Source organism: Luteimonas endophytica (assembly GCF_029887875.1).
Classification (GTDB): Bacteria; Pseudomonadota; Gammaproteobacteria; order Xanthomonadales; family Xanthomonadaceae; genus Luteimonas; species Luteimonas endophytica.
On record NZ_JARXRM010000013.1, the window covers coordinates 1 to 53,727 of the forward strand.

The following is a 53,727-nucleotide window of genomic DNA, read 5'->3' on the forward strand; positions in this document are numbered from 1 at the left end:
GGAAGCGTATGGCGAGGCGATGCTGGAGCTGCGCGCCCGAAAAAAATTGGCGTCCCTGTTGGGCAAGGACGAGACCTGATGGTCGCGATCCAGCAGGGACTGCGCGAGGACGGGTTGGAGGTGTCAATGGTCAAGCTGTGCCGCTGGTTCGGTGTGGCGCGGCGCACGGTGTATTACCGTCCGACGAAGGCGCCTCCGGTGGTCAAGCCTGAACTGGCCGAGCCGATCAAGGCCCTGATCGAGGAGGAGCCGTCGTTCGGGTACCGCACGGTCGCCGGGTTGTTGGGCATGAACAAGAACACGGTGCAGCGCATCTTCCAGCTCAAGGGGTGGCAGGTGCGCAAGCGCGCGGTCGGTAATCGCCCCAGGATCCAAGCCCTTCCGTCGGTGGCCACGGCACCCGACCAGCGCTGGGCCACGGATCTGTGCCGGGTCTGGGGCGGGCGCGACGGCTGGCTGACCTTGGCCCTGGTCATCGACTGCCACACCCGGCAATTTCTGGGCTGGCAGCTCTCGCGCAGCGGCCGGGCCACCACCGCAGCCGCGGCCCTCGAGCAGGCCCTGCTCACCGCTACGGCACGCTTGGCCGTGTGCCTGCGCCGTTCCTGCTGCGCTCGGACAATGGCTTGGTGTTCACCAGCCGCCACTACACGCGCCTGGTGCGCAGCTACGGCCTCGAGTAGGAGTTCATCACGCCACACTGCCCGCAGCAGAACGGCATGGTCGAGCGCGTCATCCGCACGTTGAAGGAACAGTGCGCCCACCGCCACCGCTTCGAGACCCAGCAGCACGCCACGCGGGTGATCGGCGACTGGATTCAGTTCTACAACTTCCGGCGCCCGCACCAGGCGCTGGGTATGAAGACGCCCGCCGAGGCCTATGCCTTAGCGGCCTGACCTGTGCAGGAAGTGCTGGGTTATTACATAGGTGACCATCCATTGTCACAGGATAGGTTGCGACTCATGCACTTAACGTTGGGCCTGAGGTTGGCAAGGGAGATACTGGGCGGCACCTTGCGTCAGATCAACGATACGTTCTCTGTACCGGTGGGATCGACCTAGACTCGACACTTCAGTCCGCCGACATCGAGTACGGCCGCTCGGCACCGGCGCCCGGCCAGTCGCGGTTCGGCGTGGCCTGCATGCCGAAGCGGAGCTCGCCGCCGGCCAGGATCTCGTCGTGGCGGATAAAGGCGCGGCGCAGCGGTTCGCCGTTGAGTGTGGCCGAGGCGATGTAGCCATGGCCCTGGTCGAGGCCCTCGGCGACGATGGTGAAGGCCCTGCCGTTGGGCAGGTGCAGGGTGGCGCGCGGCAGGAACGGGCGGCCGATGACGTACTCGCCGCTGCCCGGCGCCACCGGGTAGAAGCCCAGCGCGGTGAACAGGTACCAGGCGGACATCTGGCCGAGGTCGTCGTTGCCGGCCAGTCCGTCGGGGCGCGCGGCGTACTGCGATTCCATGATCCCGGCCAGCCGCGCCTGGGTGCGCCAGGGCTGACCGGCGTGGGCGTACAGGTAGGCGACATGGTGGCTGGGCTCGTTGCCGTGCGCGTACCAGCCGATCAGGCCGGTGATGTCCTCCATGTGCGCGAACACGGCCGGGTCGACCTCGGCGTCGAACACCTGGTCGAGCCGCGCCAGCAGCGCGTCGGCCCCGCCGTGCGCCGCGGCGAGGCCGGCGACGTCGTGCGGCACGTACCAGGAGTACTGCCAGGCGTTGCCCTCGGTGTAGTCGCTGCCGTAGCCGCTGGCGGTGGCGTCGAAGGGTTCGCGGAAACTGCCGTCGCGGTTGCGCGCGCGCATGAAGCCGGTGTCCGGGTCGTGGACGTTGCGCCAGTTGCCGGCGCGGCGCTGGAACTCGCGCGCGATGTCGTCGCGGCCCATGGCCGCGGCCATGCGCGCGATGGTCCAGTCGCCGTAGGCGTATTCCAGGGTCTTGGAAGCGGCCTCGCCCTCCTCGTCGATCGGCACCCAGCCCAGTTCCATGTACTGGCGCAGGCCGTCGTAGGGGCCGTAGCTGGCGCTGGCGACCATGGCGTCGAGCGCGGCGTCGGCATCGAAGCCGCGGATGCCCTTGAGGTAGGCGTCGGCGATCACCGGCACCGCGTGGTAGCCGATCATGCACCAGGTCTCCAGGCCGTGGAACGACCACACCGGCAGGATCCCGTAGGGGCTGTGGCGCTGGTGCGCGAGCAGCGACTGGATGAAGTCGGCGTTGCGCGCCTCCGGCTGCACCAGGGTCAGCAGCGGGTGCAGCGCGCGGTAGGTGTCCCACAGCGAGAAGGTCGAGTAGTGGGTGAAGCCGTCGGCCCGGTGCACGGCGTTGTCGGGACCCCGGTAGCGGCCGTCGCTGTCCATGAACAGACTGGGACCCATCAGCGTGTGGTAGAGCGCGGTGTAGGCGGCGGTGCGCGCCTCAGCGGGCGCCTCCACCTCCAGTACCGACAGCGCTTCGACCCACTGACGCTTCGCCTCGGCGCGCACGCGGTCGAAGTCGAAGTCCGGCACCTCGGCGTCGAGGTTGGCGATGGCCCCGGCCTCGCTGACCGGCGAGATCGCCAGCTTGGCCACCAGCGGGCCGTCCAGGGCGCTGCCGAAATCGAAGCTGGCCAGCAGCTGCCGGCCCTCGATCTGCGCGCGCTGCGTGGGGTCGTCGGCGCCCGGCGGCGGAAAGCCCTTGTAGGGGATGTCCTGCTCGGTGTTGTGGAGCGCGTGCGCACGCGGCGGCCGCGAGAACCGCAGCGCGAAGTACAGCTGCCGGCCCGGTGCCCAGCCGCGGGTCTGGCGGAAGCCGGTGACGGTGCCGTCGTCGCGCACCCGGATCCGCGACCAGGAGATCTTGCCGGGGTAATCGTAGAGGCTGGTGCGCAGGTCCAGCAGCACGTGCGCGGGCGCGCCGTCCGGGAAGGCGTAGCGGTGCACGCCGACCCGCGCGCTGGCGGTGAGTTCGGCGCGCACGCGGTAGTCGTCCAAGGTGACCGCGTAGTAGCCCGGCTCGGCCACCTCGCCGTCGTGGCTGAAGCGCGAGCGGTAGCCGCTGCCGGGCACGTCGGGGTCGCCGCGCTCGAGTTTCGGCGCCCCGGTCACCGGCATCAGCAGGACGTCGCCGAGGTCGGAATGGCCGGTGCCGGAGAAGTGGGTGTGGGAGAAGCCGACGATGCCGTCGTCGTCGTAGCGGTAGCCGGCGGCCCAGTCGTAGGCCTGCGCGCGCGGCTGGATGCGGGTGTCGGGACTGAGCTGGACCATGCCGAACGGCACCACCGCGCCGGGGAAGGTGTGGCCCTCGCCGCCGGTGCCGATGAAGGGATCGACCGCGGCCCAGGCCGCTTCACCGCGTTGGTCCGCCGCGGCAGATAGCGCCGCGGCCATTCCCAGCAACAGCCCCGTCGCCATGCGCCATGCTCCCCTCGCCATCGCCCACCCGCCTTTCGATTGGATCGATCCAAAGGCGACCCTAGCACCGCCCGGCGGGGTCGGGCATGTTGCGGCGCAAAATGCGCGCGCCGTTCCCTGGGTGCAGGATGCTGCGCTTTGGATCGATCCAATTCCATGTCGAACCAGCCAGTCCCGTGCCGCGTCGCGACGCCCGTGCTGCCGCACGGGCGCGCCGCCGGCCTTGCCGCAGCCCCGCCCGAAGGAGCCCCCGGATGAGCCGAGGACAGTTGTCCAACCCCGCCGCGATCGCGGTGGTGAGCATGATCTTCTTCACCTGGGGCGGGCTGACCAGCCTCAACGACGTGCTGATTCCGCACCTGAAGGCCGTGTTCTCGATGAACTACGCGCAGACGATGCTGATCCAGTTCACCTTCTTCGGTGCGTACTTCCTGATGTCGCTGCCGTCGGGCGCGGTGGTGGCGCGGGTGGGCTACAAGGCCAGCATCGTGATCGGGCTGGTGGTGGCCGCGGTCGGCGCGGCGATGTTCTATCCGGCGGCGCGGCTGCCCTCCTACGGATTGTTCCTGGGCGCGCTGTTCGTGCTGGCCAGCGGGATCACCCTGTTGCAGGTGGCGGCCAATCCCTACATCAGCCTGATCGGCGATCCGCGTACCTCGCACAGCCGGCTCAACCTGGCGCAGGCGCTGAATTCGCTGGGCACCACCGTGTTCCCGTGGGCGATCGGGCCGCTGATTCTGGTCGGCGCGGTGCTCGGCGCCGACCAGCTGGCGGCGATGCCGGTCGCCGAGCAGGCCGCCTACCGCGCGTCGCAGGCGCGCTCGGTGGAGCTGCCCTACCTGATGCTGGCGGGCGGGCTGCTGCTGCTGGCGGTGTTCGTGCTGCTGATGCGAATCCCCTCGCTGCGCGAGGCCACCGACGCCGGCGACGACCGCCACCATAGCTACGGCGAGGCGCTGCGCCATTCGCACCTGCGCTGGGGCGTGCTGGGCATCTTCCTCTACGTGGGCGCGGAGGTGTCGATCGGCAGCTTCCTGATCAACTACATGGCCGAACCCACCATCGGCGGGTTGAGCGAGGCCAGCGCCTCGCGCTTCCTGGCCTTCTACTGGGGCGGGGCCATGGTCGGCCGCTTCATCGGCGCGGCCCTGATGACGCGGTTCGATGCGCGGCGGCTGCTGGCGCTGAGCGCGGTGGCGGTGTGCGTGCTGCTCGCCGTCACCATGACCACCCAGGGCCAGGTGGCGATGTGGAGCGCGCTGGCGGTGGGCCTGTTCAACTCGATCATGTTCCCGACCATCTTCACCACCGCCATCGAGCGCCTTGGCACGCTGACCAGCAAGGCCTCGAGCCTGCTGGTGATGGCGATCGTCGGTGGCGCGATCGTGCCGCTGGCGCAGGGGGCGCTGGCCGACCGCATCGGCATCCAGCCCGCCTTCGTGCTGCCGCTGGCCTGCTACGCCTACATCGTCTGGTACGCGCTGCGCGGCTCGCGGGTGCGCAGCGGCATGTCGCCGGGACCTGCATGGTCCGTACCCGCCGCCGGACCGATGCACTGATGCCCGCGGCACGCAACGCGGTCGCCTGCTTCGGCGAGGCGCTGATCGATTTCCGCGCCAGCTCCGGCGGCAGCGGTGCGCCGCGCAGCTTCCTCGAACAGCCCGGCGGGGCCCCCGCCAACGTGGCGGTCGGCGTCGCCCGGCTCGGCGGCCGCGCGCGCTTCGTCGGCATGCTGGCCGAGGACATGTTCGGCGAGTCGCTGCTCGGCGCGCTGCGGGTCCACGGTGTGGACGTGGCGCAGGTCCGGCGCACCGGCGCCGCCCCCACCGCGCTCGCATTCGTGGCGCTGGACGCGCGCGGCGAACGCAGTTTCAGCTTCTATCGTCCCCCGGCAGCGGACCTGCTGTTCCGCGCCGCCGATTTCGACCCGGCGGCGTTCGCCGATCTGGCCGTCTTCCACGTCTGCTCCAACAGCCTGACCGAGCCGGCGATCGCCGATGCCACCCTGCACGGCATGGGGCTGGCGACGGAGGCCGGCGCGCTGGTCAGCTTCGACCTCAACCTGCGCCCGGCGCTGTGGCCACGCGGCGCCGACCCGCGCCCGGTGCTGTGGCGGGCGCTGGAGCGCGCGCACCTGGTCAAGCTGAGCCGGGAGGAACTGGCGTTCCTGGTCGGTGGCGGCGAAGAGGACGCTGCGATCCGGCGCCTGTTCGGCGGCGCGGCCGAGGCGCTGGTGGTGACCGACGGGCCCGCCCCGATCCGCTGGTGGACCCGGGAGCGGCACGGCACCGCTCCGGTCTTCGCGGTCACCGCGATCGACACCACTGCCGCCGGCGACGCCTTCGTCGCCGGGCTGCTGTGGCGCCTGGCCGGCGCCGGCACGGGCGCGGCGCGGCTGGCCGGCGCATTCGAGAACGACGCGATCCGCCGCGATCTGCTCCGCCACGCGGCGGCGTGCGGGGCGCTCGCCGTGACCCGTCATGGCGCATTCGATGCGATGCCGGCCGCCGCCGCGGTCGAGGCGCTCGCCCGGACCGGGTGACGAGCCTGGCGGCCGCACCGGCACGGGTGCCAGGGCCGCGCCCGCAGGAGCGGCCCATGGCCGCGAAGGCCGCGGGCGGCTCGGGCCGGGTGGGCGGCGCTGCCGGGCATGGCCGGCAGCGCCGGCTTTCGTGTGCATGACACGCACCCACGGGGCGGCAGGATCGCATGCGGCCGCCAACGCGAACGGCCCCGCGCTGGGGCGGGGCCGTGGCGTCTGGGCCGGGACGGCGCGCGCGAGCGCCGCCGTCAGTCGATGTCGAGGAAGCTCCGCAGCTGCTCCGAGCGGCTGGGGTGGCGCAGCTTTCGCAGCGCCTTGGCCTCTATCTGCCTGATCCGCTCGCGGGTGACGTCGAACTGCTTGCCGACCTCCTCCAGGGTGTGGTCGGTGTTCATGTCGATGCCGAAGCGCATGCGCAGCACCTTGGCCTCGCGCGGAGTCAGGCCGGCGAGCACGCCGTGGACCGTCTCGGACAGGTTGATGTTGGTGGTGGCCTCGACCGGGGACTCGACGTTGGTGTCCTCGATGAAGTCGCCCAGGTGGGAGTCCTCGTCGTCGCCGATCGGGGTCTCCATCGAGATCGGCTCCTTGGCGATCTTCATCACCTTGCGGATCTTGTCCTCGGGCATCTCCATTTCCTTGGCCAGTTCCTCCGGCGTGGCCTCGCGGCCGTACTGCTGGAGCATCTGCCGGGAGATCCGGTTGAGCTTGTTGATCGTCTCGATCATGTGCACCGGGATGCGAATGGTGCGCGCCTGGTCGGCGATCGAGCGGGTGATCGCCTGGCGGATCCACCAGGTGGCGTAGGTGGAGAACTTGAAGCCGCGGCGGTGCTCGAACTTGTCCACCGCCTTCATCAGGCCGATGTTGCCCTCCTGGATCAGGTCGAGGAACTGCAGCCCGCGGTTGGTGTACTTCTTGGCGATCGAGATCACCAGGCGCAGGTTGGCCTCGACCATCTCCTTCTTGGCCTTGCGCGCCTTGGCCTCGCCGTAGGCCATGGTGCGGTTGATCTCCTTGAGGTCGGCCAGGGTGACGGTCATGGCCTTCTCGATCGAGGCGATCGACTCCTGCTCGGCGATGATCTGCTCCTTGACCTCGCGCAGGCCCGACGACCACTTCTGCTTGCGCTTGAGCATCTCGTCGACCCAGCCGGTATTGGTCTGGTTGCCTTCCCAGGCGCGCAGGAAGTCCTTGCGCGGCATCTTCGCCATGCGCGTGGACAGGTCGAGGATGCGGCGCTCGTGGTCCTTGATCTCGCCCACCACCTCGCGCAGCTTGCGCACCAGGGTGTCGACCAGCGGCAGCGGCAGCTTCAGGGTCATGACCTGCGCGGCCATGTCCTCGCGCAGCTTCAGCGCCGACTTGTGGGTGGGGCCGTGCTTGGCGTAGGTCTTCTGGAACTTGGCGTACTGCTGCGCCAGCACTTCCATCCGGCGCGCGACCTCCTCCGGATCGGGACCGGTGGGGCCGGCCTCCTCGGCGCTGTCGTCGTCGTCGTCGTCGTCGTCGGAATCGTCGTCGTCGCTGTCGTCCTTGGCGGACGGCTTGGCCGCCGGCTTGTCGTCCTCGGCCGCCGCCGCGGCGGCAGCCTCCTCCTCGAGATGGTCGTTGAAGCCGACCACGATCTCGGCCAGGCGCTTCTTGCCCGCCTTGTGCAGCTCGTAGTCCTCCAGCAGCAGCTGCACCGACCAGGGGAAGCTGGCCAGCGAAGCCAGCATCTGGTGCAGGCCCTCTTCGATGCGCTTGGCGATGGCGATTTCGCCTTCGCGGGTCAGCAGCTCGACGGTGCCCATCTCGCGCATGTACATGCGCACCGGGTCGGTGGTGCGGCCGCCCTCGGCGTCGAGCGCGGTCAGGGTGGCCGCGGCCTCCTCGGCCGCGGTGTCGTCGACGTCGCGGTTGCCGGTGGAATCGCCGGCCAGCAGCAGCTGCTCGGCATCCGGGGTGCTCTCGTGCACCTCGATGCCCATGCCGTTGATCATGCCGATGATGTCTTCGATCTGCTCCGGATCGACCAGGTCGTCCGGCAGGTGATCGTTGACCTCGGCATAGGTCAGATAGCCCTGTTCCAGGCCCTTGCTGATCAGCTGCTTGATGTCGGACTGCGGCGCCGCCTGACGTTCGTTGGCCATAGAATCGCGCTACCCGGGGAGAGGAAAAAGTGAACCCGTAATTATACCAGCCGGCCCGCTCCGCCGTCCGGTGGAGCAGGGTGCGGCAGGCTGCGGGGACCGGTCTTCAGGACCGCAGCAGGAAGCTCACCGGGCCGTCGTTGACCAGGCTGACTTCCATATGGGCACCGAAGCGGCCGGTTTCCACCCCCAGGGGGAGTTTTTCCCGGCAGATCGCCACAAGCTCGCTGAAGATGCGTTCAGCTTCCGCGGGGGCGGCGGCCGTGCTGAAGCCCGGGCGCATCCCCGAACGGGTATCGGCGGCCAGGGTGAACTGGCTCACCAGCAGCAGGCCGCCGCCGGTCTCGGCCAGCGACCGGTTCATGCGCCCCTCCTCGTCGGCGAACACCCGGTAGCCGAGCAGGCGCCCGGCCATGCGCTCCACCTGGACGGACCCGTCGCCCGGCTCCACCCCGACCAGGGCCAGCAGGCCCGGGCCGATCGCCCCCACGGTCTCGCCGCCGACGGTCACGGCGGCCCGGGAGACGCGCTGGATGAGGGTCAGCATGGGGATCGGAAATTGGGAATCGGAGCCAGGGCCAGGACAGCGGCAGGATCGCGGATCGCGGATCGGAGCATAAGGGATGCGAGCCGGCAGGCGCAGGGCGCGTCCCGTGGGGGCGACGGCAGTCGCGGCACCGCGGGACTCCAACGCCGAGCGCCCCGGAGGGGGTTGCGACCCCACCGCCGGACCACTGGCCGGGCCCACCCTGGCCCGATCCCGCCGCGGCGAAGCGGGCGACGGAGTCGCAGCTACCTTCGTTCCTACCCCTGCGGGCCTCGCTTCCGGCACGGCCGCGCACTCCCGCCGGTCCCCTGCCCGACCTCCCGGCTAGACTTGCGCGATGATCCGCGCCGCCGCCGCCCTGCTCTATGCGATCGCCGCCGGCATCGGCCGGCTGCCGTGGCCGGCGCTGTACCGGATCGGCGACGGACTGGCCTGGCTGTGGCGGCGGCTGGACGCGCGCGAGAGCTTCGTGGCGCGCCGCAACCTGGAGATCGCCTACCCGGAGCTGCTGCCGGGCCAGCGCGCGGCATGGCATCGCGAGATCCTGCGCACCACCGCGCGCCAGTTCCTGGAGACGCTGCGCTTCTGGACCCGCCCGCACGCGGCCAACCTGGCGCTGATCCGCCAGACCCAGGGCCTGGAGCTGTTCGACGCGGCGCTGGCGTCGGGGCGCGGGCTGATCGTGGCCGCGCCGCACTACGGCAACTGGGAGCTGCTGAACCAGTGGCTGGCCTCGCGCACCCCGATCTCGGTGCTGTACCGGCCGCCGGACGCGGCGATCGGCGAGGCGTTCCTGCGCAGGGTGCGCGCCGACGCCGGCGCCAACGTCACCCAGGTGCGCGCCGAAGGGCCGGCCGCGGTGCGGCAGCTGCTGCGCCTGCTCAAGGATGGCGGCGTCACCGGCATCCTGCCCGACCAGCAGCCCAAGGTCGGCGACGGCGAGTACGCTCCGTTCTTCGGCATGGACGCGCTGACCATGACCCTGCTCGGCCGGCTGGCCGCGCGCACCGGCGCCACGGTGCTGTTCGCCTACTGCGAGCGCATCGGTCCGGAACCCAGGTTCGCGCTGCGGATCGAATCGGCGCCCGCCCAAATCGCGGATCCCGATCCGCGCGCGGCCACGACCGCGCTCAATGCCGCGGTCGAGCGCATCGCCCGCCGCGACCCGGCGCAGTACCAGTGGACCTACAAGCGCTGGCGCTGGCGCCCGGCCGGCAGCGGCGAACCCAATCCCTACGAGAAGGCACCCGGATGATCGACATCGAAGACCTCGGCACGAGCGCAACGGCCGGTCCCGCGATGCCGGAAGGCGACGCCGGCTGGCAGCCGCTGCCGCGGCGCGCGCGCACGCTGTTCATGCTGGCCGGCGCGGTGGGGCCGCTGATCCCGGCTGTGATCACCCTGGCCGCCGGCGGCATGGTGCTGCTGCACCTGCCGCGGGTGCTCGCCGCGGTGGCGCTGGGCTGGCTGCTGTTCCTGCTGTTCTCGGTCTGGCTGGGCGCCAAGAAGTACCGCTACACCCACTGGTTGCTGGACGACGACGGCTTCGCCCTGCGTCGCGGGCGGCTCTGGCGCAGCGAGACCCGCGTGCCCGGCTCGCGGGTGCAGCACATCGACATCCGGCGCGGCCCGCTGGAGCGGCGCTTCGGCCTGGCCACGCTGGTGATCCACACCGCCGGCTCGCGCCAGAGCGCGGTGACCGTGCAGGGGCTGGATGCCGCCGACGCCGAGCGCCTGCGCGACCATCTCGCCCAGCGGGTCGAGCAAGATGACGACGAGTCCTGATCCCGGCGCCGGGACCCCGGTGCCGGAGACAGTGCTGCCCACCGAGGTCGAGCGCCGGCTGCATCCGCTGTCCTGGCTGTTCGTGCTGCTGACCCAGCTGCGCCAGTTCCTGGTGCCGCTGGTCGCGCTGCTGCTGTTCGGCGGCCGTGCCAGCAGCTACCAGATGGTGCCGGCGCTGGTGGCGGTGGTGGCGATCGCGGCGCTGTCGGTGTGGCGCTACTTCACCTACCGCTACCGCATCGGCAGCGACAGCATCTTCGTGCGCAGCGGCCTGTTCGAGCGCAGCCTGCGCCAGGTACCGTTCTCGCGCATCCACGACGTGGCGGTGCACCAGTCGCTGCTGCACCGGATCTTCGAGGTGGCGGAGGTGCGGCTGGAATCGGCAAGCGGCGACAAGCCCGAGGCACGGATGCAGGTGCTGCGGCTGGAGGAGGCGCTGGCGCTGGAGCGGCTGGTGCGGCGGCGCGGCGAAGCCGCCTCCGGCGATGCCCCGGCCGCGGCGGGCACGGACCCCGGCGGCGACCTGCTGCTGGCGTTGCCGACCCCGGAGGTGGTGCGGCTCGGGCTGGTGTCCAACCGCGGCATGGTGATCGTGGCCGGCGCGTTCGCGCTGTCCTGGCAGGTCCTCCCGGACCGCGTGGCCAGCGATGTGTTCGCCGACCTCGGCCGCCGTGCCGCCGGTTATGCAGACAGCATCGGCGCCGACTGGCTGGCGCGCGGCCTCGGCATCGCCGCGCTGGTGCTGGTGGCGCTGCTGCTGGTGCGGCTGCTCTCGGTGGCGCTGGCGCTGGTGCAGTACCACGACTTCCGGCTGGAGCAGCACGGCCGCCGCCTCACCGCCGGCCGCGGCCTGCTCACCCGCCGCCGCAACAGCGTGCCGCGCCGGCGCATCCAGGCCTGGACCCTGCAGGAGACGCTGCTGCATCGGCTGCTCGGCCGCCGCAGCCTGCGGATCGACACCGCGGTGGTGGAACAGGGCAACGAGGAGCGCGGGCTGGCGGAGCTGGCGCCGATCGCGACCCCGCAGGCCTGCGACGCGCTGGTCGAGCACCTGCTGCCGCAGGCGGCGTGGCCGCCCCCGGCCTGGCAGCCGCTGCACCCGCGCGCCTGGATCCGGCTGGCGTTGGGCGGATGCTTCGTCGCCCTGCTGCTGGTCGCTGCGATCGGCTGGCGCTTCGGCGCCTGGGGTCTGCTGGGCCTGCTGTGGATCCCGTGGGCGGCCTTCGTCGCCCGCCAGCACGCGCGGCGCGCCGGCTACGCGCTCGACGACCAGCTGGTCGCGGTGCGCGAGGGCTGGTGGTCGCGGCACTGGCGCTTCGCCGAGCTCGACAAGCTGCAGGCGCTGCAGCTGCGGCAGTCGCCGCTGGACCGCTGGTTCGGCATGGCCTCGCTGTGGCTGGACAGCGCCGGCACCGGCGCTTTGGCGCCGCCGCTGCGGATGCGCTACCTGCCCGAAGACGAAGCGCGCGCGCTGCTGGCACGCATCGGCGGCGCGGTGGCGCGCAGGAGGCTGCGATGGTGAGCAGTGCCGGCAACCGCCCGACGGCGCCGCCGCTTGTGGTGCGCTGCGGGGCAATGGGCGACATGGTGATGCTGACCTCGCTGATGCGGCTGGTCGCCGCGCGCCACGGCAGCAAGGTGGACGTGGTCAGCTCCGGCGGCTGGACCGCGCCGGTGATGGCACACGAGCCCACCCTCGGCCACCTGCAGCTGGTCACCAGCCGCAAGACGCCCTACCTGTTCTGCCCCAGCCAGTGGGAACTGGTGCGCTGGCTGCGCGGCCGCGGCCGCGGCCCGGTCTACCTGTGCGATCCGGACCCCGAAATCCGGCGCCTGCTGCTGCGCGGCGGCGTGCGCGAGGAGGACCTGGTCGAGCGCACCGGCGAAGAGCTCGCCACGCCGATGCTGTGGCCGGATCGCTGGATGCTGTTCGGCCTGCGCGACCCCGCCCGCCGGTATGCCGTGGCCGAAGCGGACCCCGCACCGTTTCGCCTCCCACGGCTGGTCGTCCCCGACGCTTCGCGCGAGGCGCTGGCGCGGTGGCTGGAAAGCGAAGCCCTGGCCGGCCCGCTGGTGCTGTTCCAGCCCGGCAACAAGCGCACCCACAAGCGCGGCAAGGTGATGACCGCCGACCATCCCAAACACTGGGAGCCCGAGCACTGGGCGGCGGTGGCGCGGGCGGTGCTGGACGAACTGCCCGGAGCCCGGGTGCTGCTGTGCGGCTCGCCGCCGGAGCACCCGGTGCTCGAGGACGTCCGCGCCGCGGCCGGCGACGAACCCCGGATACGCAACCTTGCCAACGACCTGCCGATCCCGCGCCTGTTCGCGCTGCTGGAGCGGGCCCACAGCATGGTCTCGGTGGACACCGGCCCGGCGCACGCCGCGGCCGCGCTGGGCTGCCCGCTGGTGGTGCTGTTCGGCGCCGCGCCGCCGGCGCTGTGGCGACCGGTCGGCAGCGGCCCGATCGCGGTGCTCGGCGGCGAGCGCGGCGCCGACAGCCGGGTCGCCGACATCGCCCCGCAGGCGGTGATCGAGGCGTGGAAGTCGCTGCCGCCGCGCGGCTGAGGCGGGAACGGCTCAGGCCAGGGTGCGGGCGCGCAGCGCCAGGTAGTAGCGCTCCACTTCCTCTGCCTTGGCCTCCACCCGATAACCGTCCAGCGGGTAGTCGCGCCGGGGGGGCCGCTCGGCGGCCACGCGCGACAGCGCCTGCGCGAGCGCCGCGCCGTCTCCCGGCGGCAGCAGCGGCCGCCCGATCAGCCCGCCCAGGTGCGAGGCGCCGGCGGTCGCGGTAGCCAGCACCGGCAGGCCGGACTGCATCGCCTCCAGCAGCACCAGCCCGAACGGCTCCTCGCGCGCCGGGCTGACGAAGCAGTCGAACGCGGCCATCCAGTCCTCGGGTCGCGCGACGAAACCGGGCATCGCCACGTCCGCCTCGGCGCGGCGGCGCAGCGCCTCCCAGGCACCGCCCTGGCCGACGATCGCCAGCCGCGCGTCAGGCGGGCGCGCCGTCTGGAACGCGTCCAGCAGCAGGTCCATGCCCTTCTCGGTCTCGACCCGGCCCAGCGCGCCGAACAGGAACTCGCGCTCGCCGACCCCGAGCTGGGCGCGGATCCTGTCGCGTGCACCGGCCGCCGCCGGGCGCGGCAGGGTCCAGTTGTCGATCTGCACCGAGCGCTCGCGCAGCGGCCCGGGGATCGTCGGCAGCTGCCAGGGCGCGATCGCCACCAGGCCATCGAGATGGGCGTGCTGCTCGGCGAAATAGCCGATGTGCAGCGTCGCCACCCGCAAGCAGTCGGCGTCCAGGCCGCGCAGCGCGCGGCAGGCCGAGCCGAGATGGGCGTGCGCGACGTCCGGCGCCAGCCGCCGGAGCGCCCGGCGCGCCATCGGCACCGCCGGCCAGCGCGCCAGCCAGTCGGGCACCAGCACCACGCCGACGCGGCGATCGACCCGGCAGGCGATGGCGTCGGTCGCTCGCCGCGCCGCCTTGCGGCGCAGCACCAGGGTGACCTCGTGACCCGCCTCGGCCTGTGCCGCTGCCAGCTCGAGCACGTGGCGCTCGGTGCCGGCGAAGCGCTGGGTGAGCAACACGTGGGCGATACGCATGCGATGGACCGATGAGGACGCCCTGGCCCCGGGGCCAGGGTGCGATGCAGTCTGCCGCCAGTCGCCGCAGCCGCGCCAGCCCGAGCCGGTCGGTTCCTTCCAGGGCGTCGGTCAGGTGGCCCGCTGCCCACCCTCGCCGAGCGCGAGGCCCGCGGGACTGGCGCCGCCGTGCGCCGGCCCCTTGACGATGCCGTGTTCGGTCCAGGTCGCCTTGGCGATGCGGGTGCGGGCACGGATGGCGAAGTTGCGACGCAGGGCTTCGCCGTTCCGGTAGCCGCGGGCGTGATCCAGGTGGAGCGCGATCGCGCGATGGCGCACGCGGATGCCGCGCACGCCTGCGTTGCCGAGCCGCTCGCCCAGCTCGCGGTCCTGGCCGCCGTAGCCCATGCGCTCGTCGAACCCGTTGGCGGCTACCAGGTCGCGTTTCCACCCCGAGGCGTTGTGCCCGTTCCAGGTCGGGCTGGCGGTGACGATCCGGTCCAGCAGCGCAGCCGAAGCGCCCTGCGCGAGCAGCTTGACGTTGCGCGCCGCGGTCGGCAGACCGTGCGCTCGCAGCCATGCCAGTTCGAAGCAGCGGTTGCTGGCGATGTCGTCCCCGCTGATCCGCCGGCTGAGCTCCATCGGCAGCTTGAGGTAGCCGCCGGACAGGTAGCGGCCGGGCCGGCGCAAACGCAGGTGCATGGAGACGAAGTCGCGCCTCGGGATGCAGTCGCCGTCGGTGAAGATCAGGTAGTCGGCGCGGCTGGCGGCGATCGCGGCGTTGAGGATGCGGCTCTTTCGGAAGCCGCGGTCCTCGTGCCACACGTGCCGCAGCGCGAACGGCAGGCGCGACCGCAGCGATTCGATCAGCGCCGCGGTGTCGGCGCCCGAGCCGTCGTCGGCGACGAGCACCTCGAAGTCGCGACGGTCCTGTGCCGCGAAACCGAGCAGGGTTTTTTCGAGCCAAGCCGGCTGGTTGTAGGTAGTGAAGACGATGCTGGCGACGGGCTCGGACATGGCGGGCTACGGAGGCGGCAAGCGGGACGAGCAATCGGGGCGGAACGCCGGCCGCGACCTTGGTCGCATCGAGCGGCTCGGGGCAGGGTGGCGGGTGAGGCGTTCAGAATGATGATGAGCGCCGCGAAAGCCCGCGTGACGGGAGCGGGAGAAGCATCAGCCTTCGTTCAGGCGCACGAGGCGGGCGACGAAGAACCCGTCGCCGCCCTGCTCACCGGGCAGCCGTTGCCGCCCCACCCCGTGGATCCGCCCGTAGCGGTCGTCCAGCGGCGCGGCCGTGGCATCGGCGGTCCGGGCGAGGAAGGCCGCCACCTGCCGGGCGTTCTCCTGGTGCAGGATCGAGCAGGTCGCGTAGACCAGGGCACCGCCGGGCCGCAGCAGCGGCCACAGGGCGTCGAGCAGCGCTGCCTGCAGCGCCGCCAGGGCGTCGATGTCGGAGGCGCGCCGGTGCAACAGGACGTCGGGCTGCCGCCGCGCCACGCCGGTCGCCGAACAGGGGGCGTCGAGCAGGATGGCGTCGTAGGGCTCGCCGTCCCACCAGCTGGCCGGCAGGGCTGCGTCGGCGGCCAGCAGCCGCGCCTGCGCGGCAACGCCGAGGCGCGACAGCCCGGCACCGACGCGGGCGAGCCGCGCCGGGTCGAGATCGAGCGCGGTCAGCCGCAGCCCGGGATCGCGCTCGAGCAGGTGCGCGGCCTTGCCGCCGGGTGCGGCGCACGCATCGAGCACGCGCGCGCCGGGCGCCGGCGCCAGGGCATCTGCCACGCACTGCGCGGAGACGTCCTGCACCGACACGGCGCCTTCCGCGAAGCCGGGCAGCGCAGCCACAGGAACCGGGGCATCCAGGCGCAGCGCGTCCTCGAATCCATCGGCCGCCAGCGCCTCGATGCCGGCCTCGCGCAGCCGTGCGGCATAGGCGTCGCGGTCGCCGTGGCGGCGGTTGACGCGCAGCCACAGCGGGGCCGGCGCGGCGCTGGCGGCGAGGATCGCCTCGGCATCGCCGGGCCAGTCGGCGCGCAGGCGCGCCAGCAGCCAGCCCGGCCAGGCCGCCGCGGGATCGCACGGCGGCAGGCCCTCGCGCTGGGCGCGGCGCAGCAGCGCGTTGACCATGCCGGCCTGGTGCGCGCGGCCGAGGCTGCGTGCCGCCTCCACCGTGGCGGCGACGGCGGCATGCGCTGGCAGGCCGAGCGGATCGAGCTGGGCGAACCCGGCATGCAGCAGCGCGCGCAGCGGGCGGTCGCGCGCCGCCAGCGGCCGCGCCATCCACGCCGCCAGTGCGGTGTCGTAGCGCGGTCGCTGGCGCAGCGCGGCGAAGCAGATCGCCTCGACCAGGGCACGGTCGCGGGTGTCGTCCAGCTGCGGCAGCGCCGCGGCGAGTTCGGCCTTCAGCGAACGGCCGCGGTGCAGCACCGCATCGAGCACCCCGGCGGCGAGCGCGCGCGGCGCCGAGCCGGCGGCCGGAGAGCTCTTCCCAGGCGGATTCACGCGGTTGGACACGGCTCGGGCTCCGTCGTTTCGTGGATCGGCGGCGGCTGCGCAGTATGGACTCCGGCCCCGCGGCGATCGCGGCGCAGCGGCGGCCGACGCGCGCGGGGAAGCTCCAGCGGGGGCGGTTTCCGCTGTTCCGGCAGGAAGATCGCGGTGGCTATCCGGACGGCGCCAGGTCGCGGCGGGCGTTGAGGTAGTCGGCGGCGGTGATGGCCTTGCCGCCGGCGCGCTGCAGGGTACGGATGCGCAGCGCGCCCTCGCCGCAGGCGATGTCGATGCCCTGGCGGCCGGCCGCCAGGATCGTGCCCGGCGCCGCATCGTGGCGCAGCGGCAACGCCACCGCGCCGTGGATGCGCAACCGCTCCCCGGCCACCTCGGCCTCGGCCATCGGCCAGGGATTGAAGGCCCGCACGCGGTTGGCCAGGGCCTGCGCCGGTTGCGCCCAGTCCAGCCGCGCTTCCGCCTTGTCCAGCTTGTGCGCATAGGTCGCGCCCTGCTCCGGCTGCGGCCGCGCGACCGGGCGGATCCCGGCGCGCAGCAGCCCGAGGCCATCGCCCAGCACCTGCGCGCCCAGTTCCGCCAGCCGGTCGTGCAACTCGCCGCCGGTCTCCTGCTCGCCGATGGCGATGCTCTGCGACAGCAGCACCGGACCGGTGTCCAGGCCCTTCTCCATCCGCATCAGGCACACCCCGGTCTCGGTGTCGCCCGCCTCGATCGCCCGCTGCACCGGGGCCGCGCCCCGCCAGCGCGGCAGCAGCGAGGCGTGGACGTTCCAGCAGCCCTCCGGCGGGATGTCCAGCACCGCCTGCGGCAACAACAGCCCGTAGGCGACCACCACCATCAGGTCCGGCCGCAGCGCGCGCAGCGCCTCGCGCTCGGCGGCGGAGCGCAGGCGCTCCGGCTGGCGCACCTCGAAACCGCGCGCCAGCGCCTCGCGCTTGACCGGCGAGGGCGCGAGCGCCCGGCCGCGCCCGGCGGGCCGGTCCGGCTGGGTGTAGACCGCGACGATCTCGGCCTTGCCCGCCGCCGCCCGCAGCGAGGGCACGGCGAACTCGGGGGTGCCGGCGAAGACGATTCTCAAGAGAAAAGGGGAATCGGGAACGAGGGATCGGGAATGGTAAGGCCAAAGGAAGGCGCGGCCCTACCCGCGCCCCGCCCGGCGGCCCCGAACCGCCCTACCGATTCCCCATTCCCGGCGCGCCTCAGGCGCGCTTGCGCAGCTTCGCCAGCTTCTTCAGCGCCATCTCGCGCTTGAGCGGCGAGAGGTGGTCGATGAACAACCTGCCGTCGAGATGGTCGATCTCGTGCTGGATGCAGGTCGCCAGGAGGCCGTCGACGCGCATCGCGAACGGCTTGCCGTGGCGGTCCAGCGCCTCGACCTCGATGCCGTCGGCGCGGATGACATCGGCATAGACGCCGGGGATCGACAGGCAGCCCTCCTGGTGCGCCCGCAGCTCCTCGGAGCGGGACCGGACCTGCGGGTTGATGAACACCAGCGGCTGGTCCTTGGCCTCGGTGACGTCGACGATCATGAACCGGTCGAGCACGTCGATCTGCGGCGCGGCCAGGCCGATCCCCGGCGCTTCGTACATCGTCTCGAACATGTCGTCGAGGCGGCGCTGGAACGCGGGTTCGGCGATCCGCTCGGCGGCGACGGGTTCGGCGAGCTTGCGCAGCTGCGGGTGGGGATACTCGAGAATCGACAGTCGGGACATGGCGGGGAAAAGGTGGCGTGGATCACAACCATGGGTGCTGGCGCCATTGTAACCGCCGGCAGGCTTGCGTTGGCCCGGCATTTCTGGGCTATAGTGCCCGCGCTGCAAGGGGAAATCTCCAAGGGGAGCAGGTAGATGGCCGGCATGCTTCAGCGCCTTTCTCGGGGGCTTCGTACGGTTTGCGCCGTGTCGTTGCTCACCGTTGCGACTTACGCCGCTGCCCAGGGGGTGCGCGGCGATCATCCAGATACGTACGTGGTCCAGCGCGGCGACACCCTGTGGGGCATCGCCGGCAAGTTCCTGGAACGGCCATGGCTGTGGCCGGAGATCTGGCAGGCGAACCCGCAGATCGAGAACCCGCACCTGATCTATCCGGGCGATGTGATCAGCTTGGCCTATCTCGACCGCGTGGCGGTGCAGCCGGGCCCGCGCCAGGACGCCGCGCCGATCGACGCGATCCCGCTGTCCGACATCGAGCCGTTCCTCAAGGATCTGCGCGTCGTCGACGAGTTCGAGCACCTGCCGCACGTGGTCGGACTGGAGGAGGACCGCCTCCGCGTGGTCGAGGGCCAGGTCGCCTACGTCCGCGGCCTGGGCGCCGCCACCGCCGGCGAGCGCTATGCCGTGGTGCGGCCGACCACCCGCTACCACCACCTGTCGCGCAGCGGGCTGTGCTGCGACACCTTCTCGACCCGCGATCTGGACTTCCGCGGCCGCAGCCGGCTCGACACCCAGCAGTACTGGGCCGACGTGGTGATGCCCGACAAGGGCAAGGAAGTGCTCGGCTACGAGCTGATGCAGGTCAACACCGGCACCGTCACCCGCGGCGAGGTCGGCGGCATCCAGGCCACCACCCTGCTGCTCGACGACCAGGGCCGCGAGGTCCGCATCGGCGACCGGCTGATCCCGGTGGACCCGCAGCCCTACGACCTGCAGTTCTTCCCGCATCCGCCGGCGCAGCAGACCGAATACGGCCGCGCCCGGGTGCTGGCGGTGGCCGACATGATGACCACCGGCGGCCCCCGCGACGTGATCGCCATTTCCATCGGCGCGCGCGAAGGCGTGGACAACGGCACCGTGTTCTCGCTCTGGCGCGAGGGCACCAACGCCGTGGACCGGGTCGAGAAGGGCCCCGACCGCGACGCCGACACCGTGTTCTTCGAGAACAAGGTGCGGCTGCCGGACGAGTTCTCCGGCCATGCCATGGTGTTCCGCACCTACGACCGGATGGCCTATGCGCTGGTGATGGACAGCATCAAGCCGACCCGCGTGGGCTACCACCTCAAGCACCCGGACGCGCCTTACTGACAGCGCGAGGCGGAAAGATCCTACGCAGCAACGCGACGGCGCCCCAGGGCGCCGTCGTCGTGTCCGGCCTAGGCTGGAGCGATGACCGTCGCACCCTTCCTCACCGCCACGCCCGAGGCCGACACCGCTGCAGGCGCCGATGCCAGGCCCCGGCCGGACCCGGACGACGACGAGGCGCTGCTGCGACTGCTTGCCGCCGGCGGTGCCGCCGCGCCGCGGCGCGCCCTGCTCGAGGCGCATGGCGGCGCGGGCGCAGCGCTGCGGGCCGGCAGCGGGGCCTGGCGCCGCGCCGGGCTGGCCCCGGCCCAGGTCCGCGCCCTCGAAGGCGGCGCCGCTGCGGACCCGCGCGCCCGCGACTGGCTGGCCCGGCCCGGCCACCACCTGCTCGGCTGGCACGATCCGGACTACCCGCCGCTGCTGCGGGCCATCCCGTCGCCACCGCTGGCGCTGTTCGTGGCCGGCGAGCCGGCGCTGCTCTGGCATCCGGCAGTGGCGATCGTGGGCAGCCGCTCGCCCAGCGCCGGGGGCCGCGACAACGCCCGCGCCTTCGCCCACGCGCTGGCCGGCTCGGGCCTGGCGGTCACCAGCGGCCTGGCGCTGGGCATCGACACCACCGCGCACCTGGCCGCGCTGGCGGCCGGCGGCACCACCGTAGCGGTGGTGGGCAGCGGGCTCGACTTCCCCTATCCACGCGCCAACGCGGCACTGCAGGCGCGCATCGCCGCGGCCGGGGCCGTGGTCAGCGAACATCCGCCCGGCACCCGCGCGCTGCGCGAGCACTTTCCCAGCCGCAACCGCATCATCGCCGGGCTGACCCTCGGCACCCTGGTGGTGGAGGCGGCGCGGCGCTCGGGCGCGCTGATCACCGCCCGCCAGGCGGCCGAGGCCGGGCGCGAAGTGTTCGCGGTGCCCGGCTCGATCCACAACCCGGTGGCGCGCGGCTGCCACCGGCTGATCCGCGAGGGCGCGGCCCTGGTCGAACGCGCCGACGAGGTGATCGCAACCCTGGCGCCGCTGGCGTCGGAGCTGGGCGGGGCCTTGCGCCGGCGCCTGGACGCCCCCAGTTCACTGTCCGGGACGCCCTCGCGGGGGGCCCGCGGCGCGCCGGGCGCCGACGATCCGGACTACAACCGCTTGTGGCAGGCCCTGGGCCACGACCCAACCGGTATGGATCTGCTGCTCGAACGCACCGGATTGACGACCGCACAACTGTCCTCCATGCTGCTGGTCATGGAGCTGGAGGGCTGGATCGTGGCCGAACACGGCCGATATTCGAGAACATCCTGAAACAGGCGCCCGAGGGCGCAGGCCGGGGGCAATGAAAGAGAGCATTCTGGACGTCCTGCTCTACCTGTTCGAACACTATTTCACCGACGAAGCGGACCTGCTCCGCGACCGCGACTCCCTCCAGACCGGCCTGCTGCAGGCCGGATTCAGCCCCGCCGAGATCAGCAAGGCCTTCGACTGGCTCGACGGCCTGGCCGAGCAGCGGCCGGGCCCGGCGGCGCCGCGCACCGACGGGCCGATCCGGGTCTACGCCGGGCCGGAGCTGGACAAGCTGGACAACGAGGGCCGCGGCTTCCTGCTGTTCCTGGAGCAGCACGGCGTGCTGGACGCCGACCAGCGCGAGCTGGTGCTGGACCGCGCCATGGCGCTGGACCAGGAGGAGCTGGACCTGGACGACCTGAAGTGGGTGGTGCTGATGGTGCTGTTCAACCAGCCCGGCAGCGAGGCCGCCTACGCCTGGATGGAAACCCAGATGTTCGCCGACGAGCCCGAGCCGGTGCACTGACCGGTCGCGCCTCCCCGCCACCGCGCGATCCGGCCGCGACCCCCCCGCGCCACGGGCCGATTCGGTCGACCGCATAGCGCAACGATCGCGCAAGTCCGCGGCCCGATCGGCCCGGCACCTTCTTACCGTTTGCCGCACGATGGACCGCATGCACGACACGCAAGGACGCGACCGGGACCCGGCGCAATGGCATTACGCCGATCCTCGGGGCCACCGCTTCGGCCCGTACCCGGCCGCGGCGCTGGTGCGGCTGTTCCAGTTTGGGCATATCCACCTGGAGACACCGGTCTGGTGCGGCGACCCGCGGCAGGCGCGGCCCCTGCGCGACTGCACCGCGACCTTCGAGATCGGCCCCGGCAGTCGCATCCGGCTGCTCCCGGGCGCTCCGGCTGCCGGACCCGTCCATCCTCCGGCCGGCACCGAGACGGCGGCGCAGCCGGCACGCGCGGAGGGAGCCGGCAGCCGCGCGGCGAAGGACGCCCCCGCAGCCGGCCCCCCGGCCGCGGCCGGGGATCGCGACCGGCCACCGGCTTCCGGCGCCCGGACCGGTCCGGCCCCCGCGCTCGCCCCCACGTCGCGGCGCCGGGTTCTTGCCATTGCGATCGCGGCGGCGGTGCTGGCCGTGACCGCCGTCGCGCTGCGTTTCGCCACCTGAGCGCAAACCGGCGACAATGCGCCCCCGAACACGCCGGCCCGCTTGACAGCGGGCGGCTTGGCATGATTCCTGTAATAAGGTGATACCTGAACGCCCGGGGCCTGGTCCCCGGGCGTCCGCGTCTGCAACGCCCCCTCGCAAGGTGCCGCCACAGGCGCCCGGAACCCCTTTGATGGCCAAGAACCTCCTCATCGTCGAGTCGCCCGCCAAGGCCAAGACGATCAACAAATATCTCGGCACGGACTTCCAGGTCCTGGCCTCCTACGGCCATGTCCGCGACCTGGTGCCCAAGGAGGGCGCGGTCGACCCCGAGCACGGCTTCCGGATGCGCTACGACCTGATCGAGAAGAACCAGAAGCACGTCGAGGCGATCGCCAAGGCCGCCAAGGGCGCCGAGGGCATCTACCTGGCCACCGACCCGGACCGCGAGGGCGAGGCGATCAGCTGGCACATCGTCGAGATCCTGAAGGAACGCGGCCTGCTCAAGGACAAGGACCTGCACCGGGTGGTGTTCACCGAGATCACCCCGCGCGCGATCAAGGAAGCGATGGCCAACCCGCGGCAGATCGCCGGGGCGCTGGTGGACGCCCAGCAGGCGCGCCGCGCGCTCGATTACCTGGTCGGCTTCAACCTCTCGCCGGTGCTGTGGCGCAAGGTGCAGCGCGGGCTGTCGGCCGGACGGGTACAGTCGCCGGCGCTGCGCATGATCGTCGAGCGCGAGGAGGAGATCGAGGCGTTCGTCGCCCGCGAGTACTGGAGCATCGAAGCCGAGTGCGCGCATCCGTCGCAGGGCTTCACCGCCAAGCTCAACAAGTTCGACGGCAAGAAATTCGAGCAGTTCACCATCACCGACGGCGAGACCGCCGAGGACGCGCGCGCGCGCATCGTCGCCGCCGCCAACGGCGTCCTGCACGTCACCGACGTGGTCAGCAAGGAGCGCAAGCGCCGCCCGGCGCCGCCGTTCACCACCTCCACCCTGCAGCAGGAGGCCGCGCGCAAGCTCGGCTTCACCACCAGCCGCACCATGCGCGTGGCGCAGAAGCTGTACGAAGGCGTGGCGATCGGCGAAGAGGGCACGGTCGGCCTGATCACCTACATGCGTACCGACTCGGTGAATCTGTCGGCCGACGCGCTGAGCGAGATCCGCGACGTCATCGCCCGCGACTTCGGTACCCGCTCGGTGCCGGACAAGCCGAACTTCTACCAGACCAAGTCCAAGAACGCGCAGGAGGCGCACGAGGCGATCCGCCCCTCCTCGGCACTGCGCACGCCGTCGCAGGTGGCGCGCCATCTCGACGACGACGGCCGCCGCCTCTACGAGCTGATCTGGAAACGCGCGGTCGCCTGCCAGATGGTGCCGGCCACGCTCAACACCGTCTCCGTCGACCTGGCCGCCGGCAGCGAACACAGCTTCCGCGCCAGCGGCACCACTGTGGTGTTCCCCGGGTTCCTTGCGGTGTACGAGGAGGGCAAGGACCAGAAGGCCGCCGAGGACGAGGACGAGGGCCGCAAGCTGCCGCTGATGAAGCCGGGCGAGCGCGTGCCGCTGGAACGCATCAACGCCAACCAGCACTTCACCGAGCCGCCGCCGCGCTTCTCCGAGGCCTCGCTGGTCAAGGCGCTGGAGGAATACGGCATCGGCCGGCCTTCCACCTACGCCTCGATCATCCAGACCCTGCAGTTCCGCAAGTACGTGGAGCTGGAGAGCCGGCGCTTCCGCCCGACCGACGTCGGCCGCGCGGTGTCCAAGTTCCTCAGCAGCCACTTCACCCGCTACGTCGACTACGACTTCACCGCCAAGCTCGAGGACGAACTGGACGCGGTCTCCCGCGGCGAGGAGGACTGGGTGCCGCTGATGGAGAAGTTCTGGGGCCCGTTCAAGGAGCTGGTGGACGACAAGACCGAGTCGGTCGACCGCAGCGAAGCCACCGGCGCGCGCGAGCTGGGCACCGACCCGAAGACCGGCAAGCCGGTCAGCGTGCGCCTGGGGCGCTACGGGCCCTATGCCGCGATCGGCAGCACCGCCGAGGACGCCGAGGACAAGCCGAAGTTCGCTTCGCTGCGCCCCGGCCAGAGCATGCACACCATCACCCTGGAGGACGCGCTGGAGCTGTTCCTGATGCCGCGCCAGCTGGGCCAGGACAAGGGCGAGGACGTCAGCGTCGGGATCGGCCGGTTCGGGCCGTTCGCCAAGCGCGGCAGCGTGTACGCCTCGCTGAAGAAGGAGGACGACCCGTACACCATCGAGCTGGCGCGCGCGGTGTTCCTGATCGAGGAGAAGGAGGAGATCGCCCGCAACCGCATCATCAAGGAGTTCGACGGCAGCGACATCCAGGTGCTCAACGGCCGCTACGGGCCGTACATCAGCGACGGCAAGCTCAACGGCAAGATCCCGAAGGACCGCGAGCCGGCCTCGCTGACCCTTGAGGAAGTCCAGAAGCTGCTGGAGGAGACCGGCAAGCCGGCGCGCGGCCGCTTCGGCAAGAAGGCTGCGAAGAAGGCCGCGCCGGCGAAGAAGGCGGCACCGGTGAAGAAGGCGGCACCGGCGAAGAAGGCCGCAAAGAAGGGCGCCAGGAAGACCGCGAAGAAGGCGGCGAAAAAGGCCGCGAAGAAGACCGCGGCCAAGACCGCGAAAAAGGCCGCAGGCGCCCCGGCGCCGTCCGCCTCGGCCGGCGCGGACGACGCGCCCTTCTGATCGCGACGGGTCCGGCCCACCGTGTCCGCAACGCTCTCGCCCCGGCTGGCAGCGATCGTCGATGCGCTGCCGCTCGCACCCGGGATGCGGGTGCTGGAGATCGGCTGCGGCCCGGGCGCGGCGCTGCGCGAGGTGGCGCGGCGGATCGGTGGCGGCCATGCCCTGGGAATCGATCGCTCGGCTGTGGCGATTCGTCAGGCGCGCGCCGCCGCGGCCGCGCAGACCGGCGGCGGGCGGCTGGAGTTCCGGCAGGTGGCGGCGGAGGATTTCGTTCTGGAGGAAGGGCAGGCGCCGTTCGACCTGGCCTTCGCGGTGCGCGTGGGGGCGCTCGACGGGCGGCGCCCCGGCGCTGGCCGTCGCGTGCTGCAGCGGCTGCGCGCGGCGCTCGCAGCGGATGCGCGGCTCCATGTCGACGGCGGCGATCCGCTGCGGGTGGTGGGCCTGGATGACTGACCACCCCGACGCCATCGCCGAGGCCGTCGCCTGCCTGCGCGCCGGCGGCGTGATCGCCTACCCCACCGAGGCGGTCTGGGGGCTGGGCTGCGATCCGATGGACGAGGCCGCCACCCTGCGCCTGCTCGCGCTGAAGCGGCGCGAGATCGACAAGGGACTCATCCTGGTCGCGGCCGCGCCGGAGCAGGTCGAGCCCTATGCCGACTGGTCGGAGCTGCCCGCGCCGCGCCGTGCCGCGGTGCTGGACAGCTGGCCCGGCCCGCACACCTGGATCGTTCCGGCGCGGGAGCGGACGCCCGGCTGGATCCGCGGCAACCACGCCGGCATCGCGCTGCGGGTGAGCGCGCATCCGCAGGTGGCGGCGCTGTGTCGCGCCTTCGGCGGCGCGATCGTCTCCACTAGCGCCAACCGCGCCGGCGCCCCGCCACCGCGCGCGCTGGCGGAATTCGATCCAGACCTGCTCGGCGCTGTCGATCTCGTGCTGGAGGGCGAGACTTCCGGCCTGGAGCGCCCCACCGCCATCCGCGACGCCCGGAGCGGCACGACCCTGCGCTGAGCGGCTGCGCGTCTCTCGATTGCAGCCCCACGCCCGCAGGAGCATGCACGCGAAGCCGGCGCGATCGGTGATGTCCGAAATCGCCGCCCTCGCGACCGGAGCCGCCGACGCCAGCCGCGGCATGAGGCCTCCCCACCGCCAATCGGTTGCCGCTGCAACGGATTTTCCGTGCAGTCATCCGTTGCCGCACTGCACAAACTGTGATCTATTCGAAGGTCCGCGGACGCGTCGCAGGCGCCGGTGGCCACAGCCGAAGGGCTGGAGCGCCGCGCACCGCCACGATTCCCGCGGCCTCCACACACCGTTACGGCGAGACACGATGCGGGCATTCCCGGATCGGGGCCTGTACGACCCCGGCAGCGAGCGCGACAACTGCGGCTTCGGCATGATCGCCCGCATCGGCGGCGCGGGCGACCGTGCGCTGGTGGAAACCGCATTGCAGGCGCTCGCGCGGATGCGCCACCGCGGCGGCGTGAACGCCGACGGCCTGAGCGGCGACGGCTGCGGCGTGCTGCTGTGCGGCGCCGGCGCGTTCGTACGCCTGCTGGCCGAGGAGGCCGGCATCGCGGTGCACGCCGGCACCTGCGCCTCCGGCCTGGTGTTCCTGCCCCGCGACGGTGCCGCGGCCGCGGCCTGCCGCGCACGCCTGGAAGACGAAGTGACCCGGATCGGCGCACGCCTGGTCGGCTGGCGCGATGTGCCCACCGACCCCGGCGCCTGTGGCCGCATGGCGCGCGAGGCGATGCCCGGCATCGAGCAGGTCTTCATCGAGCGCGACGGCCCCGACGACGACGCGTTCGAGCGCGCGCTGTACCTGGCCCGGCGCCGCTGCGAGCAGGCGCTGGCCGCGGACCATCCGGACTTCTACATCGTCAACCTGTCGGCGAAGCTGCTCGGCTACAAGGGCATGGTGCTGCCCGACCACCTGCCGCAGCTGTATCCGGACCTGGCGCGCACCGAGCTCACCGCCAGCGCGGTGGTGTTCCATCAACGCTTCTCCACCAACACCCTGCCGCGCTGGGCGCTGGCGCACCCGTTCCGGCGGCTGGCGCACAACGGCGAGATCAACAGCATCGAGGGCAACCGCCGCTGGGCGCTGACCCGCCGCAACGTGTGGCGCTCGAAGCTGCTGGACATCTCCGAGTTTCCCGCGCCGGTGACCATGCACGGCTCGGACTCGCAGACCCTCGACAACATGCTCGAGTGGCTGCTGCTCGGCGGCATGGACCTGCTGCAGGCGATCCGCATCCTGATGCCCCCGGCCACCCAGTCGCTGGAGTACAAGGACGCGGACCTGGCGGCGTTCTACGAGTACTACTCGATCAACTCCGAGCCCTGGGACGGCCCCGCCGGCGTGGTGATGTGCGACGGCCGCTACGCCGCCTGCACCCTGGACCGCAACGGTCTGCGCCCGGCGCGCTGGACGCGCTCGCGCGACGGGCTGTTCCTGATCGCTTCGGAGGCAGGGGTCTGGGACCTGCCGGCCGAGCAGGTGCTGGCCAAGGGCAAGCTGGGTCCCGGCGAGATGATCGCGGTGGACCTGCAGCAGGGCGCGCTGCTCGACAACGACGCCATCGACGCGGTCAACCGTGCACGCGCGCCGTACAAGCAGTGGCTCAAGCAGGGCATGACCTACCTGCAAACCGAGCTGATCGACCCGGCCCTGACCGACGCCCCGTTCACCGCGGACACCCTGCTCGGCTTCCAGAAGCTGTTCCAGCTCAGCCGCGAGGAGCAGGAATCGGTGCTGCGGCCGCTGGCCGAGACCGAGCAGGAGGCCACCGGTTCGATGGGCGACGACGTGCCGATGGCGGCGCTGAGCCAGCGTGTGCGGCCGCTCTACGACCACTTCCGGCAGGCGTTCGCACAGGTCACCAACCCGCCGATCGACCCGCTGCGCGAGGACTGCGTGATGACGCTGGCCACGCAGATCGGCCGCGAGGGCAATCTGTTCGAGGACGGCCCGGAGCTCGTCGACCACGTGCTGCTCAACTCGCCGGTGCTCTCGCAGCGCAAGCTCAACCAGCTGATCGCGCTGCCGCGCTTCGCCGAGCGCTACCGATACCTGGATCTGTACTTCGACGCCGGCGTGTCCCTGCAGGACGCGCTGCTGCGGCTGCGCGCGCAGGCCGAGGCCGCCGCACGCGAGGGCGTCGAGCTGCTGATCCTGAGCGACCGGCGCCCGCGCCGCGGCGCCGCCGCGGTGCACGCGCTGCTGGCCACCGGCGCGATCCACCAGCACCTGGTGCGCACCGGGCTGCGCTGCGACGTCAACCTGATCATCGAGACCGGCACCGCGCGCGACCCGCACCACTTCGCCTGCCTGATCGGCTACGGCGCCACCGCCGTCTATCCCTACCTTGCCTACCAGACGCTGCATGCGCTGGGGCGGCGCGGCATTCTCGGCGGCAAGACCAGCAACGAACCGCCGCAGATCGGCCGCAGCTACCGCCGCGGGGTGAAGAAGGGGCTGCTGAAGATCCTGTCGAAGATGGGCATCGCCAGCATCGCCAGCTACCGCGGCGCGCAGCTGTTCGAGATCGTCGGCCTCGACGGGGCGGTGGTCGAACTGTGCTTCGAGGGCACCCCCTCGCGGATCGGCGGTGCCGGCTTCGCGCGCCTGGAGGCCGACGCCCGCCATCTGGCCCAGCTCGGCTGGGACGACAACGCCCTGCCCGAGCCCGGCGGCCTGCTGCACTACGTGCACGGCGGCGAGTACCACCAGTTCAACCCCGACGTGGTGCAGTCGCTGCAGCGCGCGGTGCTGACCGGCGAGCGCGAGGACTGGAAGACCTACGCCGGCTTCGTCGACGGCCGCGCGCCGGCCTCGCTGCGCGACCTGCTGCGCCCGCGCGCGGCGGCGCAACCGGTGCCGCTGGACCAGGTCGAGCCGGTCTCGGCGATCGTCAAGCGATTCGACTCGGCGGCGATGAGCCTGGGCGCGCTGTCGCCCGAGGCGCACGAGGCGCTGGCGATCGCGATGAACCGCCTGGGCGGGCGCAGCAATTCGGGCGAGGGCGGCGAGGATCCGGCGCGCTACTTCGACGAGCGCCGCAGCAAGATCAAGCAGATCGCCTCCGGCCGCTTCGGCGTGACCCCCGAGTACCTGATCAACGCGGAGGTGCTGCAGATCAAGATCGCCCAGGGCGCCAAACCCGGCGAGGGCGGCCAGCTGCCCGGCAGCAAGGTCGACGCGCTGATCGCAAGGTTGCGCTACGCCAAGCCCGGGATCGGCCTGATCTCGCCGCCGCCGCACCACGACATCTACTCGATCGAGGACCTGGCGCAGCTGATCTTCGACCTGCGCCAGGTCAACCCGCGTGCGCTGATCTCGGTGAAGCTGGTCGCGCATGCCGGCGTGGGCACGATCGCCGCTGGCGTGGTCAAGGCCGGCGCCGACCTGATCACCGTGTCCGGCCACGATGGCGGCACCGGCGCCAGCCCGCTCGGCTCGATCCGCTACGCCGGCGTGCCCTGGGAGCTGGGGCTGTCGGAGGCGCGCCAGGCGTTGCAGTACAACGGTCTGCGCGGCCGGGTGCTGCTGCAGACCGACGGCGGTCTGAAGACCGGGCTGGACGTGGTCAAGGCCGCCCTGCTCGGGGCCGACACCTTCGGATTCGGCACCGCGCCGATGATCGCGCTGGGCTGCAAGTACCTGCGCATCTGCCACCTCAACAACTGCGCCACCGGCGTGGCCACCCAGGACGAGCGCCTGCGTGCGAACCACTTCAAGGGCCTGCCGGAGCGGGTGGAGTGCTTCCTGCGCAACGTCGCCGAGGACGTGCGCGAACAGCTCGCGCTGCTCGGCGCGCGCTCGCTGGACGAGATCGTGGGCCGCACCGAGCTGCTGGAACAGACCATCGACAGCCCGCGCGAACACGTGCGCATCGACCTGTCGCGGCTGCTGCAGCGCGACCCCGCGCACGCGCGGCGCTTCGAACCCGCGCAAGCCACGGCGCGCACCGCGCCGGACGCCGCGGCGGGCAACCCGGAACCACGGCCGCCCGAGCCGAATGCGCCCGATGCCGTGGATGGTCCGGCGGGCCGCGATGCCGGGCGCCACGCCACTGCCGGGTCCGATGCCGAACAGGACGCGCTCTATCCCGGCTACGCCAGCTACGGCGCCGGTGCCGGCTGCGGCGCGGCCCTGCGCGCGCCGGTCGACGGCCTGGCGCTGCGCCTGGATGCGGATCTGGCCCAGGCGATCGAGCAGGCGGCCGGGGGCGAGCACGCCTACCCGATCCGCAACACCGACCGCGCCATCGGCGCGCGCCTGTCCGGCGCCATCGCCCGCCACCACGGCAACACCGGCATGGCCGGCGCGCCGATCGCCCTGCACCTGACCGGCACCGCCGGGCAGAGCTTCGGCGCGTTCAACGCCGGCGGGCTGCACATGACCCTGGAGGGCGACGCCAACGACTACGTCGGCAAGGGCATGGCCGGCGGCCGCCTGGTGCTGCGCCCGCCTGCGGCCGCCGGTTACCTCTCGCAGGAGACGCCGATCCTCGGCAACACCTGCCTGTACGGCGCCACCGGCGGCGAACTGTACGCGGCCGGCCGCGCCGGCGAGCGCTTCGCGGTGCGCAATTCCGGCGCGACGGCGGTGATCGAAGGCGCCGGCGACCACTGCTGCGAGTACATGACCGGCGGCGTGGCGGTGATCCTGGGGCGCACCGGGCTGAATTTCGGCGCCGGCTTCACCGGCGGCCTGGCCTACGTGCTGGACCTGGACCGCGACTTCGTCGACCGCTACAACCACGAGCTGATCGACATCCTGCGGGTCTCGCCGGAGGGCTTCGAGAACTACCGCCAGCACCTCACCGGCCTGATCGCCACCCACGCCCGCCTCACCGGCAGCCGCTGGAGCGCCTGCCTGCTGGAGGAGTTCCGCGACTACGTCGGCAAGTTCTGGCTGGTCAAGCCGAAGGCCGCGAGCCTGGAGGCGCTGTCGGAAGACCTGCGGAGGGCGGCATGAGCAAGAAACAGGTCTTCCAGTTCCTGGACCTGCCGCGCGAGATGCCGCGGCGGATTCCGCTGGCGCTGCGCACCGGCGGCGACTGGGGCGAGCTGTACGGGAAGTTCGCGCACGAGGAGGCGGCGCACCAGGCCGGGCGCTGCCTCGACTGCGGCAATCCCTATTGCCAGACCGGCTGCCCGGTGCACAACTACATTCCCAACTGGCTGCGCCTGGTGGAGGAGGGGCGGATCCTCGAGGCTGCGGCACTCTGCCACGAGACCAACCCGCTGCCGGAGATGTGCGGGCGGGTGTGCCCGCAGGACCGTCTGTGCGAGGGCGTGTGCACGCTGGAGGACGGTTTCGGCGCGGTCACGATCGGCGCGGTGGAGAAGTACATCGTCGACACCGCGTTCGCCCAGGGCTGGCGCCCCGACCTGTCCAAGGTGGTGCCCAGCGGCAAACGCGTCGCGGTGATCGGCGCCGGGCCGGCGGGACTCGCCTGCGCCGACCGGCTGGTGCGGCGCGGTATCGCGGCGACGGTCTTCGACCGCTACGAGCAGATCGGCGGGCTGCTGCAGTTCGGCATCCCCAGCTTCAAGCTCGACAAGGCGGTGATCGCCACCCGCCGCGAGGTGCTGGAGGGCATGGGCGTGCGCTTCCGCCTGGGCACCGAGATCGGCACCGACGTGTCGCTGGACGCGCTGCTGCAGGATTTCGACGCGGTGTTCCTCGGCCTGGGCGCATACCGCTACACCGACGGCGGCCTGCCCGGCCAGGACCTGCGCGCGGTGCTGCCGGCGCTGCCGTTCCTGGTGCAGAACGGCCGCATCGTCACCGGACTGGACCCGCGGGGCAGGCCGATCGCCGGCTGGGAGGACCGGGTCGAGATTCCCGACCTGCACGGCAAGCGCGTGGCGGTGCTCGGCGGCGGCGACACCGGCATGGATTGCGTGCGCTCGGCGGTGCGGCTGGGCGCGGCCGGCGTGAGCTGCGTGTACCGTCGCGACGAGGCCAACATGCCCGGCTCGGCGCGCGAGGTGGCCAACGCCCGCGAGGAAGGCGTGGAGTTCCTGTTCAACCGCCAGCCGCTGGCGGTCGAAAGCGACGGCGATGGCAACGTCACCGGGGTGCGCGCGATCGCCACCCGCCTGGGCGAGCCCGACGCGCGCGGACGCCGACGCGCCGAGCCGGTGCCCGGCACCGAGTCGGTCATCGCCGCCGAGGTGGTGATCATCGCCTTCGGCTTTTCTCCCGAGCCGCCGGCGTGGCTTTCGGGCCACGGGGTGGAGGCGGCGGCCGACGGCCGCATCGCCGTGGGGGGGGCCGGCCGCCTGCCCTACCAGACCAGCCACAGCAAGCTTTTTGCCGGCGGCGACGTGGTGCGCGGCGCCGACCTGGTGGTCACCGCGGTGCAGGAAGGCCGCGACGCCGCCGCCGCGATCGCCCGCCTGCTGGCGGTCGATACCGGCCACTCGGCGCTGGACGCGGCCTGAACGCGGGCTCCGGCGGCGACCGCGATGCTGGGCACGCGCCGGGGCAGGCGGCATGATGGGCGCATGCGTCCCTGGCTGTCGCCGCTGATCCTGCTGCTGGTCCTGGCCGCGCCCCGGGGCGCGCCGGCGCAGGAGGACGACGTCACCATCTACCGCTGCGTCTCCAGCGACGGCAGCCTGAGCATCGGCAACACGCCGTGCGGCGACGACGCCACCACCGAGCAGGTGCGCACCATGCTGCGCCCGCAGGACGCGCCGCCGCGCGAGCGCGCCGCCCGCCCCGCCGCCCCTTCCGAACCCGCGCCGGCACGGGCGATCGAACGCCGCGCGACCACCGTGCGCGAGCCGCGGCCGATGTACGAATGCGTCACCCCCGAGGGCGACCGCTACACCAGCGACGACGGCGAAGGCAATCCACGCTGGGTGCCGCTGTGGACGCTCGGCTATCCGGTGGGGGGACACTACCCTCCGCCTGGCGGTTCGCCGCCGCCCACCGCCAGGCGCGGCGTCACCTTCGTCGACGACCGCACCCGGATGCCGCCGCCGGCCAACCTGAGCATTCCACCGGCGGGCGACCGCCCGCGCCCGTCGGCCGACCCGGCGCACCGGCCGGGGCGCCCCCACCCCGGTGACGGCTACGGCTACGGCCAGGGCGGCGGCACCTGGATCCGCGACGCGTGCGTGCGGCTGCCGCAGCAGGAGGTCTGCGACCGCCTGGCCGACCGCCGCCAGGAGATCCGGCGCCGGGTCTTCAATGCCCAGCAGACCGAGCGCCTGCGGCTGCGCGCCGAGGAGCGCGTGATCGGCGCGCGCCTGGCCGAGGATTGCGGCATCCGATGAGGCGGCGACTGATCGCGGCCGCCGCGCTGCTGCTGGCGGTGCCGGCCGCCGCCCAGCAGGCCATCGTGATCTACCATTGCACCGATGCCCGCGGCGCGGTCACGGTGCAGAACGACACCCCCTGCCCGGCCGGGACCACCCAGCGCACGCGCGAGATCGACCCGCCGCCGCCCCTGCCCGCCTACGTGCCGATGGCGCCACCGCCCGCACCGGCGCCATCGCTCCTGGCTGCTCCGGTGGCCCCGCTGGTGCCCGGCAGTGCCGACAGCGGCGACCCCGCCGTGGCCGGCGCGCTGGCGATCGACCTGCGCTCGCTGCCGGCGCCGCCGCTGCAGCACTGCGTGGCCTACGACCAGACCCGCTACTACACCCCGGACACCGAGCCGCGTTCGCGCTGCCAGCCGATGCGGACCGTCGGCATCGGCGGCCTGCAGGGGCTGGGCGCCGGCGCGGCCTGCATCCGCGTCACCGACAGCTGCGAGCCGGTGCCGGAAGCCGCCCTGTGCGAGGCCTGGCAGGCGCGCCTGGACGAGGCCGAGTTCCGGATGGAGTTCGCGCAGGGCCACTACGACACCCGCGCCCGCCGCGATGAATACGAGGCGATCGCCCGCATCATCGCCACCAGCGTCTGCGCCGCGGACTGAACCGTTCGCGGGCGCGGCGGCGCGTGCCCCTACAATGGCCGCCTTCCGCACCGGGCCCGCCGCCATGGCCGCCAACGCCACCGTCGTCAAAGCCGAGCTCCAGGTCAGCGACATGGACCGGCACTACTACGCCACCCACAACCTCACCCTGGCCCAGCACCCGTCGGAAACCGATCTGCGGCTGATGGTGCGATTGGTGGCCTTCGCCCTGTACGCCGACGACCGGCTGGAATTCGGCCGCGGCCTGAGCGACGAGGACGAGCCCGCGCTGTACCGCCGCGCCTACACCGGCGAGTACGAGCTGTGGATCGATGTCGGCCAGCCCGACGAGACCCGCATCAGAAAGGCCAGCGCCCGCGCCGCACAGGTCGTGGTGATCAACTACGGCGGCCGTGCCTCGGACATCTGGTGGGACAAGATCGCAAGCGCGCTCACCCGCCTGAAGAACCTCACCGTGCTGGCCCTGCCGGAGGACGCGATCGAGGCCCTGCCCGCCATCGGCGAGCGCGGCATGCGCCTGAACGCCCTGGTCCAGGACCGCGAACTGCAGCTGATGGGCGACCGCGGCAGCGTGGCGATGCGGCCGGTGGAGCGGATGGTGCCGAGGTAGCGACCCGCCCCGCCACTCCCTGCCCCGGCGGCCGCCGGAAGCGCCTGCGCGAACGAAGGCTGGCCGCGGCGAGCTCGGCGCCCGGTCCCGCCACGACGACAGGACGGTCGCTATACCCCGGCCGCTCCTTCGGTGATCACCAGCAGCACCTCGCTGTCCGGGCCCAGTCCGTGGCGGTCCGCATGCGTGCCGGGCGCAGCGGCATGCAACAGGCCGGCGACGCCCGCCGCGCCCGAGGCCGTGGTGCGGATGCCGCAGAGCGTCCACAGCAACGCGACGACAGGTTCGAGCCCACCCTCGTTCACCAGCAGCGACCGCGCATCATGCGCGCGGAGCACCGGCACCGCCGACGCGGACGCGAGCCCGCAGGCCAGCATGTCCGCCGCGGTATGCAGCCCGCCTTCGATGCGCACCGGCGCGCCTGCCTGCAGCGCCGCCGCCACGCAGGCCGCGTCGGCCGGCTCCACCACCACCAGCCGTGCAGGGTCGCGCAGCCGCGCATGGAGGGTCGCTGCCATCGCCGCGGCGAGACCGCCGACACCCGCCTGTACGAACAGGTGGCTTGGCACGATCGCGGCAAGGTCGAGCTGGGCCGCGATCTCGTCCGTCATCACCCGGTAGCCGTCGATGACGTCGCGCACGACCGGATCTTCCGGGTCGGGGCTGGTGTCGGGAATCAGCAGCGCGTCGCCGGCCGCCGCGGCGGCCACCGCGGCCAGCACCGCATCGTCGTAGGTGCCGTCGACCCATGCGACCTCGCCGCCGATCGAGGTAATGCGTGCCGCACGGAGCGCCGGCACCGCGCGCGGCAGGTACACCTCGGCCCGGGTCCCGGCGCACGCCGCCGCGGCGGCCACCGCCAGGCCGTGGTTGCCGTCGCTGGCGCAGAGCAGGCGCGGCAGCGGCCGCGCCGGGCCGGACAGCAGCGCACCGATCGACTCCGCGTCGACGGCGCGCGCCAGCGCCCGCAATCCGGCCAGCATGCCGCCCAGCGACTTGAAATTGCCCAGCGGCCGCTCCCACTCGCACTTGGCGAGCACGCGGCGCACGCCGGCCGCGCGCGCGAGCCCGGGGCAGTCGACCAGTCGCGTGGGGCGCGGGTTTTCCAACGTTGGGGCCGTGTGGCCGGCGGAAGCGGTGCGGCGTGTGTGCATGCCGCATCGTCGCTTCCGGGCCACGGCGTTCTTCCTCGAATCGAGGGGTCCTCGCGCGGAAATCCCGCGCATGGCCGGCCGAGCGGCTAGTCCGGGATCGGGATGGTCAGGCCGCGCTTGACCACGTCCAGCGCGACGCTGGTGGCGAAACGGGTGGCGCCCGGGCACTCGGCCAGCAGCCGCGACATCAGCGCGTTGTAGGCCGCGACATCGGGAGCCGACAGCACCACCACGAAATCGGCCTCGCCGGTGACGTAGTAGATCTGCTGGATGCGCGGCTCGGCCAGCAGCCAGCGCCGCACCGCCGCCATCAGGTCCGGCCGCTCGCGTTCGACGGTCAGCGAGGCGATGAAGACGGTACAGGGCCCGACGCGCTCCGGATCGACCACCGCGATGTCGCGGCCGATCGTGCCCTGCGCGCGCAGGCGCTTCAGGCGGCGCTGGATCGCCGAGGGCGACAGCGCCACGCGACCGGCCAGCTGCTCGGCGGTCTGCCCGGCGTCTTCCTGCACCAGGTTCAGCAGTTGACGGTCGAAGCGATCCAGTTCCATCTCGCGCGCTGCCTCGGCTGGGGACATGCGCGGAATAAACGCGCCGATGCGGCGCTTTCCGCGGCCGAACGTCGGCGGCCGGCCCGCAGGATTCTAGGCCCGTCCCGGCGAGCCCGTCCATGAATCCCCAGCAGCTCGAGCACTTCATCGAAAACGAATGGCAGGCCGAGGTGCTGCCGGTGCTGATCGACTACATCGCCATCCCGGCGCTGTCGCCCGGGTTCGATCCGACCTGGGAGGAGAACGGGCACATCGAGCGCGCGGTGCGGCTGGTGGTGGACTGGGCAAGGCGCAAGCTGGCCGGGGTCGCCGGCGCGGCGGTCGAGGTGGTGCGATTGCCGGGCCGCACCCCGGTGCTGCTGGTCGACGTGCCGGGAGCGACGCGCGAGCCGGTGCTGGTCTATGGCCACCTCGACAAGCAGCCGCCAATGGAGGGGTGGACCCGTGGCCGCAGCGCCTGGACGCCGGAACTGGAGGGCGACCGCCTGTACGGGCGCGGCGGCGCCGACGACGGCTATGCCCCGTTCGCCGCCGTGACCGCGCTGCTCGCACTGCGCGAACAAGGCCTGGCGCATGCGCGCTGCCTGCTGCTGGTGGAGACCTGCGAGGAATCCGGCAGCGACGACCTGCCGCACTACATCGCCCACCTGGCCGGCCGCATCGGCACGCCTGCGGCGGTGGTGGCGCTCGACGCCGGCTGCGGCAACTGGTCGCAACTGTGGCTGACCACCTCGTTGCGCGGCCAGGTGGCCGGCCGGCTACAGGTGCGCGTTCTGGATGCGGGAGTGCACTCCGGCGACGCCTCGGGCGTGGTGCCGTCGCCGTTCCGCATCGCCCGCAACCTGCTGGACCGCATCGAGGACCCCGCCAGCGGCGAAGTGATCGCGGATTTCGCCGCGGAGGTTCCCGAATGGCGGCGCCGCGAGGCCGGCGAGGCGGGCACCATGCTCGGCGAGGACTTTCACCGCTTCCTGCCGTTCCACGCCGGCGCGCGCCCGGTGACGGGTGACGTCGCGGCACTCATGCTCAACCGCGCCTGGCGCCCGCAACTGGCGGTGACCGGCGTCAGCGGTCTGCCGCCCGTGGAACGGGCAGCCGCGGTGATGACGCCGGCGGTCGCCCTGAAACTGAGCCTGCGCCTGCCGCCCACGCTGGATCCGCAGGCGGCCGCCCAGGCCCTGCAGCGCCGGCTCCAGGCCGATCCGCCCTACGGCGCCGAGGTGCGCTTCGACATCGACATGGTGTCCCCGGGCTGGCATGCGCCGCCGCTGCCGGCCTGGCTGCGGGACGCGCTGGACGACGCCTCGCGGGCCGGCTTCGGCCAGCCCGTCGCGCTGATGGGCGGCGGCGGCGGCATCCCGTTCCTGGCGATGCTGGGCGAACGGTTTCCCGATGCAGGCTTCGTCGTCACCGGCGTGCTGGGTCCGGAGTCGAACGCGCACGGACCCGACGAGTTCCTGCACCTGCCCACCGCGAAACGCGTGACCGCCGCCGTCGCTCACGTGCTGCATGCCGCGGCGCTTCGCTAGGACCTCCAACAGACCCCGGGAAACGCCATGAAACTGCTCTACCAGACCCACTCTCCCTACGCCCGCAAGGCGCTGGTATTCGCCCACGAGGCCGGCCTGGCCGGCCGCCTCGAGGTGCTGCACCACGAGACCAGCCCGACCCGGCGCAACGACGCGGTGTTCGCCGAAAACCCGCTCGGCAAGGTGCCGGTGCTGTTGCGCCCCGGGCTGCCGCCGATCTTCGATTCCGACGTGATCTGCGCGTACCTCGACACCCTGCACGACCGGGCGCCCCTGATTCCGGAACAGGGCGAAGCCCGCTGGCAGGCGCTGCGGGTGCAGGCCATCGCCCAGGGCCTGTGCGATGCGGGCATCGCGGTGCGCTGGGAAACGGTGCGCCGGCCGGAGGCGCTGCGTTATCCCCCGCTGCGCGAGGGCTACCTCCAGAAGCTGGCGGCGAGCTACGACTGGCTCGAGCGCGAACTCGACCTCGACGGGCCGCTGCACGTGGGTCATGTCGCGCTGGCCACGGCGCTGGACTGGCTGGCGTTCCGTGGCCTGCCGGCCTTCCGCGACGGACGGCCGCGGCTGACGGACTGGTTCGAAGCCTTCCTCGCGCGAGACTCGATGCGCGCCACGCCGCTGTCGGGCGAGACGCAGGACTGACCACGCCGAAGCGGATGTCGACAAAAGCGCAGTCCTGCCTGCCCACTACTCAGTTCGATCGGGTCTTCCCGGGCGATACGCCCAGCGCGCGCAGCCGTTGCATGAATCCAGCCGGCGCCATCAATGTCTCCGGGAAGTACAACCCCGGTGCAGGTGCCGACCGGCCATCCAGGCCCAGCATCCGCTCGATCGCGAGCGCGATGCCGCGGGCGCTGAGGAACGCGTAACCCTCCGGATCCACCAGTTCGCGGCGGTAGCGGCCCCGGCCGCGCCGGCGGTGGTCGCCGCGGATCTCGACGATCACCTCGTGCGAGACCGCACCGCCTGCGAGTCGAGAGGCGGTGGGCGCCTCCGCCAGGTCCACGCGCACCTCGGGCGCGCCGGCCGATGCCAGGCCCAGCACGTCCACCAGGCCGACCGCGGTGCCGGCATGGCGCCTGCCGTCGACGCCGGTGAACTCGCGCGCCGCGGACGCCTCGCCGGCCCAGGCCCAGCTTCCACGCTCGCGCAGCAGCGGCGCCGGGCCGATCCTCGCGATCCGGTCCATGTCGACCGCAGAAGCCGGGCCCAGCGGATCCTCCGGATCGAACACCAGCCCGACCTGGATCGCCTCGACGCTCCGGAATTCGCCCGCCAGCTCCAGCGCCGACATCATCGGCACCGCGCCCATGCCGTGTCCTAGCAGCAGTACCGCCGAGGCGGACGGACGCTGCGCATACTGCGCCACCGTCGGGCCGAGTTCGAACACGCCGTCGGACAGCGCGACATAGGGCAGCCCACGGGCCTGGGCGAAGCGCAGGCTGCGCAGGGAGAGATCGCGCACCGCGGTGAGCACCAGCGAGTGCGCTCCATCTTCGGGCAACCCGAGATCTTCGCGCGTCAGGTCCAACGGCGCCCCGCGGGCGTGCCCCAGTTCCGCCGCCAACGCGTGGGCCTTCGCCAGGTCGCGGCCGGCGATCGTGACCGGAAGCTCGGGATGCAGCCTGCGCAGCATTCGGATCGTCTTGGAACCGACGCTGCCGTAGCCGCCAAGCACCAACACCGGCGCGGTCACGCCGCGACTCCGGCCGGGCCGGCGAAGGAGGTGCCGAATTCGCGCATCCGCGCCACCACGTCGCCGGGCGCCAGCAGCAGCTCGGGGAAGTACAGCCCCGGCGGGGGGGCGGCCGCGCCCGACAGGCCGAGCAGGCGCTCCACGCCCAGCGCCACCAGCAGCCCGGTCAGCGGCGCCTGACCCTCGGGGTGGACCAGTTCGTAGCGGCGCGCTTCGACGGCACCGGTATCGGTCTCGCCCTCGATCTCGATGACAATTTCGGTGGAGAACGCCCCACCCCGGCGCCGGCTGGCCGATACGCTGTAGGCCAGGTCCAGCCGCACCTCGCGCGCGCCGGTCGCCACGCCGAGGCTGGCGATGTCGAACGGCGAATACGGCTGCGCGTCGAGCACTACCCCGTCGACGCTGGTATAGCGGCTGCCGTGTTCGTCGATGCGCCGCCACACGTACTGGCCCCCGGCCACCGCCAGCGCCGCCGGCGCCACCTTGGTGATGCGCTCGTAGTCGGCCCAGGCGGCGGCGCCGCCCATGTCGTGCTCGTCCAGCAGCACGCCGATGCGAATGCCGTCGACCCGTTGGAAGCCCGCGGCGTAGTGCAGCGTCGGGAAGAGCGCCGCACCGGCCAGCCAGTGGCTGGCCAGCAGCACGGCAGACGCGTGCGGCGCGTGCACGTATTGCGCCACCTCGGGGCCGATCTCGAAGGCGCCGCTGGACAGGCTGAGAAAGGGGATGCCACGCGCCTGGGCGAAGCGCATCGCGTTGAGCGCGTGGTCCTTGAGGAACACGACCACCGCGCTGAAGGGCTGCCCGTCGGCGAGCCCGAGCCCGAGCCCGGGCAGGGCGAGATCCGTGGCTATGGAGATGGCCGGCTCGACCTCGCCGGCGATGGTCGCGGCACGGGCCACGTCGCGGCCGGCGATCGCCAGCGGCAATTGCGGCTGCAGTCTGCGCAGCGCGCGGGCGGCCTGTGAACCGACGACGCCGGATCCGCCGACGAGGAGAACGGGAGCCTGGGGAGAGGTCACGGGAGCAGTCCTGGGAGGTGGGGGGGAGCAGGTGGACCACGCCGAACCGGGCCTAACCTACTAAAGGTAACTTACCTCTAGTAGGTTAAACTGGCAACCCCTCCCCTGCACCCAGCGAGGACGCCCATGGCCAAGAGACTTTCCAAGGACGCGCGCCGCGAGCAGCTGCTGGAGAGCGCCATGGCGATCGTGGCCGAACAGGGCGCCGACGCGCTCACCCTGGCCACGGTGGCCGAACGCGCCGGCGTCACCAAGCCGGTGGCCTATGAGCATTTCGGCACCCGCGCCGGGCTGCTGCTGGCGCTGTACCGGCGCATCGACGCCCGCCAGGCCGACGCCTTTCGCAGCGCACTGGCCCGCACTCCGCGCAGGATCGGCGAGGTGGCCAGGGTGATGGGCGACGCCTACATGTCCTGCTATTCCACCATCGGTCCGGAGTGGCACGCGATCACGGCCGCGCTCAAGGGCGACCCGGCCATGGAGGCCGTGCAGCAGGAGCTGCTGGACGGCTACGTCGACCTCTACCACCAGGCCCTGCGGCCGTTCTCGAAACTTCCCCCGGACGAACTGCAGCTGCGCTGCGTCGGCATCGTCGGCGCCGGCGAGGCGATCTCGCGCGATCTGACCCGCGGCCGCGTCGATGCGGACCGTGCCGCACAGTCGCTGGCCGCGGTGATCCAGCGGGCGATCAAGGATTGATCATTGCCGGCGGCGTGCTTGCGCGGCCAGTCACATCGCGCCCCGGCTAGGTGCGGGCCTCGGCCATGGCGGACTCGGCGGCGGCGGCGGAGGTGCGGTCGACGTCGCGGCCCAGCAGCAGGTCGCCGAGGCGGGCCGACGCACCATGGCCCAGGCCGGTGGCGGCGTGGTAGCCGGCGGGGGGATTGCGGAAGGTGCCGAACACGATGTCCCACAGCGGCAGGTCGGCGTAGTTGTACGCATGGACGCCGCGCTGGTGGTGCAACAGGTGGCTTTCCGGGCGCTGGATGAACCAGCCCAGCCAGCGCGGCGTGCGCAGGTCGGCATGCTGGAACGCCGCATTGAACGCCAGGAAGGCGGCCGCCGTCGCGCCCGCTTCCGGCGCCACGCCCAGCAGCGGGAAGAACACCACGCTCTGGATGGTGGTGAACACCAGCGTATCGATCGGGTGCAGGTAGTAGGCGCCGAAGGCGTCGAGGGTCTCGGCGCTGTGATGCATCTGGTGGCTGGCGCGCCACAGCCGCGGGCTGCGGTGGGCGGTGCGGTGATACCAGTAGTGGCCGAACTCGTAGACCAGCACGCCGAGCGCGGCGCCGGCCCACAGGCCCAGGCCGGAGAGGTCGAACAGGCTGCGGCCGGCCAGCAGGTGGCCCCAGCCGAGGGCGACGGCCATCGACAGGGCAATGGTGAAGGCGCTGACCAGCAGGCCCCGCAGGCGCCACCAGCGGCTGCGGGGCGCCCGGCGGTGGCCGTACAGCAGGTCGAGGACCAGGAACGCGGGGAGCATGGCGAGGGCGAGGATCTCGAGGCAGGGAATCATGTCGGGCGGTCCGGGGAAGGAGGGGTTCTTCGGTAACGGGCGCTCCTGCGAGCGCGTCGCGGTTGGAGAAGCGCGCCCTGGCCGTGAGAGCGCGCCAGGGCGGTAGGAGCGGCCCATGGCCGCGAAAGCCGACGCGGGTTGCGATCCACGGAGATGCCGCCACGGCCGGAATCACCGTCCAGTTGAGCGGCGCACTCCGCGGCTTCGCGGCCAGGGGCCGCTCCTACGGGAGGAAGTGCCGCATCTATGCGATGCGGTCCATTGTTCGGCGCAGGGGCGGGTGGGTGCAGGCGCTGGCGATGCACTCGAGATGGCGGTGGTCGGTGCCGCAGCAGCCGCCGAGCACGTTGATGTGCGGGTGACGGTGCAGCAACTCGCGGTACTGGCGGCCGAGTTGCCGGGGGTCGCCGTCGTCCAGGGCTGGAGCCTGGTCCAGCTCGGCATGGCTGCGGCAGGAGGCATTGGCGCGCAGCCCGCGGAGCCGCCGCACCCAGCCGCCGCCGGCGTCCAGGGTGGCGGCGAAGTGGTCGGGGTGGGCACAGTTGAGCATGTAGTACACCGGCGCGGCGGCGGTGGCCGCGTCGACTTCGGCGATCGCCTCGCCCAGCGGCTGGCCGGTAGGCAGGCGGCCGTCGGTCTCGACGGTGAAGGACACCACCACCGGCAGGCCGAGCGCGCGCGCGCCACGGGCGATGCCGATCGCCTCGGCGCTGTTGGTGATGGTCATGGCGGTGGCCAGGTCGGCGCCTGCGCGGGCGAACACCGCCAGCTGGCGCAGGTGGTAGGTCTCGGCCTGTGCCGCGGTCATCGCCAGGTCCGGCGCGTAGCCGTCGCGGCGCGGGCCGACGCAACCGCTCACCACGAGCCGCGCGCTGGCCGGATCGTACTCGGCCGCCAGTTCGCGCATCAGCGCCACGGCGCGGGCGTTCAGCGCGTCCAGCTCCACGTAGGCGACATTGAGCCGCCAGGCCCAGTCGCTGCTGGCGCGCCAGGTGGGGGTCTCGAGGACGAAGCCGCTGCCGGTGGCGTGGGCGATGCGCAGGTATCGGCGGTAATAGCTGCGCAGCCACTCGCGGCCGTCGGCGTTGCGCAGCAGCAGGAACGCGGCGCCGTGCGGCAGCTCGATGCCGTGATGGAAGATCGCGGTCGTCTCGAGGCCGCCGTCGGTGAGATAGGTGCCGCCGCGCAGCTGCGGCAGGCGGGTGCCGGCGTGGTGAGCGCGCCCGGCGCCGGCCAGGGGCTGGTTGGCGGCAGGCCCGGCGCGAAGGTCGGCGGCGCCGGTGGAAAGCGTGTGGATCCGGGGGTCTGTTTGCATGGCCGTGCTCTTGCGTAGCGGGGGAACCGGCCATGCTGGGCCGCGACCGTTGGCGCGGCCGTGGCAGCCGGCGTTGAAAACGCCCGGGCGCGCGTCGAAAATGACCGGACGCGAGCGCCTGCCGCGTTGGAACGGGGGGTGGCCGGCCGGTCGCGACCCCGGAGGCGGCGCCCATGTCCGCTGTACGCATTCGTTTCTGCGGTGAACCCGCGCTGTTGCGCGACGGCGTGCCGGTGCCATTGCCGGCCTCGCGCAAGACGCGCGCGCTGCTGTTCCTGCTGCTGCGCTCGGCGAGGCCGTGGCGGCGCGAGCAGCTGTGCGAGATGTTCTGGGACGTGCCGAACGATCCGCGCGCGGCGCTGCGCTGGTCGCTGTCGAAGCTGCGCCAGGCATTGGGGGAGCAGGCCCACTGGATCCAGGCGAGCCGCGAGCACGTCGCCTGCGTGGCCAGCGGTGTCGAAACCGATCTGGAGCAGATGGCGGCCGCCACGACCGGTCCGGTCGACGAGGCACAGCTGCTGGCGCTGGCCGGCGAAGCGCTCGAGCCGCCGCTGCTGGGCCTGGACGTGCCGCGCAGCGCCGAGTTCGATCTGTGGCTGGCCAGCGAGCGCCTGGTCGCCGACCGCATTCGCGCCACGGTGCTCTCGCGCGCGGCGCGGATCCCAGGCGTGGACGCGGCGCAGGCGCTGCTGTTCCAGCGCGCCGCGGAGCTGGCACTGCCGGGCAGTGCCGGAGCGCTGCCAGCGGAGACTGCGCCCGCGCTGGCCCGGCCGTCGACGCCTTTCCCCCCGGCCGCGGTCGTGCCGCCGGCGCGCCGCGCCGCCGACGCTCGGCTGGCAGCGCTGCCGCAGACGGTACGCTACCGCATCGCCCCCGACGGTGCCCGCATCGCCTATGCCTGCACCGGCGCGGGTCCGCCGCTGGTCAAGACCGCCAACTGGCTCAACCACCTGGAACTGGACTGGGACAGTCCGCTGTGGGGCCGGCTGATCCATGCGCTGTCGGAACACCACCAGCTGGTGCGCTACGACGAGCGCGGCAACGGCCTGTCGCAGTGGGATGTGGACGAGATCGGCTTCGACGCTTTCGTCAGCGATCTGGAGGTGGTCGTGGACGGACTGGGTCTGGAGCGCTTTCCGCTGCTGGGGGTGTCGCAGGGATGCGCGGTGTCGGTGGAGTACGCGGCGCGGCACCCGGAACGGGTGAGCGCGCTGGTCCTGATCGGCGGCTACGCCAACGGTTGGCGCATCGCCGGCGATGCCCGGGTCATCGCCGAACGCGAAGCCACCATCACCCTGGTGCGGCACGGCTGGGGCAAGGACAATCCCGCCTACCGGCAGATCTTCTCGCACAGCTTCTTCCCGAAGGGCACCCCGGAGGAACTGGACTGGTTCAACGAGTTCCAGCGGCGCACCGCCTCGGCGGAGAACGCGGTGCGGTTCCTGGAGGCGTTCTCCACCATCGACGTGCGCCACCGCCTGGCGGACGTGCGCGCCCCCACCCTGGTGATCCACGCCCGCGGCGACCAGCGCGTGCCGATCGAGCAGGGCGCGGCACTGGCCTCGGGCATCCGCGAGGCGGAACTGGTCACCCTGGACTGCGACAGCCACCTGCCGCTGGACCGGGAGCCGGCGCATGCGCACATGCTCGCGTGCATCCACCGGTTCCTGGCCGCGCATTGAGCGCGGAACGTTCGCCCGGCACTGGCCGCGCATGCGCGCAGCGCACGCCGGGCGAGGTCAGGCGCGCGCCTCCAGCACCATGTTGAACGGCGTCTCGGCGGCGCGGCGCACGCTGCCGAAGCCGCCGGAGCGGATCACCTCGGCCAGGCGCCTCTCGCCGGCCTGCGCGCCGAGCGCGGCGCCGGTTTCCTGCGCCAGCGAGGTCGGCACGCAGATCATCGTCGAGGCGGCGTAGTACAGGCGACCGACCGGGTTGAGGTTCTCGACCAGGCTGTCGCCGGCGATCGGCTCGACGATCATCCAGCTGCCGCCCTCGGCCAGCGCCGCGCGCACGTGCGCGGCGGCACCGGCCGGGTCGCCCATGTCGTGCAGGCAGTCGAAGCAGGTCACCAGGTCGTAGCGGCCGGGGAAGTCCTTGGCGGTGGCCACCTCGAAGCGCACGCGCTCGGGCGAGATGCCCTCGGCGTCGCGGTGCGCATTGGCGGCGGTGATCGAGTCGGGGTGGAAGTCGAAGCCGACGAAGCTGGAGTTCGGAAACGCGCGCGCCATCACCAGGGTGGAATGGCCGTGGCCGCAGCCCACGTCTGCCACGCTGGCGCCGCGCTCCAGCTTGCCGACCACGCCGTCGAGCGCCGGCAGCCAGCTCTGCACCAGGTTGTGCTCGTAGCCGGGGCGGAAGAAGCGCGCCACTGCGCAGAACATGCACGCGCCCTGGTCGCCCCAGGCGACGCCATCGCCGCTGCGGAAGGCCTCGGCCACCCTGGGCTGGTTCTGCACGTGGCTGCCGACCATCTCGAAGCCGCCCATCAGGTAGACCGGGCTGTCCTCGTTGGCGAACACCATCGCCTGTTCGGGGGGGAGGGCGAAACGCCCGCTCGCGGGGTCGTAGGCCAGGTAGCTGGAGGCGGCCTGGTGCGACAGCCACTCGCGCAGGTAGCGCTCGGCGCAGCCGCTGCGCGCGGCCAGCTCGGCCGGCGTGGCCGGGCCCTGGTCGCGCAGCGTGCGATAGAGGCCGAGACGGTCGCCCAGGGTGACCAGGGTGGCGCTGTAGGCGCCGCCGAGGTCGTTGAGCACCTGGCCGATGAAGGCGTGCAGCCGGTCCTCGTCGATTCCCGTGGAAACGGGGCTCCGGGCGGCGCCGGAAGGGGCACCGGTCGAAGCATGGGCGTGATTGATCGATTGCATGGCAAAACTCGGGGGAAAAGGCGGATACGCCGGAGCCGCCACCCTGGCAGCGGGCCGTTGGTACCGGCGTTGTGGTGGGCGTACGAATTCCGTTGGAAAACGCACGCATGCCCCGGTTCCGTCGACCCACCCGGGCGGGCGACGCGCAGTGCGCATACGCCGCCTTCATTCGCCTGCTTCCCGGCTGCGACCACCGTGCGGTCCCGCGCGAGCCCCGCGCACCTCGTGACACGCATCCGCACCCCCGGGCGAAACGTCAGCCGGTCTGCCGCCGGGCCCGCGCCTGGACGACGCGCCCGGCGCGCCAGTCCCTCGCCAGGAACCGGCCCTCCCCGCCGGCCAGCACATGCAGCGCCTTGTGCAGGTTCCGCTCCTGCGCCTGCGGCGACTTCAGCCGCGCGAAATAGCGCAGGATCTCCTTCTGCAGGCTCGGCGTCAGCGCCTCCCAGGCCTCCCCTGCCGCACGGTCGAGAGACAGAGCATCCTCGAACCATGCCGGCATCGGGTCGACCGGGCCAGCGTGGTAGGCGTCGTCGAACGTCAGCTCCACTTCGATCTCGTCGCCGACCTGCGTTTCGGCCGCAGCGCGGGCGGCGGCGTGCAGGTAGAGGCAAAAGGAGCCATCGCCGTACGGCATCATGTTGATGCGCCACGGGGTGCGCGGCCGGCCGTCGATGCGATAGCGCACCGGCATCGGCCCGCGCCAATGCTGTTTGAGCTTCGCCGCCTGCGCGGCCGTGACCGGAACGTACGGATTGATGCCGACGAGCAGGACCACCGCACGAAATCGCAGCCCGGTCGCCCGTCGCGGCGCCGGCCGGTGTTGCGGTCCCTTCATCGCGGTTCCGCCCCTTCCCGATCAGAACCCGTAGCGCAGGAAGCCACCGTCGACGGCGATGCATTCGCCGGTGATGTAGGCGGCGGCGGGCAGGCACAGGAACGCCACCGCGGCGGCGACCTCCTCCGGCTCGCCCACCCGCCCCATCGGGGTACGCAGCAGCACCTCGTCGAGATAGTCGGGATCGGCCAGCTTGGTGGAGGTGCGGCGGGTGCGGATGTACCACGGCGCCACCGAATTCACCCGCACGCCGTCCTCTGCCCATTCGACGGCGAGGTTGCGGGTCATCTGGTGCAGCGCGGCCTTGCTCATGCCGTAGGGCGCGCCGGAGCGCACGTGGGTCATGCCGGACACGCTGCCTACATTGACGATGCACGAACCGGGGTGCTGGGTGAGCAGCGGAAACGCGTAGCGCGACAGCTCGAACGCGCTGAACAGGTTCACCTCGAAGATCTCGCGCCATTCCTCGTCGGTGTAGTCGTTCGCCGCGCGGGTGAGGTTGCCGCCGGCGTTGTTCACCAGAATGTTGAGGCCCTCGCCCTGGTCCTCGACCCAGTCGAGCACCTCGCGGCGCTGCTCCTCGTCGGCCACGTCGCCGACCAGTGCGCGCACCTCGCCGTCCGGGTGCTCCTCCAGCAGTTCCTCGCGGGCCGACTCCAGCGCGTCGCCGTCGCGGGCCACGATCACCACACGGGCGCCGAAACCGAGCAGTTCGCGCGCGATGGCGCGGCCGATGCCGGCGCTGCCGCCGGTGACCAGGGCGAGTTGTCCGTCGAGTCGCCAGCGGTGCGGGTCCATGGCCGGGCCTGTGTCTGAGCTGGGAGTAGGATAGCGCCGGTGCCCACGTGAGGAGCGCACATGACCCGACGCATCCCGGCCGCATTCGCCGTTGCCGGCCTGGCGCTGGCCTGCGGCGCCTGCACGCCACCGGAGCAGCCGCTGCCCGACGAACAACCCGAGCCCCAGGCCACCCAGCTGCGCGATGCCATCCAGGCCCCCCAGGACCGCGCCCGCGCGGTCGGGGGCACCGTGCGCGAGGCCGAGGAGAGCCGACGGCGGGAAAACGAATCACCGTAGCCGGACGCCCGGGGCGCGCCGATTTTCCGCAGGAGCGTGCCATGCAGGGGAGAAAACGGCGCGGGTAGCGATCCCGGACAAGTCGCAGTGCCTGCCATCATCCTGCCGGGTCGACGCTCCCACGGCCTTCGCGGCCATGATCCGCTCCTGCCGCGGGTGGGCCGCACCTGCACGGAGCCGCCCGATCCCCTTCGGCTCAGAATCCGGTCGCGGTGACCGTGCAGGTGAGCTCGAGATTAACGCTGCCGCCAGTGGGCAGGGTCGGGATCACCAGCCCCGCGGCGAGTTGCGCCGGGGTCGGCGCGCCGGGGCACACCGCCCCGCCGACAGCCGAACAGGTCAGTCCCGTGCACTCCAGGCTGCCGGGCACGCCGGGGTCCGTCAGGATGGCGCCGTCCGCGGCATCGGGACCGCCGTTGGTCGCCTCGATCGTGTAGACCACCTCGTCGCCCGAGGCCACGGTCTGGGGCGTTGCGGTCTTCACGATGGCCAAGTCGGTCTCCGCGACCGCCATCTCGACCTGGTGATCTTCGATTTCGCCGGAGTCGGCCAAGCCGAGGAACCCCAGGCCCGGCTGGTTGGCGATCCGGAAGCGCGCAAGCGTCGTTCCGGCTGTCGCCGTTGCCGGCACGGCAATGTCGAAGGCGTTGGCGCCCGGGGCGACCGCCGCGTCCACTAGCACCTGGTCGCCTGGTTCGGCGAAGCTGCCATCGCCCGCCCAGTCGATCCAGCCTTGCAGCAGCGCGCCCGCGCCGACGTTGCCTGCAGTCACGTCGATCTGGGCGCTCATGCCGATCAGCAAGGCTGGAACGAGCACGCCGTCTTCGTCGTCGACCCCGGTCAGATCGTCGCCGGAGGCGCCCGCGCTCGATTGTCCATCGACCTCGAAGTCCGGCAGGTCGGCGCCGAGATAGGGGCTGCCGGCAACGATCGCGTGCCGGGCCCCGTTGCTGGCGAGCAGGGTGCCGTAGCTGTCCGGTGCATCGCCCCAGTCGTAGAAGCAGTCGGCCAACGCCGGGCCGCCGACGCGCGCCGCGTCGCCTGGACCGCCATTGTAGAAACCCGCCGGCCTGTTCGGTGGATCGTACTGATCGGCTTCCTTGTAGGCGACCACGGGATTGGCGAAGAACGGATCGTTGGCATGCCCCAACTCGTCGAGGCCGCGACCTTCCACCACGTTCAACCGGCAGGCATCGGCCTGCGGGCTGCCGTTGCGTGCGGCGAGATGGCTCGTAAAGGCAATGCCGGAGATTGTGTAGGGTGGTACCAGTGCGCCGTCGAAGCCATTGTTCTGGGCCGCGATGGGAACGGCCGCGACCCAGCCGGCATCCGGATCGAAAACCCGGAACTGCAGCCCGCCATAGCCGATGATCCCCATCCCATTGCCGGCAAAGTCGATGTCGGACGCAGTCGACGCCGCACCAAGACCGACGGCGATGGGAGTTCCCACGACGGTTCCGGACGGGCCGATCTGGACGACACTGTCCGAAGTGCAATCCAGGCCCCACAGCCGGCCCTGGCCATCGAAAGCGGCGCCATTGATATGGCGACCCGTGAGCCAGGGGCCGACGTAGGAAACTACACCGGTCGTCGGATCGATGGAAACCAGCCTCGAACTCTGGTTCGCCGTGCATCCGGTGGCGGGGTCCCAGGGGATGAAGCCCCCGGTGGAAGCCTCGTCGATCGCGAAGCCGAAGAGATTGCCCGACAAATCGGTTGCCAGGCCATCGACCGGCAAGGGCCCGTCGGTGACATGGCGCAGGTAGGTGCCGTCGCCGCCGATCTGGCCTTGTGCGCCGGTCGCGTCGTTCCACAGAAACAGGCCTGTTGCGCCCTGTTCGGCATCCACGGCTGCGCGCGTGCGCGAGAAATAGAACTCGTCCGCGAACGCCGGCCCGGTGCCGAGCAGGACCGCCAATCCCACCAGCAGGAGCGCAATGACGTTGCGCCTGCCGCGTTGGGCGCCCGTGGTTGCGCGGCGATGGCCCGGGCGGCTCGTTGCCTTCATGCTCATTGCTGCATCAATCCCCTGCAAGGACATCGTCGTCCTTGCTGTACATTTCACTTCCAGTTGCGGCCTGCATGCCTGCTCCGGCAAGCGCTCCCTCTCGTTCTCGTAATTCTTCCGCTCACAATCCCGTCGCGGTCACCGTACAGGTCAGTTCCAGGGTGACGGTGCCGCCAACCGGAAAGGTCGGTATCGGCAGGCCGGCCGCCAGCTGCGCCGGCGTCGGCGCGGCGGGGCAGGTCGCACCGGCGTCGGCCGCACATGTCAGCGCGGTGCACTCCAGGCTGTCCGGTACGCCGGGGTCGGTCACGATCGCGCCGTTCGCCGGATCCGGGCCGTTGTTGGTGAGTTGCATCGTATAGATCACCGCTTCGCCCGACCTTACCTCCTCCGGCGTAGCGGTTTTCACGACCCCCAAGTCGGCGCAAGGGTCGCCGGCAAAGGAAAAGTTGTCTATGAAGAGTCCGGTATTGAAATCTGAGGGAGCGGTGTTGTTGACGAACTGGACCGTCGCTTCCGTACCGGTCGCGACAAAGGTATGCCGGTAGGTACCCCAGGTCACCGAATACGATGGCGTTGCCGGTATGCCGGCATTCCCGTTGCTGACGGCATCGGCAGACGGCTGGAGCGTCGCGAGGGTGACAGGCGCCGCCCCGACGCCATTGCCCAACTGGATGACGGCAATCGAATTGGCCGCCGAGAGGCCGGAATAGTCCACCGAGAAGGTGTACTGGGCTCCCGGGACGAGGCCGGTGAATGTTTGCCGTATCGTTGCCGCCGCCGTGCCCCAGAGGTCGATGCTTTGCAGTCCATTACTGGCGTTGTTGAAATGGCGCAGGATGTCGATGGTGCCGGCGACGGTTTCCCAGCCGCTGATCGGATTGGTCGTCGTTCGCCAGATCGCGAAGCCGTTTACATAGGCCGTATTGTCGCCCGGGCCTTCCGGATCGTTCTGGATGTCCGGTGATTCGAACGAGCCGTTGTCGGCGATGTTGCACACGCTCGGGTTCGGGCCGGGCGGAGACGTGAACTCGGTGTTGGTGTCGGTGGCCGTGTTGTTGGCGGGGTCGGCGTCGGTCATGCCGGCCGGCGCGTCCACCGTGGCCGTGTTGACCAGGTCACCGCCGAAGCCGGGCGGGACCGTCATGGTCAGGGCATAGGTGACCGAGGCGCCCGCCGGCAGGTCCGCCGTGGTGGCGATCGCGCCGGTGCCGCTCGCGGCGCCACAGGTGCCGCCGCCGTCGTCCGTGCAGGTCCAGCTTGCATCGGTGATGCCGTCCGGCAGTGGATCGCCGACCTGGGCGCCCAGCACGCCCACGGGGCCGAGGTTGGTCACGACGATCTCGTAGACGACCGTGCCGCCCGGCGAATAGGCCGTCTGGCCATCGTCCTTGGTGATGGCGAGGTCGACGTCGTCGTCGATGATCTCCCAAGTGAGTTCGGCGTTCGCGGGCCCGCCACAGGTTGTGGTGCTGCTGACGACGTAGTTCGTCGGATCCTCGACGATGGCCAGCGTGACGGTCTCGTCGCCTTCGATGTCGGTGTCGTCGATGACCGACAACGGCAGCGGGAAGTCCTGGCCGGTGCCGTAATCGCCGGCCGGGATGGTGACGCTGAAGGTCGATCCCGGTGCCGAGAAATCCTTCCCCAGTGTTGCGGTGCCTCCGGTGATCGCCACCTGCACGTCGAACGCGGCCTCGATGATGCCGGTGACGCGCAACGCCGGCACGCCGGTGGATCCCTGGCCCTCCGCCGTGGACGCGGTGGCCGGGAAGAATTCGACGTAGGGCCTGAGGATCACGACGATCTGGTCTAGGAAGTTGCCGGCCGCCTGATTGCCGTTGCCCGTTGATATCGCTTCGAAGCCGAACGTGTGGACGCCGGCGGCGCCGTTCCAGACGAAGCTGCCACCGTAGTCGGCCCAGGTGCCGACCGTCGCGGGCGCATCGCAGCTCGCACTGCCGACACTGCCGGAACCGCAGGAGCCCGCGACCACTGTGCCGGCGCCCGTCTCCGACGTCGATGTACGGACGATCTGGTTGGCGACCGAGTCGATGTTGAACGACATCACGTCCGTGCCGCCGCGGCCGCGATGGCTCAACCGCCAGTCCACGACCTCACCGCTGGCCAGGCACACGGACTGGTAGATGCGCGAGTTTTCGAAGGCGTTGAGCTCGGCGTGGTTGAGTCCGGTCCGGGGCGCGTTTCCGTTTAGGTTGCGCCATAGCTCGATCGAAGGCCCCGCACTGCCCGCAGGACTGGTGCAGGTGCCGGCACGCGCATTGACGGAATGTGTGGTCTCCCAGCCGGGCACGTCGGCCGAGCTGGTGATGATGTAGCAGTTGTCGGGCGCGAGCGCTGGCTGCTCGAAGCCCAGGTTGATGAAGCTGCGTTGCACCTGCGCCTGTGCGGCGGCGCTCCAGAGCACCAGCGCGGCGAAGGCTGCGATGTAGCGCATCGCGAGACCGACGGACCGGACTCGACACGCAAGCCCCTGGGTTCTCGCTTTCGCGGAAGTGACCGCGGAGGCGGGAATGGCGATGGAGGATGAGGCCATGGTGAATCGCATTTAGTCGATGTCCGGCATGTCAGGTTCTGCACATATGTCCATGGGTGACCAGCCTTTCAGGCTGTTTTAAGGCGCTTCCCGCCTGTGGGGAACGACGGTTATGACGGTACGGAGGGCAGTGCATACCGGCGTGCGTGCCTCCCGAATCGGCATCAATAGCTCCCCACGAAGTTGACGAACCAGCCCTTGTGGTCGTAGTCGAAGTCGGTCAGGTCGTCGCTGAAATCGGTGAAGTTGTAGCCGGCGCCGATGCGGAAGTAGTGGTTGAGGTCGCGGTCCACGCCGACCAGGAAGCCCTGCCTGGTGCCGCCGTCCTTCACGTCCAGCCAGCGGTATTCGGCCAGCGCATGCCACTTCTCGCGCAGCTCGTAGCGGACCTGGCCGGCAGCGAAGGTGGTTGCCGAGTCGAACCAGGCCCCGGTGCCGCGCCCGAACCGCACCTCGCCCTCGCGCCGGGCCAGCTTGGCCGCCAGCTCCCAGTGCTGGTCGATGCGGTACACGCCCTCGAACGCCAGCACCTGGCTCTTCTGGTCGTACTGCGCCCCGCCCACCTGGCCCAGGGTGGCCAGGTCGTACAGGTACGTGTAGCGCCCGAACAGGCCCCAGCGGCTGCTGTCCCACGGCCGGTAGGCAAAGCCGAAGTTGCCCTCGATGAACTTCGCGCCCGCCGCCGGATCCAGCTCGTCGTCGGTGTCGGCGTAGTTGAACCTTGCAGCGAGCCGCCAGCTCTCGTTGAGCTTGTGCGCCAGGTGATTGGTGCTCACCCACTGGGTACGCCGCTCGGCACCGCCGTCGCGGCGCCACTCCAGCTTGCTGCGCCAGTCGGTCGCCTGCGAGGTGCGCCCACCACTGATGCTCACCGCCTGGCGGTCGACCTGATTGCCGGCGCTGTTGGTCAGCTCACCGTCGCTCAAGGTGAAGCCCAGGTTCCAGCCCACCGCCGGGTAGAAGTCCATGCCGTAGGTGTGCGCCAGCCCGGACTCGTTGCGGGTCTTGAGGAACTGGCTCTCGTTGAACAGGTTGACCTGGTTGGACAGCCGCCAGCGCTGGCCGAAGGTCCAGCCGTTCTGCCGGTTGGGGTTGAACAGCGAGTGGTACTCGGTGCTGTCGGTGGAGTACGTGTAGCCGCCGTAGAAGCTGTGCTGCGGGCTCAGCCGGTACTCGCCGTTGACCGTGGCCGCGTCGCCGCGGTCGCCGGTGGTGATTTCCGCGCCGATGTTCGACAGGTTGGCGAAGTTGTAGCGCGCGCCCAGGCTGTAGGCGTCGTTGTCGGCGTAGTTGCCGCCGTCGTCGTCCAGCGTCAGCTGGGCGGTGCCGAACACGTCCAGCGCGGTGCCGAAGCGGTGGGTGTAGCGCAGCGCCCCCAGCGTGCCGG

Annotated in this window: 43 protein-coding genes and 3 pseudogenes; 26 read left to right on the top strand and 20 right to left on the bottom strand. The window is 71.7% G+C overall.

Annotated elements, in window-relative coordinates; all coding sequences use genetic code 11:
* The first annotated feature begins 78 nt into the window (after window positions 1–78).
* Entirely contained in the window at window positions 79–747 is a 669-nt protein-coding gene (locus tag QFW77_RS02790; protein ID WP_280572739.1) for a DDE-type integrase/transposase/recombinase, read from the top strand.
* The gene (locus QFW77_RS02795) at window positions 720–896 is read left to right on the top strand and encodes an integrase core domain-containing protein (protein WP_280572740.1); all 177 of its coding nucleotides are present in this window, start codon (window positions 720–722) and stop codon (window positions 894–896) included. The genes QFW77_RS02790 and QFW77_RS02795 overlap by 28 nt, the downstream gene beginning before the upstream one ends.
* Before the next feature lie 175 nt (window positions 897–1,071).
* Here QFW77_RS02795 and QFW77_RS02800 read toward each other — a convergent pair whose 3' ends face one another.
* The gene (locus QFW77_RS02800; protein WP_280572790.1) at window positions 1,072–3,366 is read right to left on the bottom strand and encodes a GH92 family glycosyl hydrolase; all 2,295 of its coding nucleotides are present in this window, start codon (window positions 3,364–3,366) and stop codon (window positions 1,072–1,074) included.
* Window positions 3,367–3,644: 278 nt separating this feature from the next.
* On the opposite strand from QFW77_RS02800, the gene QFW77_RS02805 reads away from it, so the two are divergent.
* Both QFW77_RS02805 and QFW77_RS02810 read left to right on the top strand, forming a co-directional pair.
* Complete coding sequence (locus QFW77_RS02805; protein ID WP_280572741.1) at window positions 3,645–4,949, top strand: sugar MFS transporter; 1,305 nt, start codon at window positions 3,645–3,647, stop codon at window positions 4,947–4,949.
* Complete coding sequence (locus QFW77_RS02810) at window positions 4,949–5,932, top strand: carbohydrate kinase family protein (protein WP_280572742.1); 984 nt, start codon at window positions 4,949–4,951, stop codon at window positions 5,930–5,932. Before QFW77_RS02805 ends, QFW77_RS02810 begins: the two co-directional genes overlap by 1 nt.
* A 248-nt stretch (window positions 5,933–6,180) precedes the next feature.
* Here QFW77_RS02810 and rpoD read toward each other — a convergent pair whose 3' ends face one another.
* Window positions 6,181–8,067, bottom strand: coding sequence for an RNA polymerase sigma factor RpoD (rpoD, locus tag QFW77_RS02815; RefSeq protein ID WP_280572743.1), 1,887 nt, complete (start codon window positions 8,065–8,067; stop codon window positions 6,181–6,183).
* A 106-nt stretch (window positions 8,068–8,173) separates the two neighbouring features.
* On the bottom strand, window positions 8,174–8,614 hold the full coding sequence (gene dtd / locus QFW77_RS02820) for a D-aminoacyl-tRNA deacylase (RefSeq protein WP_280572744.1): 441 nt from the start codon (window positions 8,612–8,614) through the stop codon (window positions 8,174–8,176).
* Window positions 8,615–8,951: 337 nt separating this feature from the next.
* Between dtd and QFW77_RS02825 the strand changes: the two genes are divergently transcribed.
* The 4 genes from QFW77_RS02825 to QFW77_RS02840 are packed head-to-tail and all read left to right on the top strand — an operon-like array spanning window position 8,952 to window position 12,964.
* Window positions 8,952–9,869, top strand: a complete 918-nt coding sequence (locus QFW77_RS02825; protein WP_280572746.1) for a lauroyl acyltransferase — start codon at window positions 8,952–8,954, stop codon at window positions 9,867–9,869.
* A gap of 44 nt (window positions 9,870–9,913) precedes the next feature.
* A complete protein-coding gene (locus QFW77_RS02830; RefSeq protein ID WP_280572792.1) occupies window positions 9,914–10,399 on the top strand; it encodes a PH domain-containing protein in 486 nt (161 codons plus the stop codon).
* Entirely contained in the window at window positions 10,383–11,921 is a 1,539-nt protein-coding gene (locus QFW77_RS02835) for a PH domain-containing protein (protein WP_280572747.1), read from the top strand. Before QFW77_RS02830 ends, QFW77_RS02835 begins: the two co-directional genes overlap by 17 nt.
* Window positions 11,915–12,964 carry a glycosyltransferase family 9 protein gene (locus QFW77_RS02840; protein ID WP_280572748.1) on the top strand — a complete coding sequence of 350 codons (1,050 nt, stop codon included), beginning with the start codon at window positions 11,915–11,917 and terminating at the stop codon, window positions 12,962–12,964. The genes QFW77_RS02835 and QFW77_RS02840 overlap by 7 nt, the downstream gene beginning before the upstream one ends.
* A gap of 12 nt (window positions 12,965–12,976) precedes the next feature.
* Here QFW77_RS02840 and QFW77_RS02845 read toward each other — a convergent pair whose 3' ends face one another.
* From QFW77_RS02845 to def, 5 genes are all read right to left on the bottom strand, one after another.
* Window positions 12,977–14,002 (bottom strand): glycosyltransferase, encoded by a 1,026-nt coding sequence (locus QFW77_RS02845; RefSeq protein WP_280572749.1) that lies wholly within the window; start codon window positions 14,000–14,002, stop codon window positions 12,977–12,979.
* 111 nt (window positions 14,003–14,113) lie between these two features.
* Entirely contained in the window at window positions 14,114–14,998 is an 885-nt protein-coding gene (locus tag QFW77_RS02850; RefSeq protein ID WP_280572750.1) for a glycosyltransferase family 2 protein, read from the bottom strand.
* A 156-nt stretch (window positions 14,999–15,154) separates the two neighbouring features.
* On the bottom strand, window positions 15,155–16,492 hold the full coding sequence (gene rsmB / locus QFW77_RS02855) for a 16S rRNA (cytosine(967)-C(5))-methyltransferase RsmB (RefSeq protein ID WP_280572751.1): 1,338 nt from the start codon (window positions 16,490–16,492) through the stop codon (window positions 15,155–15,157).
* 148 nt (window positions 16,493–16,640) lie between these two features.
* Entirely contained in the window at window positions 16,641–17,564 is a 924-nt protein-coding gene (fmt, locus tag QFW77_RS02860; RefSeq protein WP_280572752.1) for a methionyl-tRNA formyltransferase, read from the bottom strand.
* A gap of 121 nt (window positions 17,565–17,685) precedes the next feature.
* Entirely contained in the window at window positions 17,686–18,198 is a 513-nt protein-coding gene (def, locus tag QFW77_RS02865; protein WP_280572754.1) for a peptide deformylase, read from the bottom strand.
* 144 nt (window positions 18,199–18,342) lie between these two features.
* Between def and QFW77_RS02870 the strand changes: the two genes are divergently transcribed.
* The 13 genes and pseudogenes from QFW77_RS02870 (at window position 18,343) to QFW77_RS02925 (ending at window position 34,201) form a co-directional block, all read left to right on the top strand.
* A complete protein-coding gene (locus QFW77_RS02870) occupies window positions 18,343–19,506 on the top strand; it encodes a LysM peptidoglycan-binding domain-containing protein (RefSeq protein ID WP_280572793.1) in 1,164 nt (387 codons plus the stop codon).
* 81 nt (window positions 19,507–19,587) lie between these two features.
* A complete protein-coding gene (gene dprA, locus QFW77_RS02875; RefSeq protein ID WP_280572755.1) occupies window positions 19,588–20,793 on the top strand; it encodes a DNA-processing protein DprA in 1,206 nt (401 codons plus the stop codon).
* Window positions 20,794–20,824: 31 nt separating this feature from the next.
* Window positions 20,825–21,298 carry a DUF494 family protein gene (locus tag QFW77_RS02880; protein ID WP_280572756.1) on the top strand — a complete coding sequence of 158 codons (474 nt, stop codon included), beginning with the start codon at window positions 20,825–20,827 and terminating at the stop codon, window positions 21,296–21,298.
* A gap of 148 nt (window positions 21,299–21,446) precedes the next feature.
* Window positions 21,447–21,953, top strand: coding sequence for a GYF domain-containing protein (locus QFW77_RS02885; protein WP_280572757.1), 507 nt, complete (start codon window positions 21,447–21,449; stop codon window positions 21,951–21,953).
* A gap of 172 nt (window positions 21,954–22,125) precedes the next feature.
* Window positions 22,126–24,648, top strand: coding sequence for a DNA topoisomerase I (locus QFW77_RS02890; RefSeq protein WP_280572758.1), 2,523 nt, complete (start codon window positions 22,126–22,128; stop codon window positions 24,646–24,648).
* A 21-nt stretch (window positions 24,649–24,669) separates the two neighbouring features.
* Window positions 24,670–25,101 (top strand): SAM-dependent methyltransferase, encoded by a 432-nt coding sequence (locus QFW77_RS02895; RefSeq protein ID WP_280572759.1) that lies wholly within the window; start codon window positions 24,670–24,672, stop codon window positions 25,099–25,101.
* Window positions 25,094–25,657, top strand: coding sequence for an L-threonylcarbamoyladenylate synthase type 1 TsaC (gene tsaC, locus QFW77_RS02900; protein WP_280572760.1), 564 nt, complete (start codon window positions 25,094–25,096; stop codon window positions 25,655–25,657). The genes QFW77_RS02895 and tsaC overlap by 8 nt, the downstream gene beginning before the upstream one ends.
* A 319-nt stretch (window positions 25,658–25,976) precedes the next feature.
* Window positions 25,977–29,639, top strand: a pseudogene (gene gltB, locus QFW77_RS02905) (glutamate synthase large subunit); the annotation flags it as partial.
* Between the two features lie 126 nt (window positions 29,640–29,765).
* Window positions 29,766–30,632: pseudogene (locus QFW77_RS19085) on the top strand (GltB/FmdC/FwdC-like GXGXG domain-containing protein); the annotation flags it as partial.
* Window positions 30,629–32,107, top strand: a complete 1,479-nt coding sequence (locus QFW77_RS02910) for a glutamate synthase small subunit GltD family protein (RefSeq protein WP_280572763.1) — start codon at window positions 30,629–30,631, stop codon at window positions 32,105–32,107. The pseudogene QFW77_RS19085 and the gene QFW77_RS02910, both read left to right, overlap by 4 nt.
* 63 nt (window positions 32,108–32,170) lie before the next feature.
* Window positions 32,171–32,947, top strand: coding sequence for a DUF4124 domain-containing protein (locus QFW77_RS02915; RefSeq protein WP_280572765.1), 777 nt, complete (start codon window positions 32,171–32,173; stop codon window positions 32,945–32,947).
* Window positions 32,944–33,591, top strand: a complete 648-nt coding sequence (locus QFW77_RS02920; RefSeq protein ID WP_280572766.1) for a DUF4124 domain-containing protein — start codon at window positions 32,944–32,946, stop codon at window positions 33,589–33,591. The genes QFW77_RS02915 and QFW77_RS02920 overlap by 4 nt, the downstream gene beginning before the upstream one ends.
* A gap of 64 nt (window positions 33,592–33,655) precedes the next feature.
* Entirely contained in the window at window positions 33,656–34,201 is a 546-nt protein-coding gene (locus tag QFW77_RS02925) for a YaeQ family protein (protein WP_280572794.1), read from the top strand.
* Between the two features lie 110 nt (window positions 34,202–34,311).
* Here the strand turns inward: QFW77_RS02925 and QFW77_RS02930 are convergent, their stop codons facing one another.
* The gene (locus QFW77_RS02930) at window positions 34,312–35,310 is read right to left on the bottom strand and encodes a pyridoxal-phosphate dependent enzyme (RefSeq protein ID WP_280572767.1); all 999 of its coding nucleotides are present in this window, start codon (window positions 35,308–35,310) and stop codon (window positions 34,312–34,314) included.
* 131 nt (window positions 35,311–35,441) lie between these two features.
* Window positions 35,442–35,933 carry an Lrp/AsnC family transcriptional regulator gene (locus tag QFW77_RS02935; RefSeq protein ID WP_280572768.1) on the bottom strand — a complete coding sequence of 164 codons (492 nt, stop codon included), beginning with the start codon at window positions 35,931–35,933 and terminating at the stop codon, window positions 35,442–35,444.
* A gap of 92 nt (window positions 35,934–36,025) precedes the next feature.
* On the opposite strand from QFW77_RS02935, the gene QFW77_RS02940 reads away from it, so the two are divergent.
* Both QFW77_RS02940 and QFW77_RS02945 read left to right on the top strand, forming a co-directional pair.
* A complete protein-coding gene (locus tag QFW77_RS02940; protein WP_280572769.1) occupies window positions 36,026–37,435 on the top strand; it encodes a M20/M25/M40 family metallo-hydrolase in 1,410 nt (469 codons plus the stop codon).
* 27 nt (window positions 37,436–37,462) lie between these two features.
* Window positions 37,463–38,080 carry a glutathione S-transferase family protein gene (locus tag QFW77_RS02945; RefSeq protein WP_280572770.1) on the top strand — a complete coding sequence of 206 codons (618 nt, stop codon included), beginning with the start codon at window positions 37,463–37,465 and terminating at the stop codon, window positions 38,078–38,080.
* A 49-nt stretch (window positions 38,081–38,129) separates the two neighbouring features.
* Here the strand turns inward: QFW77_RS02945 and QFW77_RS02950 are convergent, their stop codons facing one another.
* Window positions 38,130–39,134 (bottom strand): saccharopine dehydrogenase NADP-binding domain-containing protein, encoded by a 1,005-nt coding sequence (locus tag QFW77_RS02950; RefSeq protein WP_280572771.1) that lies wholly within the window; start codon window positions 39,132–39,134, stop codon window positions 38,130–38,132.
* The gene (locus QFW77_RS02955; RefSeq protein WP_280572773.1) at window positions 39,131–40,159 is read right to left on the bottom strand and encodes a hypothetical protein; all 1,029 of its coding nucleotides are present in this window, start codon (window positions 40,157–40,159) and stop codon (window positions 39,131–39,133) included. Before QFW77_RS02955 ends, QFW77_RS02950 begins: the two co-directional genes overlap by 4 nt.
* A 126-nt stretch (window positions 40,160–40,285) precedes the next feature.
* On the opposite strand from QFW77_RS02955, the gene QFW77_RS02960 reads away from it, so the two are divergent.
* A complete protein-coding gene (locus tag QFW77_RS02960; RefSeq protein WP_280572774.1) occupies window positions 40,286–40,858 on the top strand; it encodes a TetR/AcrR family transcriptional regulator in 573 nt (190 codons plus the stop codon).
* A gap of 46 nt (window positions 40,859–40,904) precedes the next feature.
* On the opposite strand, the gene QFW77_RS02965 is transcribed toward QFW77_RS02960, so the two are convergent.
* Together QFW77_RS02965 and QFW77_RS02970 are read right to left on the bottom strand one after the other, a co-directional pair.
* On the bottom strand, window positions 40,905–41,678 hold the full coding sequence (locus tag QFW77_RS02965) for a sterol desaturase family protein (protein WP_280572776.1): 774 nt from the start codon (window positions 41,676–41,678) through the stop codon (window positions 40,905–40,907).
* 244 nt (window positions 41,679–41,922) lie between these two features.
* Window positions 41,923–42,993 carry a homocysteine S-methyltransferase family protein gene (locus QFW77_RS02970; protein ID WP_280572780.1) on the bottom strand — a complete coding sequence of 357 codons (1,071 nt, stop codon included), beginning with the start codon at window positions 42,991–42,993 and terminating at the stop codon, window positions 41,923–41,925.
* 173 nt (window positions 42,994–43,166) lie between these two features.
* On the opposite strand from QFW77_RS02970, the gene QFW77_RS02975 reads away from it, so the two are divergent.
* Entirely contained in the window at window positions 43,167–44,675 is a 1,509-nt protein-coding gene (locus tag QFW77_RS02975) for a bifunctional AfsR/SARP family transcriptional regulator/alpha/beta hydrolase (protein WP_280572781.1), read from the top strand.
* Between the two features lie 57 nt (window positions 44,676–44,732).
* On the opposite strand, the gene QFW77_RS02980 is transcribed toward QFW77_RS02975, so the two are convergent.
* The 3 genes from QFW77_RS02980 to QFW77_RS02990 all read right to left on the bottom strand — a co-directional run bounded on the left by QFW77_RS02980 (window position 44,733) and on the right by QFW77_RS02990 (window position 47,496).
* Window positions 44,733–45,860 (bottom strand): class I SAM-dependent methyltransferase, encoded by a 1,128-nt coding sequence (locus QFW77_RS02980; RefSeq protein ID WP_280572783.1) that lies wholly within the window; start codon window positions 45,858–45,860, stop codon window positions 44,733–44,735.
* Window positions 45,861–46,116: 256 nt separating this feature from the next.
* A complete protein-coding gene (locus QFW77_RS02985; RefSeq protein WP_280572785.1) occupies window positions 46,117–46,638 on the bottom strand; it encodes a YdeI/OmpD-associated family protein in 522 nt (173 codons plus the stop codon).
* 81 nt (window positions 46,639–46,719) lie between these two features.
* Window positions 46,720–47,496, bottom strand: a complete 777-nt coding sequence (locus QFW77_RS02990; RefSeq protein ID WP_280572786.1) for an SDR family oxidoreductase — start codon at window positions 47,494–47,496, stop codon at window positions 46,720–46,722.
* Between the two features lie 60 nt (window positions 47,497–47,556).
* Here QFW77_RS02990 and QFW77_RS02995 point away from each other — a divergent pair, with 60 nt between their 5' ends.
* Window positions 47,557–47,775, top strand: a complete 219-nt coding sequence (locus QFW77_RS02995) for a hypothetical protein (protein ID WP_280572787.1) — start codon at window positions 47,557–47,559, stop codon at window positions 47,773–47,775.
* Between the two features lie 196 nt (window positions 47,776–47,971).
* Here the strand turns inward: QFW77_RS02995 and QFW77_RS03000 are convergent, their stop codons facing one another.
* From QFW77_RS03000 to QFW77_RS03010, 3 genes and pseudogenes are all read right to left on the bottom strand, one after another.
* Window positions 47,972–49,789, bottom strand: a complete 1,818-nt coding sequence (locus QFW77_RS03000) for a GEVED domain-containing protein (RefSeq protein WP_280572788.1) — start codon at window positions 49,787–49,789, stop codon at window positions 47,972–47,974.
* A gap of 115 nt (window positions 49,790–49,904) precedes the next feature.
* Complete coding sequence (locus QFW77_RS03005) at window positions 49,905–52,241, bottom strand: DUF642 domain-containing protein (protein WP_280572789.1); 2,337 nt, start codon at window positions 52,239–52,241, stop codon at window positions 49,905–49,907.
* 263 nt (window positions 52,242–52,504) lie between these two features.
* Window positions 52,505–53,727 (bottom strand): annotated as a pseudogene (locus QFW77_RS03010) (hypothetical protein); the annotation flags it as partial.

Bases quoted from the DNA above. Each gene is read 5' to 3' on its own strand.
- QFW77_RS02890 (WP_280572758.1), top strand. From the start codon at position 22,126: ATGGCCAAGAACCTCCTCATCGTCGAGTCGCCCGCCAAGGCCAAGACG.
- QFW77_RS02920 (WP_280572766.1), top strand. From the start codon at position 32,944: ATGAGGCGGCGACTGATCGCGGCCGCCGCGCTGCTGCTGGCGGTGCCG.
- QFW77_RS03000 (WP_280572788.1), bottom strand. From the start codon at position 49,789: ATGAGCATGAAGGCAACGAGCCGCCCGGGCCATCGCCGCGCAACCACG.
- QFW77_RS02795 (WP_280572740.1), top strand. From the start codon at position 720: ATGGTCGAGCGCGTCATCCGCACGTTGAAGGAACAGTGCGCCCACCGC.
- QFW77_RS02915 (WP_280572765.1), top strand. From the start codon at position 32,171: ATGCGTCCCTGGCTGTCGCCGCTGATCCTGCTGCTGGTCCTGGCCGCG.
- QFW77_RS02935 (WP_280572768.1), bottom strand. From the start codon at position 35,933: ATGTCCCCAGCCGAGGCAGCGCGCGAGATGGAACTGGATCGCTTCGAC.
- QFW77_RS02825 (WP_280572746.1), top strand. From the start codon at position 8,952: ATGATCCGCGCCGCCGCCGCCCTGCTCTATGCGATCGCCGCCGGCATC.
- QFW77_RS02850 (WP_280572750.1), bottom strand. From the start codon at position 14,998: ATGTCCGAGCCCGTCGCCAGCATCGTCTTCACTACCTACAACCAGCCG.
- def (WP_280572754.1), bottom strand. From the start codon at position 18,198: ATGTCCCGACTGTCGATTCTCGAGTATCCCCACCCGCAGCTGCGCAAG.
- dtd (WP_280572744.1), bottom strand. From the start codon at position 8,614: ATGCTGACCCTCATCCAGCGCGTCTCCCGGGCCGCCGTGACCGTCGGC.
- QFW77_RS02975 (WP_280572781.1), top strand. From the start codon at position 43,167: ATGTCCGCTGTACGCATTCGTTTCTGCGGTGAACCCGCGCTGTTGCGC.
- QFW77_RS02980 (WP_280572783.1), bottom strand. From the start codon at position 45,860: ATGCAATCGATCAATCACGCCCATGCTTCGACCGGTGCCCCTTCCGGC.
- tsaC (WP_280572760.1), top strand. From the start codon at position 25,094: ATGACTGACCACCCCGACGCCATCGCCGAGGCCGTCGCCTGCCTGCGC.
- QFW77_RS02910 (WP_280572763.1), top strand. From the start codon at position 30,629: ATGAGCAAGAAACAGGTCTTCCAGTTCCTGGACCTGCCGCGCGAGATG.
- QFW77_RS02885 (WP_280572757.1), top strand. From the start codon at position 21,447: ATGCACGACACGCAAGGACGCGACCGGGACCCGGCGCAATGGCATTAC.
- QFW77_RS02940 (WP_280572769.1), top strand. From the start codon at position 36,026: ATGAATCCCCAGCAGCTCGAGCACTTCATCGAAAACGAATGGCAGGCC.
- QFW77_RS03005 (WP_280572789.1), bottom strand. From the start codon at position 52,241: ATGCGCTACATCGCAGCCTTCGCCGCGCTGGTGCTCTGGAGCGCCGCC.
- QFW77_RS02960 (WP_280572774.1), top strand. From the start codon at position 40,286: ATGGCCAAGAGACTTTCCAAGGACGCGCGCCGCGAGCAGCTGCTGGAG.
- QFW77_RS02990 (WP_280572786.1), bottom strand. From the start codon at position 47,496: ATGGACCCGCACCGCTGGCGACTCGACGGACAACTCGCCCTGGTCACC.
- QFW77_RS02810 (WP_280572742.1), top strand. From the start codon at position 4,949: ATGCCCGCGGCACGCAACGCGGTCGCCTGCTTCGGCGAGGCGCTGATC.
- dprA (WP_280572755.1), top strand. From the start codon at position 19,588: ATGACCGTCGCACCCTTCCTCACCGCCACGCCCGAGGCCGACACCGCT.
- QFW77_RS02845 (WP_280572749.1), bottom strand. From the start codon at position 14,002: ATGCGTATCGCCCACGTGTTGCTCACCCAGCGCTTCGCCGGCACCGAG.
- QFW77_RS02965 (WP_280572776.1), bottom strand. From the start codon at position 41,678: ATGATTCCCTGCCTCGAGATCCTCGCCCTCGCCATGCTCCCCGCGTTC.
- QFW77_RS02945 (WP_280572770.1), top strand. From the start codon at position 37,463: ATGAAACTGCTCTACCAGACCCACTCTCCCTACGCCCGCAAGGCGCTG.
- QFW77_RS02830 (WP_280572792.1), top strand. From the start codon at position 9,914: ATGCCGGAAGGCGACGCCGGCTGGCAGCCGCTGCCGCGGCGCGCGCGC.
- QFW77_RS02925 (WP_280572794.1), top strand. From the start codon at position 33,656: ATGGCCGCCAACGCCACCGTCGTCAAAGCCGAGCTCCAGGTCAGCGAC.
- QFW77_RS02840 (WP_280572748.1), top strand. From the start codon at position 11,915: ATGGTGAGCAGTGCCGGCAACCGCCCGACGGCGCCGCCGCTTGTGGTG.
- QFW77_RS02995 (WP_280572787.1), top strand. From the start codon at position 47,557: ATGACCCGACGCATCCCGGCCGCATTCGCCGTTGCCGGCCTGGCGCTG.
- QFW77_RS02800 (WP_280572790.1), bottom strand. From the start codon at position 3,366: ATGGCCGCGGCGCTATCTGCCGCGGCGGACCAACGCGGTGAAGCGGCC.
- QFW77_RS02835 (WP_280572747.1), top strand. From the start codon at position 10,383: ATGACGACGAGTCCTGATCCCGGCGCCGGGACCCCGGTGCCGGAGACA.
- rpoD (WP_280572743.1), bottom strand. From the start codon at position 8,067: ATGGCCAACGAACGTCAGGCGGCGCCGCAGTCCGACATCAAGCAGCTG.
- QFW77_RS02790 (WP_280572739.1), top strand. From the start codon at position 79: ATGGTCGCGATCCAGCAGGGACTGCGCGAGGACGGGTTGGAGGTGTCA.
- QFW77_RS02870 (WP_280572793.1), top strand. From the start codon at position 18,343: ATGCTTCAGCGCCTTTCTCGGGGGCTTCGTACGGTTTGCGCCGTGTCG.
- QFW77_RS02880 (WP_280572756.1), top strand. From the start codon at position 20,825: ATGAAAGAGAGCATTCTGGACGTCCTGCTCTACCTGTTCGAACACTAT.
- QFW77_RS02970 (WP_280572780.1), bottom strand. From the start codon at position 42,993: ATGCAAACAGACCCCCGGATCCACACGCTTTCCACCGGCGCCGCCGAC.
- QFW77_RS02805 (WP_280572741.1), top strand. From the start codon at position 3,645: ATGAGCCGAGGACAGTTGTCCAACCCCGCCGCGATCGCGGTGGTGAGC.